Raw genomic sequence first — 56,923 nt, forward strand, 5'->3', positions numbered from 1 at the left:
AGCGAGGCCGCGATAGCGGTGTGTCAGGCAACATCAACGTCGACTGTGCCGACGCCATCGCAGCCTCGCTAAAGCTCGACAGCTCCCACAGGGAATTTGCTATGTCTTCAGACCGCGCTCTTCCGGCAATCGGGTTGGCGTTCTGGCCAGCACCCCGTTGGCCACGGGCACCCTGCAGTCTGGCGGCTGACAAGGATCAAATGTGGGAGCTGTCGAGCTTAAGCGAGGCCGCGATAGCGGTGTGTCAGGCAACATCAATGTCGACTGTGCCGACGCCATCGCAGCCTCGCTAAAGCTCGACAGCTCCCACAGGGAATCTGCTATGTCTTCAGACCGAGCGCGTCCAGCAACCGGTTTGGCCTTGTGCCTGGGGCAATCTGGCCGCAGGCACCCTGCAATTCGACGGCCGACCAAGACCAAATGTGGGAGCCGTCGAGCTTTAGCGAGGCCGCGATAGCGGTGGGTCAGGCACCCTCACTGTCGACTGTGCCGACGCTATCGCCGCCTCGCTACAGCTCCACAGCTCCCACATTTGATTGTTGTTGCGTCCAGAAACCTAGTTCTGCGGCCGTTGCTTGGTCGAGTCCAGCTCGGCTTTTTTACCGGTGCTGATCTCGGTGATTTGCGCCGACTTGGCGATCGCAAAGTCGAAGGTGTCCTGCATTTTGGCGATGGCGTCGGTGGCCGTGCCGTTCAGGCCACCGTTGGCAGCCCAGTCGAAGTTCCACACGCCAGACAGGTTGTCGGCACCGGCCACGTCATGGGTTTCGATCGCGGTGAACACGTCGGGATGGCGTTCCATGTATTGGGCCGCGGCGCTGACATCGGCGGGAACCTTGCCCGAGGCGTTGCTGGCCAGCTGTGAAAGCTCTTGTTTGGTAATGGCCGACTTGCCCGTCTGGCGCATGTAATCGGCGACGACCTTGCTCGACTTGGCAATGTTCAATTTGTCATCGAACACCGAGGTTGAGGCTTTTTGAGACGTCGGTCCGCCACCGGCGGGTGTTACGGTAGTAGACATGGGCGCTGCTCCCTCAATGGATTGGTTGACATCGACGCCGAAGGTAGCATGGGCAATTGGCCATTTATCGGCGGTTTCACAACAATTCGCAGCCGCCGGAAAATTTCACAGCGTTTCACCTGCATCCAGTTTGGCCAGCAGCCTCTCGCCGCGTGCCCACAGCGCGTCCTGTTTGGACTCAGGCATGCGGTCGAGATTTTTATACAGCAGGGCCATGCGCTGATTGCCCCGCAGCAGGTCGCCGTGGCGCATCAGGAAGTGCCAGTAAAGTGCATTGAACGGGCAGGCGTTGTCCGCGGTGCTTTCAGTGACTTTGTAGGCACAGCCGCCGCAGTAGTCCGACATGCGCTTTATGTACTGGCCGCTCGCGCAGTAAGGCTTGGAGCCCAGGTAGCCGCCATCGGCGTGCATGACCATGCCCAGGGTGTTGGGCAGCTCGACCCAGTCGAACGCGTCCATGTAGATCGCCAGGTACCACTCACATATCTGGCTGGGCACGATCCCGGCCAGCAAGGCGAAATTGCCGGTGACCATCAGCCGCTGGATGTGATGGGCGTAGGCGTGTTTCAGGCTTTGGCCGATGGCCTGGCGCATGCAGTTCATTTGCGTCTCGCCTGTCCAATAGAACTCCGGCAGCGGGCGGCTGTTGCCGAATGCGTTGCCGGCGGCGTAGTCGGGCATCTTCAGCCAGTAGACGCCGCGCACGTACTCACGCCAGCCAATCAGTTGGCGGATAAACCCTTCGGCGGCATTCAGCCCGATGCTGCCCGACCAATAAGCCGCCTCCACGTCGCTGCACAGCTGGCGCAGGTCCAGCAGGCCGATGTTCAGCGCCGCACTGATGCGGGCGTGAAACAGAAACGGCTCGTCGCTGGCCATGGCGTCCTGGTAGTCGCCGAAGCCCGCCAGGCCGTAATCCAGAAAATAGTCCCACAGCGCCTGGGCGTCGGCGTGGGTCACCGGGTAATCGAAGGTGTCCAGGGAGCCGTAGTGGTTGCTGAAGTGTTTGGCCACCAGCGCCAACACGTCCTGGGTGATTGAGTCCGCGCTGAAGCGTGCCGGGTAGGGCGCTTTGGTGCCCTTGGGCAGTGCCTTGCGGTTGTCTGCATCGAAGTTCCAGGCGCCGCCCACCGGCGTACCGTCACCGTTGAGCAACAGCCCGCTCTTGCGGCGCATCTCCCGGTAGAAGTATTCCATGCGCAGCTGTTTTTTGCCGCTGGCCCAGGCCGCGAACCCGTCACGGCTGCACAGGAATCGACTGTCGGCATGCCACTGGATCGGCAAACCGCAGTCCTTCAGGGAGTGCTCCAGGCGCCAGTCGCCGCATTCGGTCAGGTGCAGCTCCCGCGCGTGCAGCTGCGAGTACCAGCGCTTTAACTCGCCGGGCACGGAGCCGGTGTTTTGCGGGTCATCCAGGCTGACGTAGTGCACCCGAATACCGCGCTGCTGCAACGCCTGGGCAAAGTGGCGCATGGCGCTGAAGATCAGGGCGATTTTTTGCGGGTGGTGGGGCACATGGCTGGCTTCCTCCATCACCTCGACCATCAACACGGCGTCGTACTGGCTGTCCAGCCCATCCAGCGAGGCCAGGTCAAATGACAACTGGTCGCCCAGCACCAGGCACAGGTTTCGAACGGCCGGGTTCACCAGGGCGCCGCCAGGGAAAACGGCGTTCGCAAAGCCTCAACGGGGCCTTCACGGTGGCCGCACATTTCATCGTGGACGCACTGATGCACCAGGGTGCAGGGAAACGCCGGGACTGCCTGCAACACCTCCCGCAGGTGATTGATGGAGCGAAAGTGCAGGGGCTTTGCCGCGGCGTCCAGCACGGTGAACTGGCCGTGGTCCAGCCTGACGCGCGCCAGGTAGAAACCGCCTTCCAGGGACAGCAGCTCCAACTCACGTACGCCGCCATCGGTGGCCAGTTGGGTCAGGGTTTGCAGGTTCATGGTTCACTCCTTGCCTGTCAGGGTTGCGCAGACTGGCGACGGAAGAACAGCGTCACCTGGCCCACTTCGATGCCCAACTTGGACATACTGGAGCGGTTGATCAGGGTGTCTTCGTCCATCAGGTACATCCAGTCGTCGAGGCTTACTTCGTAGACGGAGCCGTCAACCGGCAGGTTCAGCACGTAGCGCCAGCGCAGCGCGTTGCCGGCCACTTCGCCCTTGGCCTCACCCACCACATCATCTGCACGGCCGCGCCAATGGCCCGGGCCGTCGGGGGTCAGGGTCCAGACCCGCCGCTGGCGCGTGCCGTCGCTGTAGAGAAAGCGCTCGTCGAGAATCAGGTTTTCACCTTCGCGGCGGCTGGCGATATTCACCTCGAAACGCTTGGCCACTTCACCCGAGCGCTTCTCGAATATCCCCCAGGCCTTCACGGGCTTGCTGAAGAACTGCACCAGGTCGAGCTGGGGTTGCTGGTCGGCATAGTGTTTGACATCCACGCTGCCGCAACTGCACAGGCCGAGCACCAGGGCCAGTGAAACCAATAGACGGGTCATAGCGTTTCTCCCTGAGCGGGCGTGATACAGCGGAAGCTTCGATACCTGATACTTGTACAAAATTATAAACTTGTACAGGTATTTAAAAGGCACCTGGCTGTATCCGCTACTGACCTGCATATTGATGGGCCGCTCACTGAGCCGTTTGATCGTTCCCACGCTCTGCGTGGGAATGCCGCCTCGGACGCTCCGCGTCCCGCTGCCGACGCGACATTGAAGCCTTGCGCGAGGGTGACGCGGAGCGTCACGGTATGCATTCCCACGCGGAGCGTGGGAATGATCGGTCGCCCGGTTTATCAGTACCGAATCATCACCGACTTAAGCTCGGTGTAGTCCTCGATGAATGCCCCGCCAAACTCACGCCCCACCCCCGAAGACTTGTTGCCGCCAAACGGCACCGCCGGGTCAAGCATCGTGTGCATATTCACCCACACCGTGCCCGCGTTGATCGCCGGCACCATGCGCAGGGCCTTGCTCAAATCGTTGGTCCAAAGGCTGGCGCTCAGGCCGTACGGCGTGTTGTTCATCAACTCCAGCAACTCTTCCTCAGTGTCATAGGGGAAGAACGTGGCAATCGGGCCGAAGGTTTCTTCGTTGAGCAGGGTGTCGTTGATCGTGTTGGCGAGAATCACCGTCGGCTCTACATAGCAGCCCGGCCCATCGATCAGCTTGCCGCCATGGATGATCGTATTGTTCTCGGCACGGGCCTTGGCAAAAAACCAGTCGAGTTTCTGTTGGTGCTGACGGTTGGTCACCGGGCCGAACTCGGTGCGCTCGTCCAGCGGCGAGCCGATGTTCAACCGACTCAGGCGTTGCGCGAGCTTGTCCATGATCGGCTCGATCTGCGAGCGATGGGCGAAGAAGCGTTCGGCGGCGGCGCAGATCTGGCCGGAATGCAGGAAGCCGGCTTCAATGATGCCGTTCACCGCCTTGTCGAGGTCCACATCCCGCAGGAACCCGGCGGCGTTTTTGCCCCCCAGCTCCAGGGTCGCCCGGGTCAGGCCGGCGCCCATGGCACTGCGACCCACCGCGATGCCGGTGGGCACCGAACCGGTGAACGAGACCTTGTCCGTGCCCGGGTGCTCCACCAGGCCTTTACCCACGGCGCCGCCACCGGTCAACACGTTCAGCACGCCCGCCGGCAGGCCCGCGTCGATGGCCAGTTCGGCGATGCGCAGGATGGTCAACGGGGTGAACTCGCTGGGCTTGATGATGATGCTGCAACCGGTCACCAGCGCCGAGGCGAGTTTCCAGATGGCGATCATGGTCGAGAAATTCCACGGCACGATGCCCACCACCACGCCCACCGGTTCGCGCAGGGTGAACGCGGTGTAGCGTTCGCCGGCGAAGGAGGGCAGCGACGGGGTAATGGTCTGGCCGCTGATCTTGGTGGCCCAACCGGCGTAGTAACGCAGGAAGTGCGCGGCCTGATCGACCTCAAAGGCCCGGGAAATCTGGATGATCTTGCCCGACTGGCAGGTTTCGATCTGCGCCAGTGCTTCCCGGTGTTGTTCCAGCAGGTCGGCGAGTTTGAGCAGCACGTTGCCGCGCGTTGCCGGTGCGGCCCGGGACCACTGCTGGAACCCGCGCCGGGCGGACTCTACCGCCGCGTCGATATCGGCCTGGTCAGCATCCGCCACTTGGGCGATCACCTCGCCGTTGGCCGGGTTGATCACCGCCAGGGTTTGGCTGGAATGGCTCTGGACGTAACCGCCGTCGATAAACAGGGCATGGCTTCGAGGGAGGAAGGCGTGGACTTCAGGCAGCAGCGCAATATCGCTCATGGGGTTTTCCTGCTCGCAAAAACCCGAGGTTAACCAGCGCAGGCGGCCCAGGCTTGTCTGTGCCTGCCTGGCGGCATGTCTATGGCTGCCAGCCCTGTGGAAAGTGCAATCTTGGCTGTGGAACGTGCATTTTACGAAGGGGTTGCCCGTTTCATACTGGCCCTGCATCCAGCGCCGTTCGTTGAGTTTGAACGCCAGCCGGACATCCAATAATAAGCAGGGCCGTCCATGAAAAAGCCAAACCCGCTCCTCGAAGACCTCAAGTCGATTCTGCCGACCATCGCTGCCAACGCCTTCCAGGCCGAGCAGGACCGCAAAGTCCCCGATGAGAACATTGCGCTGCTCAAAAGCATCGGCATGCACCGCGCCTTTCAACCCAAACCGTTTGGCGGCATGGAAATCTCCCTGCCACAATTTGCCGACTGCATCGCCTTGCTCGCCGGCGCCTGCGCCAGCACCGCCTGGGCCATGAGCCTGTTGTGCACCCACAGCCATCAACTGGCGCTGTTCTCGGCCAAGCTGCAGCAGGAAGTCTGGGGCGATAACCCGAATGCCACCGCCAGCAGCAGCATCGCGCCGTTTGGCCGCACTGAAGAAACCGACGGCGGTGTGCTGTTCAGCGGTGAAATGGGCTGGAGCAGCGGTTGCGATCACGCCGAGTGGGCGATTGTGGGTTTCCGTCGCAAAAACGCCGAGGGCACCCAGGACTATTGCTTCGCGGTGCTGCCGCGCAGTGACTACCAGATTCGCGATGACTGGTTCGCCGCCGGCATGAAAGGCAGCGGCACCAAGACCCTGATCATCGACAACGTGCTCGTGCCCGAACATCGTATCCAGAAGGCCAAGGACATGATGGAAGGCAAGTCTGCCGGCTTCGGTCTGTACCCCGACAGCAAGATTTTCTACTCGCCGTACCGGCCGTATTTCGCCAGTGGTTTCTCCACGGTGAGCCTGGGCGTGGCCGAGCGCATGCTTGAGGTGTTCCGCGAAAAAACCAAGACCCGCGTACGTGCCTACACCGGTGCGGCAGTGGGGGCCGCGACCCCGGCACTGATGCGCCTGGCCGAGTCCACGCACCAGGTGGCGGCCGCCCGGGCCTTCCTCGAAAAGACCTGGCAGGAGCACGCCGAACACAGCGAGCAGCACCGTTATCCCTCCCGCGAGACCCTGGCGTTCTGGCGCACCAACCAGGCCTACGCCACCAAGATGTGCATCCAGGCGGTGGATCGCTTGTTCGAGGCCGCCGGTGGCAATGCATGGTTCGAGCACAACGAAATGCAGCGCCTGTTCCGCGATTCCCATATGACCGGCGCCCATGCCTACACCGACTACGACGTGTGCGCGCAGATCCTGGGGCGTGAGCTGATGGGGCTTGAGCCTGATCCGAGCATGATTTGACGCCTGCCACGGCCCCCCATGTAGGCGCGAGCTTGCTCGCGAAAAACCTGAGAGCGCCGCGCCCATCCAGGCAGCCCGCGTCATCGTTAACGACCTTCGCGAGCCCGCTCGCTCCTACCCAGAGCCGCTCGATAACTATAAGTAATCCGGGAGTCTTGCATGTCTGATAACAGTTTCGACCCACGGGCCTTTCGCCGGGCCCTGGGCAACTTTGCCACCGGCGTCACCGTGGTCACTGCCGCCTCTGCCGACGGGCGCAAGGTCGGCGTCACCGCCAACAGCTTCAACTCGGTGTCCCTGGACCCGCCGCTGGTGCTGTGGAGCATCGACAAGCGCTCCAACAGCCACGAGGTGTTCGAGCAGGCCAGCCATTTTGCGGTCAACGTGCTGGCGGCTGACCAGATCGACCTGTCGAACAACTTCGCCCGGCCCAGGGAAGACCGCTTCGCCGAAATAGAATTCGAACCGGGCGAGGGCGGCTCGCCGGTCTTTGCCGATTGCTCGGCGCGGTTTCACTGCGAGAAATACCAGCAGGTGGACGGCGGCGATCACTGGATCATGATCGGCAAGGTGGTGGCGTTTGATGATTTTGGTCGCGCGCCGCTGCTCTATCACCAGGGGGCGTATGCGCGGATTGAGGCGCGGCAACCGTAGGGCGAACACCTCTCTCGAGGATTGATGCAGGTTTAATGTGGGAGCTGGCTTGCCTGCGATGCAGACACCTCGGTACATCAGAGACACCGCGGTGATGCCATCGCAGGCAAGCCAGCTCCCACATTTGATCTTCATCAGCTCGTTGGATCTGCACTAGAACGGCACGGCCACGGTGACTTGGCTGTAGACATTGGTGCCATTGCCACCCACCTGATTCCCGCCGTTGCTCTCATCCTTGTTCGGCTTATACAGCCCCAGCAGCGGCGTGATGATCAGGTGTTCGTTCACCGCCCATTCGGCGTACAGGTCCAGTTCGCGACCGTCCAGGTTCAGCATGCCGCCCTTGCTCAATGTCTTGTAGTCGAAGAACAGCGCGCCCACGGTCACGCTGTCCAGCGGCTTGACCTTCAGCGCCACGTGTTGCACCGCGGTGTTGGTATTGAACGGCCCCGAGTAATTGCCGGCGACTTCGCCCTGGACCCAGGTGCCGTAGCCCCGGTTGAAGCCCGAGAACATCGCGTCCCAGTTTTTTGAATAGCGGCTGTAGCGGTACGTCAGGTCCGGCGACCAGGGCAGTGCGGCGAAGGTATAGCCGCCTTCGGTGTACCAGGCCTTTTCCGGGCCGGCATCCTTGTCCTGCCAGGCGTATTCAAAGGAAAAATGCGCGTTTTCGACCCCGGCATTGCCGGCGCCCCGCAGGCTGTAGATGTTCATGCCGGCCCGCTGTTTTTGCAGGTCATTGGCATAACGGTCGTCGACGCTGATGCCATGGATATAGGTCAAGCCCACGGTGCCGGGCGCTGCCGTGTAGTCCAGGGTGCCGGCAGCCATTTCGGTGTTGGCCTGGGCGCGGTTGTCGGACTTGATCCACATCACGCTGCCATGCACGCCGTCCTTGCCGCCCAGGCGCAACACGGCGGTTTGATCAAAGGCATGGCGCGCGGCGATGTAATAGGCGCCGCCACGGTTGAACTTGCCGTCGTCCACGCCCTTGCCGAGGTTCGGGCCGTCGTCGTTGATGATGAAACCGTCGCCGAGCATGATGACCTGGCGGCCGAACGACAGGTCCACGCCATCCTTGCCCAATCCCGGAAACAGCTCCCCCGAGCGCCAGCCGGCGAACGCTTCATCGAACTTGGTGGTGCGCTCGCTGCCGGTGGTCACGCCGGACGCATCGCCGTCGCCCCAGGTGCCGGAGCTGACCAGGTTGGCCGTGCCGTACACGCTGCCCAGGGCGCCAAAGGACTGGTCGACGCTCAAACCGTACTTGATAAAGCCTTCGCGCCAGGTGGAACCGCCGGTAGTGCCGTCGTAGTTCTTGCGGCTGTTGAACATCCCGTACACTGCGAGGAAGTTGCCGGTGACCTTGGTGTCGTCATCGGCATACAGCTCGAACGCCTGGGCCGATGACTCGATGATCATCAGCGCGATGCCCAGGCTGATGGCCCTGTACAGGTGACGGGTTTGTTGTGTGTGCTGCATTGTTATAGTCCCCAACAAGGTGAATTGAGGGCGCATTAGGGCGAGCGCCGCCGGGCCAAGTCTTTCCCCTGCGTGCCAGGCAATTGACCCTGGCCGCCAGCGCCGGGGCGGTGGCAGGCAGCAACAAAACCGGCGGCAGCCAGGAGCAAGACGATCCGCCAGGGCGGGGCGCAGAGTGCCAATACTTCTAAAAATCCGCTTCTTGAGGATCCGCACCATGTCGATCAACGACCGGCTCACCGAACATTTGAAACGCGGCACGGTGGGCTTTCCAACCGCGCTGGCGAGCACTATTGGCTTGATCATGGCCAGCCCGGTGATCCTCACCGCGACCATGGGGTTTGGCATCGGCGGCAGCGCCTTTGCGGTGGCGATGTTGATCGCGGTGGTGATGATGCTGGCCCAGGCGACCACCTTCGCCGAAGCCGCCTCGATCCTGCCCACCACCGGCTCGGTCTACGACTACATCAACTGCGGCATGGGCCGGTTCTTCGCGATCACCGGCACCTTGTCGGCGTACCTGATCGTGCATGTGTTTGCCGGCACCGCTGAAACCATCCTGTCGGGGGTGATGGCGCTGGTGAACTTCGAACACCTCAACACCCTGGCGGAATCCGCCGGCGGTTCGTGGTTGCTGGGGGTGGGTTTTGTGCTCGTGTTCGGGGTGCTGAACGCCTTCGGCGTCAGCGCATTCGGGCGGGCCGAGATCATCCTCACCTTCGGCATGTGGACCACCTTGATGGTGTTCGGCGTGCTGGGCCTGATCGCGGCCCCGGCGGTGCAGCTGGACGGCTGGTTCGGGGAATCCCTGGTGGGCACCGACTTGATCACGGTCCTGTCGTTGGTGGGCATGGCGATGTTCATGTTCGTCGGCTGTGAATTCGTCACGCCTCTGGCGCCGGACCTGCGCAACTCGGCCAAGGTGATGCCCAAGGCCATGATCCTGGGGCTGCTGGGCGTGGCCACGTGCATGTTCATCTACGGCGCGGCGATGAAACGCCAGGTGGAAAACGTAGTGATCGACGCCGCCGGCGGCGTGCACCTGCTGGACACGCCCATGGCGATTCCGAAATTCGCCGAACAGGTGATGGGCAGCATCGGCCCGATGTGGCTGGGTATCGGCTTCCTGTTTGCCGGTGCTGCAACCATCAACACCTTGATGGCCGGTGTGCCACGGATCCTGTACGGCATGGCGGTCGACGGCGCGTTGCCCAAGGTGTTCACCTACCTGCACCCGCGCTTCAAGACGCCGCTGCTGTGCATCCTGGTGGCGATGCTGATCCCGTGCCTGCACGCGCTGTACCTGGCGGGAAACACCGACAACATCATGCACCTGGTGCTGGCCGCCGTGTGTGCCTGGAGTTTCGCTTACCTGCTGGTGACGCTGTCGGTGGTGATCCTGCGGATTCGCCGGCCTGACCTGCCACGCGCCTACCGTTCGCCGTTCTTTCCGTTGCCGCAGATTCTGTCGAGCATCGGCATCCTGCTGGGCATGTGGTTTATCACCCCGCCCGGCATGAACCCCGCTGACATCTACATCCCCTTTGGCGTGATGCTCGGGTGCACGGCGGCGTACGCGCTGTTCTGGACCCTGGTGGTACAGAAGGTCAATCCATTCAAACCTGCCTCGGTGGAAGAGGTGTTGGCCAAGGAGTTCGCCCATGAGCCGAGTCAGCCACACAACGGGTATGTCAGCCATGCTGCAAAAACTGTTTGAACTGTTCAGCGCCCGGCGTGCGCCTGCCGGGTATCGGCCCGGGGTTACGCTGGAACACCTGCGACGTAACCTGGGCCTGGCCGGTTACGAGGCATCCGGCCCCACCACGGCCCGAGTGGCGCTGGACACACTCGGGTTGCAATTGGAGATCGTCGAGCGCACCGAATCGCAGTTGTTGATGCACCTGGTGATGACCGAATTCGTCGTGCGCATCCCCGCCTCGCAGCAGGGCACGGCGAGCTTCGAACTGCACCACACCGGGGCCGTTCGACGCACCGGAATCCGCTGTCGGCAGCGGTCGGGAGACAAGGACGTTTTAACACTTCTGCAAACCGAACTGCAGGAGGGCAGCGCGTTGCATCGCGCCCTGATGCCGCTGGATTTCAAGCACCTGCGCATCGACCTGCAGGATCACCAGTGGTGCGTACGGCTTGAGCATATGGGCGGCAGCGAGGTGGTCAACCGCATGCCGGCGTTCCGGCGCTACATCGCCTTGAGCAGCACTCAACGCGCCTGGCTGCTGGACGCGCTGGGCGGTTTCCAGCGCGCCTTGCAGGCCCACTGACCACAGTATTTGGCATCAATAGTGCAACCACCTTGGCCGACACGTACTTGTTGCGCGCATATAGATAACATGTTAACTATTGCCGGACAAAAACAAAAAGCCAAGGTGGAAACAACCATGAGCATGCAACAGATTGGGCAAGACGGGCTGGACCGCTGGACCCGGGATCTGCGCGCGGTTTGCGGTCACTTCGACACAGAACTGGCCTTCAACCGCTCGCTGTTCATCGGCAGCATCACCCCCTTTTCCCGCGCAGGCTTGCCCCTGGCCAACCTGCGCACCAACGCCGGCCTGATCAAACGCCCCAAAGCCCGTGCCGACCACGATGACGACCAGAACTGCTTCCTCGTCAGCCAGCGCAGCGGCTACTGCCAGATCAGCCAAAACGGCCAGACCGTCCAACTCGCCCCTGGCGAATTACTCCTGATGGACTCAGTGGGCTCCATCGACATCACCCCCTTCGGGCTGATCGAACACGCCTCCCTGTCCTTGTCCCGCGCCGAGCTGTGCAAACAGCTTGGCAACCAGCCCAAGACCTTCGGCAAAATCTCCTCAAGCAAAGCCTGCGGGCGCATGTTGCACGTGCTGATGGACCAACTCTGCAAAGACGCGCTCAACGGCGAAGGCGCGGTCGGCGAGGGGCAGGCGTTGCAGTCGGCGTTTGTCTCGCTGCTGGGGTCGGCGTTTGAGCAAGAGGATGATGAGCGCGATGATTGTGGCGGGCTGCAGGGCAGCAATCTGCGCAGCTATGTGCAGAAGGTCATTGATGAATCGCTGACCCAGCCAGGGCTAAGCCCGGTGGGATTGGCGAGTCGGTTGAACATCTCGGTGCGGCATTTGTACCGGTTGTTTGAGGAACAGGATGACAGCGTGTGCCGCTATATTCAGCGGGCGCGGTTGAAGCGTAGTGCGGATGATTTGACCAACCCGTTTTTGCGCAGTGAGTCGATTACGTCGATTGCGTATAAGTGGGGGTTTACGGATTCGGCGCACTTTAGTCGGTCGTTCAAGAAGCAGTTTGAAGTGTCGCCGAAGGATTTTCGGGCGGGGCGGTTGCAGCAGGTGGGGTGAAGTTTTTGGGGGCGAGAGAGGAGGGGAGGGCTTTATGAAAGTCCCCCCTTTGCTGTTGTCCGCGTTAATGGCTTCTGACTATTAAATACTTTCCGTGGCTTCTGCCTGATATCGGATCAAACACCCGAGTAAAACTCTCATAAATTGGCGCTGGTCGAAAATTTCCTCATCGAAGTATGTGTCGAATAGGTAAAATATGGAGTCGAAAGTTTCGGCAGTGTTCAGGAAGTGCTCGAGTGTGTCGATATACCATTGCCGTTCTTCATTGTTATATAGGATGTATTCAGGTTTAGTTAGCTCGTCAAATAACTCCGCAAGTTGTTTGTCGTCATTGACGTCTTTGGAGACTATTATCTCCTCCCGCTCGAGGTCTTTAGTGTTTTCGATGTTGTAGGTGAATAGCAGGCTTCTAATGATCGAAAGCTTGGGTTTTAATTTCATTTTTAAAAGTCCGTGTAAGCAGTTTTAGGGTTCCCATTTGTATCTAATATGACGATGGCTTTCCTTTGTTGCCCGTATTCAAAGCCATCTCTCTTGTATCCTTCTCCGATAATTTTCCCCATGTCCATTGGGTCGCGAGATGTACCTATGTTTGTTTGCTTGAGTATAAGTTGCGCCCGATAAATAGCATTTAATTGATCTCGATGGCTAAGGAAATGAGTGGCGGCAGAAGGCGGTCTTGGTTGTCCAGTTCTCCTTCCTCTATCGTGTATCTCAACTATCCCGGTAGTAGGATTTCTACCCGTCGTTACCCTTTCGAGTTGAGATGCCAGCGACGTCTGCGCCCCATGCTTTTCCAGAAAATGCGCTCCGGGTGTTGCTTGTTCAAGTTCATCAAGACGGCGGTAGGCATTCGCCTCGCCAAGCTCATCAATTCGTGCGCGTCGTTCGGCCTGTGTCAGATGAGGTAAAGCAGGCTGGCCTTCGTTAACCGTAGTTTTTTCGGTCGGATCTCCAACCCCGACATCCGGTTTACAACCGTTCGCACCCGGACAGGTATTCAACCCCAACGGATCCACCCATCCCGTCGGGTTGGGTACGTACTGGTATCCGTTCAGCCCGCCCGCCAGCTTCACCGGATCAGGCGTCAGATAGCGCCCAACGTCCGGATTGTAGTAGCGATGGCGGTTGTAGTGCAGCCCGCTTTCCGGGTCGAAGTATTGGCCCTGGAAGCGCAGCGGATTGGTGACGGTGTTGACGTCCAGCTTCGCGATTTGGCCGTAGGCGCGGTAGTGCGCGGACCAGACGATTTCGCCGTCTGGGGCCGTGAGTTCCTGTGGCGTGCCGAGGTGGTCGAGTTGGTAGTGGAAGGGTTTTACGGCCTCCGGGCCATAGCCTTTCAGCAGCGCTAGAGGGCGAAAGCTGTTGGGTTCATAGATATAGCTTTGGTGATGATCAGCGCTGTGCTCGGCAATCAGGATGTCGCCTTGCCAGAAAAATTCGGTGGTTTGGCCGTCGAGAGTTTTGGCGATGCGTCGTCCAAACGGGTCGTAGCGGTATCTGGCCTGGGTACCGTCCGGTTGGGTGACGGCGATCAGGCGGTGTTGGCAGTCATATCGATATTTGGTGACCAACTGCTGGGCACGGCCCCGGCGTTCACGCAGGAGATTGCCGAAGGCGTCGTAGTCGTAATGACGATCGCCTTGCATCAACAGGCGGTTTCCTTTGACGACACTGGGGCCGACGCGGTCCTGCATCAGCAGGTTGCCCGCCGGGTCGTGGGCGAAACGCTCTTGCAGGTCGTGCGAGTGGTTGGCGCGGGTCAGGCGGTCGAGTGGGTCGTAGTGGTAGTCGTGCTGGCCTTTGCGGGTGTCGAGGATGCGGGTCAGGTTGCCGCGTTTGTCGTAGTCGTATTGCCGGCGTTGGTGGCGTTGTTCCTGTTGGGTGATGGCATGGGCGTGCAGGCGGCCCTGGTCGTCGTAGTGGTAGTGGCTGAGGAGTTGACCTTGTTGGCGCTGGTGCTCGCGGCCGGATTTGAACAGGTGCGAAGTGAGCGGGTTGCCATTGAGTTCGATGGTGGCGAGGTCGCCGCCTTTGTCGTGGTGGAAGGCGAGGCGGTTGTTGTCGGGCAGGCGCAGGTAGTTGAGTTGCCCGCATTCGTCGTAGCGGTAGCGCAAGGTGCCCCAGCCCTGGTGTTCGGCAGTAAGGCGGTTTTGCAGATCGTATTCGTAGTGCAGCGGCCAGTGGCCGTCGTCGACGCTGAGGAGATTGCCGAGGCGATCGTAGGTGTAATCGACAACGCTGCGGTCGGGCAGGGTTTTTCGTACAAGGCGACCGGCGCTGTCTCGCTGATAACCCGTAACCAGCTGACTGCCATCGTCGCCATATTCGGTCTTTTCCAGCAGATGCCCGGCGAGGTCGTAGGCATAAGCCGTGCGGCGCCCATCAAAGCCGGTTTCCTGCCGGATCAGGCCGTTGGCGTGGTAGTCGAGCCGATAGGTTTCCCCTACCTCGTTTTCAATCTCGGTCAACTGCAGCCGGGCATTGTCGTAGCGGTATTTGAGCTGCGTGCCGTCGGGGTTGATGCGACGGCTGATCAGGTGCAGGCCGTCGGCATACTCGTAGCGAGTAACCCGCCCCAGTTCGTCGCGCTCGGCGGTGATTTTTCCGTACGGGTTGTAGCTGAATTCGCGAGTGGCACCGCCCGGCTGAATCACCTTCAGCAAACGTCCTACGGCGTCCCACTGATACTGGGTCAGCGCACCGTGCTCATCCTCGCAAGCCACCTGCCGTCCCAGGTCGTCATAGCGATAACGGCGCACACCGCCGTTGGCCAGCTTCTCTTCGGTGAGCTGGCCACGTTCGTTCCAGATAAAGCGCTGACTGCTGTTATCCGGGTGCCAGACGCCGGTGAGCTTGCCGTGTTTGGTGTAGGTGTATTCGGTGTAATTGCCGTCCGGATCGGTCTTGCGGGTGATATCGCCCTGATCGTTGCGCTGGTATTTCCAGACCGCATCGCCACGGCGTACGACTCGGACGAAACCGTTGTCATGCTCGTAGGATGTGGGTGCATCGTCCCCGGGAAACAGCGCAATCAACCGACCGGCTTCGTCGTATTGATACGCCGTCACCGCGCCGAGCGGATCCTGCTCGACCGTCAGCCGGCCTTTGTCGTCGTAGGATTTGAAGTGCTCCGCGCCGTCGGGATCAATCCTTTGCACCAGCCGCGCGCGCTGGTCGTGGACGTAGACTTCCTGGCTGCCATCGGCGTTGTGCACGGTGACCGTGCCGTTGTCGTCCCACACATACCGCGTGTCCATCTGGGAAAAACTGGCCCAGTGGCGGATACACCTTGCAGATTTGCCGGACCTTTCCCATTCCCAGAAGAAACTCGCCCCACCGGCCAGTTGCCGTTCCAGGATCACTTGCTGATCGTCGTACCGATAACGCTCGTTTTCGCCGACAGCGTTGGTCGCTTCAATCAACCGCCACGCTTCGTCGTACCGGTAGGAAACAACGTTCTGTTCGGTAATCCAGTCCAGCTCCCGCTGCACCTGATAGTCGACTGCAACGATATGCCCGCGGTCATACCGCAGCAGCAATCCCTGGCCGACGTGGTTATCAATCCGCTGAATCCGCCCGGAATAGTCGCGGGAAATGCGCAGCCGGTTGTCATACGCGTCGCTGATCGACGTCAGCACACCGTCACGGAAATGATAGAAAAGGGACGCCTGAGCCAGTACCCACTCATCAGGCAACGCGCCCAGATAAATCGCCGCTTCCGCCAGGCTATTGGTGATGGCTGGCCGCGTCGCAGAGGGCAGGGGAAAGGTCGTACTGCGGTTTTCATGATCGGTCCAGACCACCGTTTCACCGCTAACCACCAACCGCTGAGCCAGTGCATGACTCCAGCCAAACCCCAGCCCGCAATCCACTTCCACCGCACTGCTGCGATACAACCGCGTCCAGGCAAACGGCAACACGCCATCCAACGATCCGTCGGTGAGGGTCAGCAGCTCCTCACCGGTAACCATCGACACCGGGCAGCCATTGGTTGCGGTCTTGTCTGCGGGAGCGGCTGCATCGCCGCCAGGGTTCTTGGCAGCGGCGGGCACATCATCCACAGGCTCCTGCTTCACCAGCGCCGTGCGTGCCGTCTTCGGCTCCCGCACCAGCGCCGCCGGGTTCGAAACCTGATCTGGACCCACCTTCAACGGCACCGCCGCGGCCTTGACCGGCACCGCATGACTCTGAAGCGCTACCGGCTTAAGCACCTCGGCATGCCCATCCATCCGGGCCGTGCCGCCCAGCTTGGCCATCTGCTCCAGCCATTCCCGCGCCCGCTCGGACTTGACCTTGCCCAGCACCTGCGCCCCCAAGCGCACGGCCACACCCATCCCGCCGGTAGCCCACAACAACAGCAGGTTGAGCAATAGTTCGGTGGTGATTTCCCCCAGCAACTCAAACAGGTAATGGGGCGGCAGCATGCGCATCCAACTGACCATCGCGGATAGGTAGATAAACAGCAGCGGTTCATCGCTCAGAATCAGCAACCCTTTGGCAATCGCCTCCTGACTGAGCTTCAGCAGCGCTCCAAGCTCGGCCTGGGAGAGGTACTGCAGCAGCTTTTCGCTGTTGGGCTTGATGTCGGCCAACCATTGGTACAGTTGCGCAATACCGTCCCAGAGACCGTAAAGCACGTTGCCAAACCCTTGCGCATAGGCCATTTGCAGCGAGGTGTACCGATCGACATAACCGGCCTTGGAATAGCTCTCCCATATCGGCTTGAACGTGCTCGTCCACTCGCCCCGCAGACGACCTTCCAGCGAGCTGATCTCGGACTGATAGGAGGCATACAGCGCCTTGATGTGGTCCCTGGACACGTTGGGATAAAAGCTGATCCGGTACTGCCGGTCGACGGTGCACTCGGTGACTTCAAGGATGCCGCTGGGGCCGATGGTTTTATGGAGGGGCGCGCCGAGCGAGCCGCCGTCTTGCGCGATTTCCTGGAGCATCACCGGCGTATTGCCGATGGGCACGAACCGTGTGCTCTGGAACATGTGCACCAGGGTCAACGGTGCATTGGCCTTGCAGGTGGCGACGGTGCTGCTGGGATAAAGCGAACGGGTGATGGGCGCGACCAGCGACACCTCATCGCCGACCTTGAACACCTGCTCGACATCCAGTGCCGAAAAGCTCCAGAAGCTCTCGGCCCACGCGTCGTAGGTGTTCAGGCAGTGGGTGAAGTCGTTGAGAACCGCATTGACGTTACGCGTCTTCGGGTCCATCGCCGCCACGACGAAAAAGCCAATGGCGGGAATCAAGAGGCAGCCCCATCGGGCAGGGCAGTAATCGAAAAAGACATCGGCGTTCCCTCGCGCTGTGTGATCAGGCGAGGGACTTTGCAGTGGTTCTCAAGGCGGGGGAGTAGAGGTTATCTGGCCGTTCAGTAGGACGTTTCGTTAAACCTCCGGCAAGGTCGAGCCGCCATCCACCACCAGGGTCTGCCCGGTGATGTAGCCCGCCAGGTCCGACGCCAGAAACAGCATCGCCCCGGCAATATCCGCCGGCGCACCCAGCCGTCCCAGCGGCACCCGGCGGGCGATCTGTGCATTCACCTGGTCATCCCCCAGGTTGTCCATGGCCGGCGTGGCGATCATGCCGGGCTCCACCCCGTTGACCCGCACGTTCAAACCGGCCAGTTCCAGCGCCGCATTGCGAATGAACCCGTTGACCCCGGCCTTCGACGCCGCATAGTGACTCAACCCCGCAAATGCGACCCGGGGCCCGGTGACTGAGGACGTGACCAACACACAGCCCCGGCCCTGGCGACGAAACATCGGCAGCGCCGCCTGGGTCAGCCAGAACAGCGCCGATAAATTGACCGCCAGGGTGCGATCGAGTATCGCGGGGGTGATGTCGACAAAGGGCGTCAGCGGGAAATACCCGGCGTTATGCACCAGGATATCCAGCCGCCCCCAACGTTGTTCCACCCCTTCAACCAGCCCGAATACCGCAGCGGCGTCCGCCAGATCCACCGCCACCGCTTCCACCTGGCAGCCGCGCCCGCACAGCTCAAGCGCCAGCGCTTCGGCCAGTTGCAAATCGGCGATCATCACCCGCGCGCCCCGCAGGGCAAAGGCCTCGACGATGGCCCGCCCGATGCCCTGGGCGCCGCCCGTTACCAGGACGCTGCGACCGCTGAAATCCAGGTCTTCATCCATGGCCCACCTCCATACGCGCATACGCCAACGTCGGCACATCGACGATGCTTGAACCGCCATCCGCCACCAGCGTTGCCCCGGTAATGATCGACGCCTCGCTGGAGGCCAGGAAGCGGCAGACCCTGGCGATTTCCTCGGCGCTGGCCGGGCGGCGCAACGGTACATCGGCGCACACCCGGTCGTAGGCGTGTTGCAGCGTCTCGCCATAAAAGTCCATCAGCGGTTGCATTTCCTCATCCGCCATCGGCGTGCGCACCCAGCCCGGGCACACCGCGTTCACCCGCACGCCACGCGGGCCGTAATCCCGGGCCAGTGAGCGGTTAAGGCCGAGCAAGGCATGCTTGGCGGTGGTGTAGCCGCACACGTCGGGCCCGGCGGCCAGGGAGGCAATCGAGCCCATCAGCACGATGTTCCCGGCGCTTTCCAGCAGCAGCGGCAAACACGCTCGGGCACTGTAGAAGGCGCTGTCGAGGTTGCTGCGCAGCGCCGCTTCCCAGGTCTGCGGGCTGGTGTCGGTGGCGTTGCCCACGCCATGCCCGCCCGCGCAGGCCAGCAGCACATCGATCCGCCCATAGCGTTGGCGAATCTGCTCGACGAAACCTTCCCACGTCTGCGGGCAGGCCGCGTCACCCACCAGCACAAGGCCGCCGGTTTCCCGGGCGACCTGTTCCAGCGGCTCGCGACGACGACCGATCAGCACCAACTGCGCACCTTCTGCGGCGTACAGCCGGGCACAGGCGGCGCCGATGCCCGTGCCGGCGCCGGTGATCACAAGGGTGCGCGGCTCAGTCATCAGGATGCTCCGTGCGGTTGAGCACCTGGCAGTAGGAGCTGATGGGGAAGTTCGACAGCGCATCGAAGGACCCGTCGGCATAGCCAAAGATCTTGCCGTCGCTGCGGTGTTGTTGCAGGTCGATCAGCACCAGGCCGAGGGTGGGGATGATTTTTTCGCGCCACACGAACAGGTACAGCTGGTCAGCGATTTTGTAGTAATGGCAGCGGTCGGTGTCGCACAAGCCTTGCTCGACGCCCTTGAGGCATTGCCAGGCGTAGAACTGGTCGTTGAGGTATATGTGCTCGTAGACCTCGCTCGGGCTGTAGCGGTAATGGTTGCGCAGGCCGGTGAGCTCGCAGGTGGGCGCGTGGGGGCATTGGCCGGCCTGCCAGGGGCGGTCGAGGCTGCCGTGGAGGAATTCCACCTCCACCGAGGTCAGGGGCTTGCCGGCCAGGGCGCGGCTGTAAAGGCCTTCGCGGGTTTGCTCCTGGGTGGGCATGCGTGCGAGTACGGCGGTGAACGAGGCGCTGGTGGTGTCGAGTACCAGGCTGACCGACCAGGCTTGGGTACCTTCGTGCTTGATGAAATCCACCAGGTACAGGCCGGGGCGCACCGAGGTGGCGCGGTAGGTTGCGCTGCCGCTGGAGTGGCCGTCGGCGGCGACCCAGGCCAGGCTGTCGCGCTCGAAACGATGCTCGATCTGCCAGCCATTGGCGAAGTACAAGGTGAAGGCCTTGCCGCTGAGGTCGGCCAGGTTTGGCAGGATAAACGCCTCGGGCGCGAAGCCGTCGGCGAGGGCGCCCACGGTGATCCAGTCAGTTGGGGTAGTCATTTGCGATGCTCCGGTTGGGTGGGTGAACACCACGGATCATCGCGCCGGGAAGCGGGCTCGCCTATCAACCGGATGGTTGAGGCGGGCTACAGGAACAGGCTGCCCACCAGCTCTGTGCGGCTGCTGACGCCGGTCTTGCGAAACAGGTTGATCAGGTGGGTCTTGATGGTGGGCAGGCCGACCTGCAGCTCCTGGGCCAGTTGTTTGTTGCTGGCACCCTGGCGCAACAACAGGGCGATCTGGCGCTCCTTGGGCGTCAGGCCGGCCAGTGCATCCTCCGTGGGCTGCAGGTTGGCAACCGCCAGTTGCAGCAAGGTTTGCAGGGCATTCAGCTGGGCCAGTTGCTCGCCGGTGAAGGCGCCCTGGTCGGCGGTGCGCAGCAACGAAATCGCCGCCTGGGGTTGACCGGCACGCTGGGCGAGGACTTCCACCACATCCACCACGCCATACCGGCGCAAAAAATCCCCATAACGCCGGGTGTCCCGTGGCGGCTGGCGGGCCATGGCAAAGCCCAGTGGCACCACCGCCAAGCCACTGGACAGGCAGTTGCGCGGTTGCAACGGGTCGAACTGGCGGTAGTTGTCCAGGTAGTCGCGGTGCATCTCGCCGCTCATGCCGTGCAACTGGAAATCCCGGGCTTCCAAGTGCCGGTCGACACAATAGAACGCGGCCTGGCTGACCGGCATCAGCCGGGTGAACGCCTGCAGGCACTGGCGGGCGACTTCGTGGACGGAGAGGGCGTGCATGTGGATTACCTGCGCCAAAAGGCTGCCGACGGGTGCCGGCAGCCGGGTCCATCACACCACGGCGAAGTAGTGTTTGACGAAACTTTCGCTGACCACTTCCCACAGCACCGGCGTGCCCTTGGTCACGAACCAGCTGTCGCCGGCCTTGTAGCGGGTGCTCTGGCCGGTGGATTCGTCGGTGAGCACCACTTCGCCGGTGACCACGATGGCCTGTTCGGCGAACGGATAGACCATGCGGAACTTGCCCTGGGTGGTGCCAAAGTAAGCGCTGCTGACCGGGTCGGTGGGGGCGCCGAAGGTCATTTTGCCGAAGGCCCGGACTTCGCCTTCGAGGATGGTTGAGCCGAGGTCGGCGACGGTGCCCCAGGGGTCGAGTGCTGATAGCTGGATGTCTTTTTTGACGGTGACGAGGGTCATGGCAGTTGCTCCTGATGAGAAAAAATTAGTGATCAACTGTAGGAGCGAGCTTGCTCGCGAAGGTCGTTAACGATGACGTTGGCGTCCTGGATGAACGCGGCGCCCTTGCGTTTTTCGCGAGCAAGCTCGCTCCTACAGGTGTCAGGTGTCAGGTGTGAGATGTCAGGTGTCCGGTGTCCGGTGTCCGGTGTCCGGTGTCAGGTGTCAGGTGTGAGATGTCCGGTGTTGGTTTTCAGCGGCGGCCGTTCCAGTAACCGGAGAGCTGGTGCCAGGACTTGCCGGCAGTGAGCAGCAGCGGGCGGATCGCGTCTTTGCCGATGATGGTCGGGCGGTGGATCGAGCTGACCAGGTCATACCGCGCCGAGCCTTCGCTCATGCCCTCGGCCAGCACCTTGCAGATGATGTGGCTCGGGGTCACGCCGAAGCCCGAATAGCCCTGCACAAAGAACGCGTTGCTGCGCCCGGGCAGGGTGCCGATCTGCGGGAACAGGTTCGGGCTGCAAGCCATCGGGCCGCCCCAGGCCAGGTCGATTTTCACGTCCTTGAGGTACGGGAAAATCTTCAGCATCAGGTTGCGGTTCCAGGCTTTCAAATCCCCGGGAATGTGCTCGACCAACGGCGTGGCGGCGCCGAACAGCAGGCGGTTTTCGTTGGTGACACGGTAGTAGTCGATCACCGGGCGAATGTCGCTGTAGGCCCCGCGAATCGGGCTGATACGGTTGATCAGCTCCTCGGACAACGGCTCGGTCATCATCTGGAACGCGTAGGTGTTGATGGTCGAGCGGTGCAGTTCCGGCTCCAGCTTGTTGAGGAAACTGTCGCAGGCCCACAGCAACTTGCTGGCCTTGACCGAGCCGCGCCCGGTGCGCACGGTGATGCGTTCGCCGTAGCTGACTTCCAGCGCCGGGCTGTTCTCGAAAATCCGCACGCCGTGGCCGGCCAGGGCCTTGGCTTCGCCCAGCAGCAGGTTCAACGAGTGCACATGCCCGCCGCCCATGTGCAGCAGCGCGCTGCTGTAGGCGTCGGAGCCGATGATCTGCTTCACGTCGGAGCCGCCGAGGAAGCGGATTTCGTGTTGGGTGTTGATGGACTTGAAGTCTTTTTCCCAGGCGCGCAGGGTCTTTTCCTGGCGGGCGTTGAAGCCCATGTAGCCGTAGCCGTGGCAGAAGTCGGCATCGATGTCGTACTTGGCGATGCGGTTCTTGATGATGTCGGCGCCCAGGTCGCTGATCTCGAAGATCTGGCGCAGGCCGTCTTCACCCACGTCCTGTTTGATCTTTTCCAGGTCGTGGCCGATGCCCGCCATGATTTGCCCACCGTTGCGCCCGGTGCCGCCAAAACCCAGGTAACGCGCTTCCAGCACGACGATGTTGGTGATGCCTTTTTCGGCGAGTTCCAGGGCGGTGTTGATCCCGGAAAAGCCGCCGCCGATGATCACCACGTCGGCGTCCACGTCCTGTTCCAGGGTCGGGAAGCTGAGGTTGTATTTCTTGGTCGCCGTGTAATAGGTCGGCGTTTCGATATTGATCATTGCGCTGCCTGACAGTGAAGAGCTAATGAGCGTATTAAGGGCGCTGGCGCGGTGGATGTCTTGATTCTGCGTGCCGGGCTTTTTGTTCCTGCGCGCCAGAGCCTTCGCCGGCCTCACAAGTTATAGCGTGAGGAGGGGAGGAGAGTGTTAGAGTTTCGTTAAAACATTAACTAAATCAAGCGTGACCCTGAGCCTATGTTGAAACCCAGACAATCCCTGACCCTGACCCTGTTGCAGGCCCGTGAATCCGCCATGAGCTTTTTCCGGCCCTCGTTGAATGAGCATGGGCTGACCGAGCAGCAATGGCGGGTGATTCGAATTCTCAGCCAGCATGACGAGCTGGAGATTTACCAATTGGCCGAACTGGCGTGCATTCTCAAACCGAGCATGACCGGCGTGCTGGTGCGCATGGAAGCGGCGGGGATGGTGCACCGGCGCAAGGCCGAGCAGGATCAGCGCCGGGTGCTGGTGACCCTGGCGGAGAAGGGCAAGGCCAGTTTCGAGTCGATGAGCCAGTGCATGGAAGAGAATTACCAGCGCTTGCAGGGGCAGTTCGGGGAGGAGAAGTTGCAGGTGTTGCTGGGGTTGCTGGATGAGTTGAAGACCATCAAGCGTTGAATGACCGTATATGAGTAACAGGTGATCAAAATGTGGGAGCTGGCTTGCCTGCGATGCAGGCGCCTCGATCCTTCAGGTACACCGAGGTGATGCTATCGCAGGCAAGCCAGCTCCCACAGTTGATCTCTGTTGTTTGACGGGGTTAGTACACGCCCCCGGTAATGGCCGGTGCTGCGGTGTCTTTGAACTTCGCAGCCAGCCCCTGCAACCCGCGCATCAACACGGTGGTGTCCACCCCGACCGCCACAAACGCCGCCCCCAGCTCGATATACCGCCGCGCCAGTTTCTCATCCGCACTCAGAATCCCTGCCGCCTTGCCGGCTTTTTGAATCCGCACGATAGCGTCTTCAATCGCCGCCTGCACCTCGGGATGCCCGGGATTGCCCCGATGCCCCATGGCCGCACTCAGATCCGCCGGCCCGATAAATACCCCGTCCACGCCTTCAACCGCCGCAATCGCGTCCAGGTTCTCCAGGCCTTCACGGTTTTCGATCTGCACCAGCAGGCACATCTGCCCATCGGCCTGATCCAGGTAACCGGGAATGCTGTTCCAGCGCGACGCTCGCGCCAGCGCGCTGCCCACGCCGCGTACGCCGTTCGGCGGATAGTGCATCGCCCGCACCAGCTGCCGGGCCTGATCAGCCGTCTCCACCATCGGCACCAACAGCGTCTGCACACCAATATCCAGCACCTGCTTGATCAACGCGGTATCGCCGATCACCGGGCGAATCACCGGCTGGCTGTCGTACGGTGCGATGGCCTGCAACTGGCCGAGCATGCCGCGCAGGTCGTTGGGGGCGTGTTCGCCGTCGATCAGCAGCCAGTCGAACCCGGCATTCGCCGCCAGTTCGGCGCAGTAGGCGTCGGCCAGGCCGAGCCACAGGCCGATCTGGGTTTCGCCACGTTGCAGGCGCTGCTTGAAGCGGTTGATGGGCATGTCCATGAAGCGGTCCTCCGGGAGTCAGACAAAGCGGCAGGAGATGGAGCCCAGCATGTCGTAGTCGACATGGAAGGTGTCACCCGGGTTGGCCGCCACCGGGCGGGTAAAGGAGCCGCCGAGGATGATCTGGCCCGGCTGCAGCGTGACGTCGTACGGCGCCAGTTTGTTCGCCAGCCACGCCACGCCCTTGGCCGGGTGGTTAAGCACGGCGGCCGACACCCCGGACTCTTCGATCACCCCGTTGCGGTACAACACCGCCGGCACCTTGCGCAGGTCGATCTCGGTGGGGCGCACGGCGCGGCCGCCCATGACCACGCCGGCGTTGGCGGCGTTGTCGGAGATGGTGTCGAACACCTTGCGGGTGGCGTTGGTGTGCGGGTCCACCTGCTGGATGCGGGCGTCGATGATTTCCAGCGCCGGGATCACCCATTCCGTGGCATCCAGCACATCGAAGATCGTGCAGTTCGGGCCCTTGAGCGGCTTGCCGAGGATGAACGCCAGCTCCACTTCCACCCGGGGCACGATGAAGCGCTCGAACGGAATATCGGTGCCTTCGTCGAAGAACATGTCATCGAGCAGGGCGCCGTAATCCGGCTCGGTGATGTTCGACGACACCTGCATGGCCCGGGACGTGAGGCCGATCTTGTGCCCCACCAGCTTGCGCCCGTCCTTGATTTTCTGGGCGACCCAGGCGCGCTGGATGGCATAGGCGTCTTCGATCGTGATGTTGGGATGCTCCAGGGAAAACTGGCGCACCTGTTCACGGGACCGCTCGGCCTGGTCGAGGCAGGCAGCGGCTTGCTGGATGTGGGCTTGATCGAGCATGACGAACTCTCTACTGGGGATTGACGATGGCAGCGTGGGTGCGCAGCACCAGCAGGCCGCCGAGGGCGATAAGCAGCGCCAGCACATACAGGGCCAGGCTCGCGCTTTGGGTGGTGTCGCGCATCCAGCCGATCAGGTAGGGCGCGAGGAACGAAGCGATGCTGCCGAACGAGCTGATCAGCGCAATGCCGGCGGCCTGGGTGCTGTTGGACAGGAACGCCGGCGGCAATTGCCAGAACATCGGTAACGCGGCGCTGGCGCCCATGCCGGCCAGGATCAGGCCGCCCAGCACCAGGGTCGGGTTGGTGGGCGAGAGCCCGGCCACGGCAATGCCGACGGCGGACATCAGCAGCGGCACGCACAGGTGCCAGCGGCGCTCGCGGTTGCGGTCGGAGGAGCGTCCGCAGCCGATCATGAAAAAGCACCCGGCCAGGTACGGCACGGCACTCAGCAGGCCCACCTGGCTGTCGCGGCCGATGCCGGCGCCGTGGATCAGGGTGGGCATCCAGAACGCCAGGGTGTTCACCGCCAGCATCACTGCGAAGTACACCGCCACCAGCAGCCACACCTGCGGGTCACGCAGGATGCCGCCAAAGGAGGTGATGGACTTGCGCTGTTCTTCGCTGCTCAGTTGTTCGCGCAGTTGTTGTTTCTGTGCGGGCTGCAGCCACTTCACGGTTTCGAAGCTGTCCGGCAGGTATTTCAATACCACCAGGCCCAGCAGTACCACGGGGGCGCCTTCGATCAGGAACATCCACTGCCAGCCCCGCAGCCCGCCGAAATCATGGAAATTCTCCAGGATCGCCCCGGACAACGGCCCGCCGACCACCCCGGCCATGGGCACCGCAATCGCAAACAGCGCGGTGACTTGCGCCCTGCGCCGGGCCGGGTACCAGCGGTTGAGATACACCAGGATCCCCGGGAAGAAGCCGGCCTCTGCCACCCCCAGCAAAAAGCGCAGCAGGTAGAAACCGGAGGAACTCTCGATCCACAACATGCTGGTGGACAGCACGCCCCACACCACCATCAGGCAGGCGATCCAGCGCCGCGGGCCGACCCGGTCCAGGGCCATATTGCTCGGCACGCCGAACAGCGCATAGGCGATGAAAAACAGCCCGGCACCGAGGCCGTACACCGTGTCGCTGAAGTGCAGGTCGGTACTCATCTGCATCTTGGCGAAGCCGATGTTGATCCGGTCCAGGTGGGCAAACAGGTAGCAGATCAGCAGCAGCGGCATCAGTCGCCAGGTGACGAGGCTGTGGGTGCGCTGATGTTCGATCAGGGTGGTGCTGTCGGCGGTAGTGGCTGTGCTCATGATGTTGTTCTTTTTTGTTTGAGTGGCCATGGGCGGAAAGGAGGGCTGTGGTCAGCCCGCCTGGTTCTTCAGGAATGCGTGCACGTTGTTCTGCTTGAAATTCAGCTCGGGGTGCAGCTCGATCATTTCGAACGACAACGCCAGCAGCCGTTGGGATTGCAGCTCGGCAAAGTGTTCGGTGATGACCTTGAACAGGGCGTCGGCGACCGTCTTGCGGGTTGCCAGGTCCCGTCCGTGGCCGACCTTGAGGGTCATGTGGACGAAGGCGTAGTCATGCTTGCCGTCGGCCATGCGCCAGGTGTCCAGGCGCACCCCGCGGCTGCGAATGCCACCCAGGGGAAACACGCCGCTGTCCCCCAGCACGGCGTGAACCTGTTCGAACAGGGCCGGCAGGTTGGCGTGCTGTTCGAGGTTGTCGGTGTATTCGGCGATGAAGTGCGGCATGTGTGTCTCCTTTAACTTGAGGCGCTGTTCATTCCTGTGGGAGCTGGCTTGCCTGCGATGGCGTCAACTCGGTGAGACAGTTACACCGAGGTGCCTGCATCGCAGGCAAGCCAGCTCCCACATTGATCCTCACCCAGGCTCATAACGGGAAAATGGCATTGATCTGCCCGGTGCCCGAACTGCCGAACGGCGGGGTGATGATCTCGGCCGGCTGGTTGTAGTCCGGCCCGCCCAGCAGTCCCAGGAGCATCGCGGTGTCGTGCATCTTGCCTTCGCCGAAGCAGTGCTCGGCGTAGTCCGGCAGCATGGCGCAGAACTCCTTGAAGCGGCCTTGCTTCCACATGTCCACCACGTGCAGGTCCATCTGCTTGTCGAATTCACGGGTCCAGTTGTGGATGTTGGCTTCGGCTTCGCGGTCGTCCGAGAAGCGGTGGGAGAGGGAGCCCGAGGCCAGCACCAGCACCTTGCGGTCGCTCTTCTCGATGGCCCGGCGCACCGCGGCGCCAAACGCGAAGCTGTCTTCCAGGCGGTGCCAGGCGCACCACGCAGCAATCGAGATCACGTCGAACTTCTGCGCGTCCGGCACGCCCATGTGCATGTAGCGCATCGGCACCAGGGTGCCGTATTCCAGCTCCAGGCTCGGGATGTTGTGGGCCATGGTGCGCACGCCGGCCAGGTTGGCCTCGGCGGCGATCAACTCGCCCAGCTCGGGGCAGCCCGGGTATTCGTACTCCATGTTCTTGATGAAGTGCGGCAGCTCGTTGCTGGTATAGGTGCCCTTGAAGTGCTCGCCGCAGTTGACGTGATACCCGCTGTTGACCAGCCAGTGCACGTCGAACACCACGGCAGTGTCGGCCCCCAGCTCACGGGCGCGCCGCCCGATTTCCTTGTGCCCGGCGATGGCTGCTTCACGGCAACCGTGGTGCTTGCCGGGCAGTTCCGACAGGTACATCGAGGGAACGTGGCAGATCTTTGCTGCCAGGACGACTTCGCCCATGATGATTCTCCTGAATATTTATTCTTTTGTAGGAGCGAGCTTGCTCGCGAAAAACGTCAACGATAACGCAGCGCGTCTGTTAGCCAGCGGTGCCTGCGGACTCTTCGCGAGCAAGCTCGCTCCTACAGGAAGCGGTGTTGTATCCGGGTCACACACCCCAGCGCGGAATGTGGTGACTGCCCATGGAAATGCACACGTTCTTGATCTCGGCGAACACTTCAAAGCTGTACTGGCCGCCTTCGCGGCCGGTGCCGGAACCTTTTACCCCGCCAAACGGCTGGCGCAAGTCCCGCACGTTCTGGCTGTTGATGAACACCATGCCGGCTTCGATGCCGTAGGCCAGACGATGCGCCTTGCCGATGTCCTGGGTCCAGATGTACGACGCCAGGCCGTACTCGGTGTCGTTGGCCAGTTGCAGCGCCTCGGCTTCGTCCTTGAACGGGATCAGGCACACCACCGGGCCGAAGATCTCTTCCTGGGCGATGCGCATTTTATTGTTCACATCGGCGAATACCGTCGGCTGGATAAACTGCCCGCGGCTCAGGTGCGCCGGCAGGTTGGCCGGGCGCTCCAGGCCGCCGGCCAGCAGGGTGGCGCCTTCTTCGAGGCCAATCCTGATGTAGCCGGTAACCTTGTCATAGTGGGCCTGGGTGATCATCGAGCCAACCTGGGTTTTCGGGTCTTGCGGGTCGCCGACGATCAGGCGTTTGGCCCGGGCGGCAAACTCGGCGACGAACTGCGGGTAGACGCTCTCCTGAATAAAGATCCGGCTGCCGGCGGTGCAGCGTTCGCCGTTCAGCGAGAAGATGGTGAACAGGGCCGCGTCGAGGGCGCGTTCCAGGTCGGCATCTTCAAAAATCAGTACCGGTGACTTGCCGCCCAGTTCCATCGAGTACTTTTTCAGCCCGGCGGTCTGCATGATCTTCTTGCCGGTGGCGGTGCCGCCGGTGAAGGAAATCGCCCGCACGTCGGGGTGGCGCACCAGCGCATCACCGGCGGTGGCGCCGTAGCCCTGAATCACGTTCAGCACGCCCCTGGGAATGCCGGCCTCGACCGCCAGGCGCCCCAGTTCATTGGCCGTCAGCGGCGACAGCTCGGACATCTTCAGCACCGCGGTATTGCCCAGCGCCAGGCACGGCGCGGTCTTCCAGGTGGCGGTCATGAACGGCACGTTCCACGGCGACACCAACGCGCACACACCCACCGGCTGGTACAGGGTGTAGTTGAGCATCTGATCGTCCACCGGGTAGCTGTGGCCGTCCATGCGGGTGCAGACTTCGGCGAAGAAATCGAAGTTGTGGGACGCCCGGGGAATCAACACGTTCTTGGTCTGGTGAATCGGCAGGCCGGTGTCGAGGGTTTCCAGCTCGGCCAAGTGCGGCACGTTCTGTTCGATCAACTCACCGAGCTTGCGCATCAGGCGCGCACGTTCCTTGGCGGGTGTGCCCGCCCATTTCGGAAAGGCCTCCTTGGCCGCCGCGACCGCCTGCGCCACTTCTTCGGCGCCGCCGCTGGCGACTTCACCGATGGCGTCGCCGGTGGCCGGGTTGTAGTTGATAAAGGTGTCTTTGCTTTCGACCTCACGGCCGTTGATCCAATGTTTGATCATGTTGCTCAAGCCTCTTTACGGGCGGCGAAAAAGTCCGCCTCGCTGACAATTCGATTGACCAGGCGACCGACGCCTTCCACTTCCACGACCACTTCATCCCCCGGCACCACATCGGCCAGGCCTTCGGGCGTGCCGGTGGCGATCATGTCGCCGGGTTGCAGGGTCATGAAGCTGGACAGGTATTCGATCAAATACGGGATGTCGAAGATCATGTCCGAGGTCGAGCCTTCCTGGCGCAGTTCACCGTTGATCCAGGTGCGCAGCGTCAGGTTGTTCGGGTCGGGCACGTCGGCGACGTCCACGATCCATGGGCCCACCGGTGTGGTGGCGTCGCGGTTTTTTACCCGCAGGTTGGGGCGGTAGTAGTTTTCCAGGTAGTCGCGGATCGCGTAGTCGTTGCACACGGTGTAGCCGGCCAGGTAGTCCAGGGCGTCGGCACGCTTGACGTTGCGCGCCGGTTTGCCGATGACGGCCACCAGTTCGCACTCGTAGTGCATGTAGGCGACGTTGTCCGGGCGCCAGGTCACCTGGTTATGGCCGGTGTAGGTGCCGGGGGATTTGATGAACGCCAGCGGTTCGGTCGGCGGCTTGAAGGCCAGTTCGGCGGCGTGGTCGGCGTAGTTCAGGCCGAGGGCGAACATGCTGCCGGTGGCCGGTGGCAGCCACTCGACCTGGTCTTCGGCCAGCAGGCGACCGTCGGCCAGGCGCACGGCGTTTTCAGCTTCGACCAGAACCTGGTGCGCTTCACCTTCAAAGCGAATACGGGCGTGTTTCATGACAGCTCCTCTGCCTTGATGTGGTTGACCAGGCGGCCCAGGCCGCTGATCTCGACTTCAACCGTGTCGCCGGGTTGCACATCCACCCGGCCTTCGGGCGTGCCGGTGATCAGCACATCGCCTTCGTGCAGGGTCATGAATTCGCTGATCTCGGCGATCAACTGCGGGATGCTGCGCACGAAATTGGCGGTGGAGTTTTGCTGGCGCAGTTCACCGTTGACGAACAGCTTCACGCTCAATTGGTGCGGGTTGGCGACCTGGTCACGGGCCATCAGCTCCGGGCCCACTGCGCAGAAACCGTCCCGGCATTTGGCCTTCACCGCCGGGCGGTAATAGCTGTCTTCCGGCAGGCTGAACTCATTGACGATGGTGTAGCCCGCCACATGCTCCAGGGCGTTTTCGACGCTGACCCGGCTGGCGGTCTTGCCCATCACCACCCCGAGGGCCGGGCCTGGTTGCAGGCGTTCACCCTGAGGGTGCAGCACCACGCCGTCATGGCCGTTGCGGGTGTTGGGCGTCTTGATAAACAGCACCTGCTTGACCGGCGGTTTCTGGTAAGGCGCTTGTTCGAATTCGGCGAGACGTTGGTTCAGCAACCCCTGGTAGTTCAGCGCAACGCCGAACAGGGTGCCGTTCGCAACATCGTGCAGGGCACGGCTCATGCTTTTCTCCTGGCAGTGGCGGGGCAGATTGGGGTCTGCTTCGCGGGATATTCGTTAACCTGTTAACGTTATAATTAAGATGTTAACTATCGTCAAGCGTGGCAATATTCCAGGGCAGTCAAAACAACAACGAGAATGCAGTGATGAGCGATCGTCAGCCGATCCCCAACATCAACATCGGGCAGGTCTACGACCAGCGTTACAGCGATGCCGAGGTGCACTACGACAGGCTCGGCAACCTGGCGGGTTTTTTTGGTCGCAACATGCCGGTGCATCGCCATGACCGGTTTTTCCAGGTGCATTACGTCAAGACCGGCGCGGTGCGCGTCTATCTCGACGACCAGCAGTACCTCGAATCCGGGCCGATGTTTTTCCTGACGCCGCCGACGGTGGCGCATTCCTTCGTCACCGAAGCCGACGCTGACGGCCATGTGCTGACCGTGCGCCAGCAACTGGTGTGGGCCTTGATCGACGCCGACCCCAGCCTGGCCCCCGGTGCGCAATTGCCCGCCGCCTGCGTGGCGCTGGCGCGGCTGGCGCCGGAATTTCATCCCGAGGTGCGCCGCCTGGAATTCCTCTTCGACGAACTGTGCAGCGAGATCAACGCCCAGGCCAGCGGACGCAGCTCGGCCCTGGACAGCTTGACGCGCCTGATCATGATCAGCCTGCTGCGGCTCTGCGCCAATTCCCTGGAAGCCCGCCCGGCGCGCCACGAAGACCTGCGGATCTTCCACCGTTTCAACGAACTGATCGAAGACCACTACCTGCAACACTGGCCGCTGTCGCGCTACGCCGACGGCATCGGCGTGACCGAAGCGCGCCTCAACGAGGTGTGCCGACGCATTGCCGACCTGCCGTCCAAACGCCTGATTCTCGAACGGCTGATGCAGGAAGCCCGGCGCCTGCTGCTGTTCACCGGCAGTTCGGCGAATGAAATCTGCTACCAGTTGGGGTTCAAGGACCCGGCGTATTTCAGCCGGTTCTTCCAGCGCTACGCGCAGATGACGCCGGGGGAGTACCGCCAGCGTCAACCGGGGTTGCGTTGAGGCGCCCGGCGTTACCACAGGGCCACGGTGTAGCCGATGATCACCCGGCTTTCGTCGATGTCGCTGGTCAGGCCGTTGCTTGAACGCAGGGTCGCGTTGCGCAGGCGTACGTTGACGTTCTTCAGCGGGCCGCTCTGCACGGTGTAGACCAGGTCGGTGTCACGTTCCCATTCCCGACCGTTGCGCACCGTGGCGGTTTGCGCGTGGCTGCCGTCGACGTAGCGGGTCATGAAGGTCAGGCCCGGCAGGCCGAGGGCGGCGAAGTTGTAGTCGTAGCGCGCCTGCCACGCATCGGTGTTGGCCTTGGTGAAGATGTTGATGGTCACCAGGTTGACCGAGTACGGGTCTTGCCCGGGGAAGGCAAAGTCGCCGTCACCGGAAAGGTTCTGGAAGCCCAGGCCGAATTTGTGGGCGCCCACCGACAGGCTGAACATGCCGTTGAAAAACCGGTTGTCGATCCGCCCGCCGTCCACCCGGGCAGGGCTGCGCAGCAGGGCGCTGCCGCTGTCGCGGGTGTCGAAGTAGCGCAGGTCGGTGCGCAGGTTCACGCCCTCGCCCAGGGGCAGGTCATGCACCAGGCCGATAAAGTGCTGGCGGTAGATGTCCTGCATCTGCGCGTAGTAATACGTGGCGGCCAAGTGAGGATTGATCGCGTAGGTGCCGCCGGCCAGGTCCAGGTGGCTGCTGTTGACGCCGCCGTAGCTCATGGATTCGTTGTTGGAGGAGTCCCGCAGGTTTTGTTTTTCCAGGCGGCCAACGTTCAGGGTCAGGCCGTCGATGTCCTGGGAGGTCACCAGTTCACCGTTGTAGGTGGACGGCAGCAGCCGGGTGTCGTTGTAGGCGACCACCGGCAATATCGGTTGCAGGGTGCCGAGCTTGAGCACGGTTTTCGACACGCGCAGCTTGGCGGTCAGGCCGAGCTCGCTGTAGCTGTCGGCCGGCTCCCCGCTGGCCCCGGATGGCAGCAACCCGGTGCCCCGGCGGTCGCGGCTGGAGTCGAGCTTCAGGCCCATCTCACCCAGGGCGTCCACGCCAAAACCCACCACGCCTTCGGTGTAGCCCGACTCCAGGCGCAACACAAAACCCTGCGCCCATTCGTCCGCCTTGTTCTGCGGCGCGTTGGTCTGGCGAAAGTCGCGGTTCATGTAGAAATTGCGCAGGTCCAGGCTGGCTTTGCTGTCCTGGATAAAGTCGGCGTGGGCGACCAGAGGGGTAAACGCGGCGCACAGGCCAGCGCTTGCCGCCGTGCGAAAGAGGCACGAATGCATGAGGGGCGTTCCTTTGTTGTTTTTGTTGGTAGGCGCCCTCTGTTAGGTCAGGGGCGGCATATTGTTAACATGTTATCTTTAGGCTGAATAGACGGATTAACAGATTTTTAATAATCCGTTTCGAAATTAACGACTTGCTGCGCGCCCCGGGTTGCACGCACGGGGCACCGACTCTAAGCTTCGACGCTTCGACCTCTGATGCGCGTGAACCATGCCCACCCCTAGACCGTCCCTTACGCTCACCTTGCTCCAGGCCCGCGAAGCGACCATGGCGTTCTTCCGGCCGTTGCTCAATGAACATGACCTGACCGAACAGCAGTGGCGGGTGATCCGCATCCTGCGCCAGCAGGGCGAACTGGAAAGCCACCAACTGGCGCACCTGGCGTGCATCCTCAAGCCGAGCATGACCGGCGTGCTGGGGCGGCTGGAGCGTGACGGCATCGTGCGGCGGCGCAAATCCTCCGAAGACCAGCGCCGGATGTTCGTCGCCCTGACCGAACAGGGGCAGCAGCGTTTTGTCGACATGAGCGCCGGGATGGAAAGCAATTACCAGAAAATCCAGGAGCAGTTCGGCGAGGAATCCCTGGAGCAATTGCTGGACTTGCTCAACAAGCTGAAAAGCATCAAACCCTAGTATCGAAAAATAGTGGCTGAAGCCTGTCCCTTTTTTTCACGTGGCTGGTCATTCCAGGTAAGTGAACAAAATCGAGAGCTTCTGCCAATGCCCGCCCTACGTCCGTTGCTGAATTTCAGCCTCATGCTGAGCCTGAGCGCCAGCCCGCTGTTTGTCCCCATCAGTTTTGCCGAAGACGGCGCGTCCCGGCGCAGCTACCAGGTGCCGGCCGGCAGCCTGAGTGCTGCGTTGACCCATTTTGCGGGCCTGGCCGGGGTCAACCTCTCGGTGGACCCGGCGCTGGTCAGCGGCCGCAACAGTGCCGGCCTGTCCGGCGAATACGGCGTCGAAGAGGGTTTTGCCCGCTTGCTCCAAGGCTCGGGCCTGCAACTGCAACCCATGGGCGAGCAAGCCTTTATGCTGACCCCGATTCCCGAGGGCGGCAGCCTGCAACTGGCCCCCACCTCGATTCTCGGCACCGCCGGCGACGCCGGCAGCGAGTCCTACGCCGGTGGCCAGGTGGCACGCCGTGGTTCCCAGGGGTTGCTGGGCTCGCGGGACTTCATGGAAACCCCGTTCAGCATGACCACCTACACCAGCGAGGCGGTCAAGAACCAGCAGGCGCGCACCCTCGGCGACCTGATCGCCAGCGACCCCTCGGTACGCGCCACCAACCCGGCGGGCGGGCGCTATGAGCAATTCACCATTCGCGGCTTCAGCCTGTTCAACAGTGATGTGGCCTACAACGGCCTCTACGGCGTGTTGCCGACCTACACCATCGACATGGAAATGGCCGAGCGCGTCGACGTGATCAAAGGCCCCAGCCAGTTGATCAATGGCATCTCGCCACGGGGCAGCGTGGGCGGCGGGATCAACGTGGTGCCCAAGCGCGCCACCGACAAGCCCATCACCTCGTTCACCGGCAGTTGGGCTTCCGACAGCCAGGCGGGCGGCGCCGTGGACATCGGCCGGCGTTTCGGTGAAGACAACAAATTCGGCCTGCGCTTCAACGGCGTGAAGCAGTCCGGCGACACCACCTGGGACCACCAGAGTGTCGACCGCGAAATGGCGGTGCTGGGCCTGGATTTTCGCGGTGATCGCCTGCGACTCTCCACCGACATCGGCCGCACCGAGCGCGACACCGACGCCCCGCAAGAGCGCGTGCAGGTTGGCCCCAAGGCCACTGTGCCGAGCGCCAACGACGTGCGCCACAACTACGCGCAACCCTGGAGCAAGGCCAGCACCCATGACACCTTCGGCACGGTCAACGGTGAGTTCGACCTCAGCGACAACGTGATGCTCTACGGCGGTGTGGGCGCGCGAAAAAGTAACCACGACTTCCTGCGCCATGCGGTATCGGTGACCAACAACGCCGGTGATTTCAGCGTGCAGCCCCGGGACTTCACCCGCGACGAAAACGTGCGCACCGCCACGGCCGGCGTGCGCAACTGGTTCCATACCGGGCCGGTGAGCCATGAGGTCAACCTGGCGGCCAGCTACTTCTACATGGACTTCGAAAATGGCGGCGCGCGCTATGCGTCGGGTTCGAGCAATCTCTACAACCCGGTGGAAACCCCCGCGCCCGGCCGGCCAACGCGGCTCGACTCGAAGGTCTACACCGAAAACCGCTTCAGCGGCGTGGCACTGTCCGACACCCTGGGTTTCTTCGATGACCGGCTGCTGCTGACCCTCGGCGCGCGCTGGCAGCGGGTCAAGGTGGACGACTGGACCGATGACGTCAAAGGCGACACCGCCTACGACGAAGAAAAGATTTCACCCTCGGGCGGCCTCCTGTTCAAGGCCACCGACAAGCTGTCGCTGTACGCCAACTACATGGAAGGCCTGAGCCAGGGCAAGGTCGCGCCGTCGGCCTCGGTCAACGATGACGAAATCTTCCCGCCGTTCATCAGCCGCCAGGTTGAAGTCGGCGCCAAGTACGACGCCGGTGCCTTCGCGTTGACGGCCGCGGTGTTCCGCATCAAGCAACCGGCCTACGAGACCAATGCCACCACGCTGGTGTTCGGCCCCAACGGCAAGCGCCAGAACGACGGGGTGGAACTCAGCGTGTTCGGCGAACCCCTCAAGGGCTTCCGCCTGCTGGGCGGGGTGATGTACATCGACAGCGAGTTGACGAACACCACCAACGGCACCTACGACGGCAACCGCGCGCCGGCCACGCCCAAATACAACGTCAACCTGGGGGCCGAGTGGGATGTGCCGACGGTTGAGGGCCTGACCCTGACCAGCCGCGGGATCTATTCCAGCTCCCAGTACCTGGACCAATCCAACGTCAAGGAAATCGACGCCTGGACCCGCCTCGACGTGGGCGCGCGCTATGCCTTCAAGGTCGACGACAAGCACATCACCCTGCGGGCCAACGTTGAGAACGTGGCCAACCGGCGCTACTGGAGTTCGGCGGGTGCCTCGGATGACAGCGAGCCGGGCTTGACCTTGTCGACGCCGCGCACGTACTTGCTGTCGGCCACGGTCGACTTCTAGCAGAAGACACGCCACAGGGAAGTGGCACGCTTGCTTAGTTAAAAATTAAACACCGGTAAGTTCAACGATGAGTACTGTTGTCGGGGGCTGGCTATTTGCGATCGTGAACTAAGTTTAAATATCTTAGTCGATGTGTTTAACAAGATTGAATGAATTATGGCGAACTAATGGCCTTGTCCAATAGTTCTAAAAGGCCATGATTTGCCTGGGCCAGCCTGCATATCGCATGGGTGCAGGGTCTTGATCTTGTTCAAGGCGCCGCTGGGACTCGTTGTTGTTTCTGCACCCTTGAAACAGCTTCCTTAACGAATTCTCCAGATGGGTGCAGATGTCCCAGCCCTTACCGCCAACGCCTATCGATGCGTGCCGAATGCACATTCCGGATGCGGAACAGGTGTGTGCGTGGTTGATGCAAAAGGCCGGTTTGAAAACCGTCGACCTGGAACGTGCCCGACGCTTGTCCCAGGACTCCGACGACACCGAATTGCTCGGCCTGCTGACGCGCCTGGGGCTGGTTTCCGAAGTGGAGCTGGCGCGGGCCTGGGCTGATTTGCTCGGCGCACCGTTGCTGCTGGCCGACGCTGCACCGCCCTTGCTCGACCCGCTGCCGGCACTCACCGAGCGCTTTATGCGCCATTACCAGGTGGTGCCCGTGGGCTGGAGCCACGGCGGCGTGCGCGTGCTGGCGGCCAACCCGGCGTTGTTGTACCCGTTCCAGGCCCTGGCTTACGCGTGCGGCGTGCCGGTGTGGCTGGCGGTGGGGCCGCGCAATGAAGTCGAAACCCTGATCGAGCGCTATTACGGCCAGGGCCGTTCCGCCATGGGCACCCTGATCGAAAACCTCGACGAGCAGGGCGGCACCCTGGAAGACATCGAACACCTCAAGGACATGGCCTCCGAAGCCCCGGTGATTCGCCTGGTCAACCTGATCCTGCAACGGGCCGTGGAGCAACGGGCGTCAGACATTCATATCGAACCCTTCGAACGCCAGCTCAAGGTGCGCTACCGCATCGACGGGGTGCTGCACGACGCTGAAGCGCCGCCGGCGAGTTCTTCGGCGGCGGTGATTTCCCGGGTGAAGATCATGGCTCGTCTGGACATCGCCGAGCGCCGCTTGCCCCAGGACGGCCGGATCATGTTGCGCATCCAGGGCAAGGAACTGGATTTGCGGGTGTCCACGGTGCCCACCAGTTTTGGCGAGTCGGTGGTGATGCGCCTCCTGGACCGCCAGACCGTGCAGTTCGACTTCCCGAGCCTGGGCTTCGACGGCCAGCGTCTCGAAACCTTTCTTGAAGTGCTGGAGCGGCCCCACGGCATTCTGCTGGTCACCGGGCCCACCGGCTCGGGCAAGACCACCACGCTGTACACCGCGCTGTCGCGGCTCAATACCGCCGAGCGCAAGATCATCACCGTCGAAGACCCGGTGGAATACCAGTTGGAAGGCATCAATCAGATCCAGGTCAAACCGGCCATCGGGCTGGACTTCGCCGGGGCGCTGCGCTCCATTGTGCGCCAGGACCCGGACGTGATCATGATCGGTGAGATCCGCGACCTCGAAACCTGCCGCATTGCCATCCAGTCGTCCCTGACCGGCCACCTGGTGCTCTCGACCCTGCACACCAACAGCGCGGCGGCGAGTATCACGCGCCTGCTGGACATGGGCGTGGAGAGCTACCTGATCGCCTCGACCGTCAACGGCATCCTCGCCCAGCGCCTGGTGCGCCGCCTCGACCCGGCGACTCGCGAGGCGTTCGAGGCACCGCCGGAGTTGATCGCGGAACACCGCCTCGACCGCTTCACCGACCAGCGCCCGATCCTGCTCTACCGACCCCGCGCCAACGCCGCCGGCGGCGGTTACCACGGCCGCAGCGCACTCACTGAACTGCTGGTGATGAATGACGAACTGCGCAGCCTGTTGATGCGCCACGCCGACGCCGCCACCCTGGAACAGGCCGCCCGCCGGGGTGGCCTGCGCACGTTGCATGAAGAAGGCCTGCGCCAGGCGCTGGCGGGGGTCACGTCCCTGGAAGAAGTGCTGCGCGTCACCCGGGGAGAGGGCGCGTGAGCCTGTTCAAATACCGCGCCCTGGACAGCCAGGGCGTCGCGCAAAACGGCACCCTCGACGCCAAGGACCAGGCCGCCGCCATCGCCGCGCTGCACAAGCGCGGCTGGTTGTTATTGCACATCCAGGCCGCCGGCGCCCAAGGGCTGCGCCATGCCTTCGGGCGCGGTCAGCTGAACGGCGCGGCGCTGGTGAGTTTTACCCAGCAACTGGCCACGCTGCTCGGCGCGGGCCAACCGCTGGAACGCTCCCTGGGCATCCTGCTCAAGCAACCCGGCCAACCCCACACCCGGGCGCTGATCGAACGCATCCGTGAACACGTCAAGGCCGGTATGCCGTTGTCGGCGGCGCTGGAGGAGGAGGGCAGCCAGTTCTCGCCGCTGTACCTGAGCATGGTGCGCGCAGGCGAAGCGGGCGGCGCGCTGGAGGACACCCTGCGCCAACTCAGCGACTACCTGGAACGCAGCCAGTTATTGAGGGGCGAAGTGATCAATGCCCTGATCTATCCCGCCTTCCTGGTGGTGGGCGTACTCGGTTCGCTGGCGCTGTTGCTGGCCTATGTGGTGCCGCAGTTCGTGCCGATCTTCCAGGACCTGGGGGTGCCGATTCCGCTGATCACTGAAGTGATCCTGGGCCTTGGCCAGTTCCTCGGGACCTATGGCCTGGCGGTGCTCGCCGGGTTGATCGTAACGGTCTGGGGGCTGGCGGCACGCCTGCGCAACCCACGGCACCGCGAGACGTACGACCGGCGCGTACTGGGTCTTCGCCTTATCGGCCCGCTGTTGCAGCGGGTCGAAGCCGCACGCCTGGCACGCACCCTCGGCACCTTGCTGAGCAATGGCGTGGCGCTGCTGCAAGCCTTGGTGATCGCCCGCCAGGTCTGCACCAACCGCGCCTTGCAGGCACAAGTCGCCCGGGCCGCCGAATCCGTAAAAGGCGGCGGCACCCTGGCCAGTGCGTTTGGCAGCGAACCGCTGCTGCCGGACCTGGCCCTGCAAATGATTGAAGTCGGCGAACAGGCCGGTGAACTGGACAGCATGCTGCTCAAGGTCGCCGAGGTGTTCGACGTCGAAGCCAAGCGCGGCATCGACCGCCTGCTCGCCGCCCTGGTGCCGTCCCTGACCGTGGTCATGGCGGTGCTGGTGGCGGTGATCATGCTGGCGATCATGCTGCCGCTGATGAGCCTGACCAGCAATCTATGAACCCCCAAGGAAGCAAGCTGATGCGCATCACCCGATTCAAACACCGCCAGAGCGGTTTCACCCTGCTGGAGATGCTCGCGGTCATCGTGTTGCTGGGCATCGTCGCCACCATCGTGGTGCGCCAGGTGGGCGGCAATGTGGACAAGGGCAAGTACGGCGCGGGCAAGGCGCAACTGGCCAGCCTGAGCATGAAGATCGAAAGCTACGGCCTGGACGTCGGCTCGCCGCCCAAGACCTTGCAGCAACTGGTGGAAAAGTCCGGCGACGCCGCCGGCTGGGCCGGGCCCTACGCCAAACCGTCCGACCTCAAGGACCCGTTCGGCCATGCCTTCGGCTATCGCTTTCCCGGTGAACATGGCGCCTTCGACCTGATCTTCTACGGGCAAGACGGCCAACCCGGCGGCGAAGGTTACAGCGCCGACCTGGGCAACTGGGAATAATGCCGGCCCCCCAACGCGGCTTTACCCTGCTGGAGATGCTGGTGGTGATCATCTTGATCAGCATCGCCGCCGGGTTGGTAGGATTTGGCCTGCAACAAGGGCTGCAGGTGGCCAGGGAGCGCCAGGCGGTGGGGCAGATGGTCGATGCCCTGCGCAGTACACGGGCGCAGGCGATCATCAGCGGGGCACCGGCCAAGACGGCATTCGACGTGGGCCAACTGAGCTTCCAGGCGCCCGGGCGGCCTGTCAGGCACTGGCCGGCTGAGCTGCACGTGACCTTGCACACCGCCGAGCACGCCGGCGCCGCGGTGGCGTTTTACCCCGACGGCAGTTCCACCGGCGGCCACCTGTTGTTGGCCAATGGCACGCGGCGCTGGCGCATCGACATAGGCTGGCTGACCGGCAGCGTGCAGTCGAAGGCGTTGCCATGAATCGCCAGTCGGGTTTCACCTTGCTGGAAATGCTCGCTGCACTGACCCTTATGGCGGTCTGCAGCACGGTGTTGCTGGTTGCGTTCGGCCAGAGTGCGCGCTCGTTGTTGCAGGTGGCCCACAGTGATCGCCTGACCCATGCCGCCTTGAGCGTGATGGACCAGGAAACCTCCGGCCCGCTGGCCAGCGGCACCCGCCAGGGGCGCCTGGACGAGGGCATCGATTGGCAACTGACCATCGCCCAGCAGCCCACCCGTGTCGGCCAGCCACGTTTGTTTCGCCTCGACCTGATCGTCAGCGAGGCCCGGCGCCAGGCGCGTTTCAGCACCTTGAAATTACGCGCCGCCGCCGACGGGGCCGGCCTGTGAACCGGCGTCAGCAGGGCTTTACCTTGCTGGAAATCATGATCGTGCTCAGCCTGCTGGGGGTGTTGCTGGTCCTGGTGGGCGGCGCATTGCTGGGGGCCAATCGCGCGGTGCTCAAGGCCCAGCGCTACGCGGTCAGCCTGGATGAACTGCGCGCCGCGCAACAGTTCCTGCGCACGGCCATCAGCGAGGCACTGCCCCTGGACGTGACCGAGGACGACAGCCAGACCAACGGCTTTTTTGTCGGTTCGGCCCAGCGCCTGCAATTCGTCGCGACCTTGCCGGGGGTGCTCGGTGGCGGCATCCAGCGCTTCACGTTGCAGGTGACCGAGGGCGAGTTGCAGGTGGCATTCGCCCGGTTCGAATCCAGCGCCCAGGTCAGCGTGCCGGCCCTGCGCAGCGAACCGCAGGTGTTGCTCAAGCACGTCGAGGACCTGCACTTCAGTTATCGCGGCGTGTCGCCCAAGGGCCAGGCCACCGGCTGGATCAGTGACTGGCCGTGGACCAAACGCCTGCCGTATGCGGTGCGTATTGCGGCGCGGGTCAACGGGCCGATGCCGTGGGTGACCCAAGTGGTTGCCCTGCGGCTGAATCTCGCCAGCGCAGGGGCAGACCAATGAAGCACCAGCGCGGCGTTGCACTGCTGCTGGTGCTGTGGGTGCTGGCGTTGCTCAGCCTGTTGCTGGGGGGGCTGGCCGGTTGGGTGCAGTTGGAAACGCGCCAGGCCCTGTGGCATCGCCAGCACACCCAGGCGGTGCTGGCAGCGGAGGCGGGCGTGGCGTTGGCCATGCAGGCCCTGGCCGACCCGTTGCAGCGCAAGCAGTGGATTGCCGACGGCCGTGAAATGCCCCTGGTGTTTGATGACGCGCAGTTGCAGGTGAGCCTGCACAGCGAGCGCGGCAAGCTCTATTTGAACAGCGCCGAGGCCACCGACTTTGCCCGCCTGGCCCTGGCCTGCGGCGCCACCCAGGCCCAGGCCAACCGGCTGGCCAAGGACCTGGAGGCGCGGCGCAACGACGGCCTGGCACCGTTCCGGGTGGTGGAGGAAGTGCGGCAGTTGCCCGGCATGACCCAGGCGCTGTACCGCCGGCTGGCCCCGGAAATCAGCCTGTGGAGCGGCCTCGACCGGCCCGATCCGGCGTTCGCCAGCCCGTTGATGCGCCACGCGCTGAACCTGCCCCGGCAGAGCGCGGCGGGCGCCGACCCCGGTGACGTGCTGGTGATCGACAGTCGCGCACAACGCCCCGGCGGTTATCACGCCCGGTTACGTACCACGGTTTTATTGAGCCCATCGGAGGGAAGCGCACAGCCTTATCGGGTGCTGCGTTGGCAAGAATGAATCGAGACCTTTCAGCGCCCGTGGCGCGCCTTCAACAACTGGCAGCCCCGCTTACCCGGCGCTGGCACGGCAGTCTGCTGCAAACGGGCTGGCGGCTGTGGCTCAAGGAGCTGTGTGGCTGCCTGCCGGCGTGGCTGTCCCTCCACGACATCCCCGAGCACCGCTATCCCTGGCCGTTGACCGGGCCGGTGGCACCCCTGGCCGGCGAAGTGCACCAGGTGCTGGTGCTCGCGCCCTCGGCGGTGCTGCGGCAAACCCTGCAGTTGCCCCTGGCGGCGGCGCGCAACCTGGCGACGGTGGTGGGCTACGAGCTGGACCGCTTTACCCCGTTCGAGGCCGGGCAGTTGTACTTCGTGGCCCGTCAGGAGCGGCGCACCGCCACGCACGTGCAGGTGACCCTGGTGGCGATCCAGCGCGGGCGGCTGGACCAGATCCTGGAGGACTGCGCCACCCTTGGCTTGCGCCCCCACGCGGTGGATGTGGACGCCATGGGCATCGACTTGCTGCCGGCCCCCTTGCGTCCACGCCAGCGCCCGGCCGGCAAGGGCTTGCAACGCAGCTTGCCGTGGCTGTGCGGCGCGTTGCTGATTGCGGCGATGCTGCTGTGGCTCAACGACCGCCAGCGGGTACTCGACGTGATGCATGAACAGGTGCAGCAGCAAAAAGCCCAGGTCGCCGAGATCCAGCACCTGCGCCAGCAATTGCTCAACACCCGTGGCGCCGCGCAGTACCTGATTCGCCGCAAGTCGGCACAACCGACCTTGGCTGCACTGCTCAACGAGCTGACCGCGTGCCTGCCCGCCGACACCTGGATCGACCAGTTGGACGTCAACAATGGCGCCGATGTTTCCTTCTCCGGGCAGAGCGCCAAGGCGAGTGCCTTGATCACCCGGATCAAGGCGTGTCACAGCCTGGAAAACGCCCAGTTCGAAGGGGTGATCCAGCCCGATGCGCACACCGGCAAGGATCAGTTTGCCCTGCGCGCCCACTTGCACCAGGAGGCCACCGATGCGCCGACCACTGACACCCCGTGAACGTCGCGGCGCGGCCTTGCTGGTACTGGCGCTGGTGCTGGGCGGCGGCTACTGGCTGCTGATCGACAGCTGGTTCGCCGGGCCGTTGCGCGCCATGGGCGAGCACGCCGAACAACTGCGCGAACAACAGCAACGCTATGCCGGCCTGCTGCACCAGGGCGCCGCGTTGCGTGAGCAACTGGAACACGCCCGCCAAGACCCGGCCAGCAACACCAGCCTGTTGCCCGGGGATGACCCCAGCGCCGTGGCAGCGGACCTGATGCAGCGCATCGCCGACCTGATCAGCAGCCGCGCCGGTCTCGGCGGCGGGTGCAGCCTGACCCAGCGCATGCCCATCACCCCGGAGCAGGACGACACCGAGCCCTATCGCCAGGTCAAAGTCAGCCTGACCCTCAACTGCGCCATCGAGCCCCTGACTGCAATTCTGCATGAGCTGGAGTACCAGCGGCCCTTCCTGTTCGTGGATGAAATGAGCATCCGCCGCGGGCCGAATGCCCCCGCCAGCGGCGGTGCCGGCAAGCTGGAGGTGCACCTGCTGGTGCGTGGCTACTTGCAACCGGCAATCGCCACGCAGGCCCGCCGATGATCAATGCATTGCGCCCCCTGGAGTGGGGATTGCTCGGTGTGGCCGGGCTGTTGGGCCTGCTGATGGTGGGCATCTTGAGCAGCATCGGCGATGCGCCGCAGTGGCTGGAGGAACCTGCTTCCACGGTGCGCGCCAATGCTTCGGCCAAGGACCGCGTGGCCCCGAGTGCGACCCTGGACAGCCTCGCCGGCACCTGGCAGGCACCGCTGTTCAGCCCCGATCGCCGCCCCGATGCCGCCGTCGGCCAGGCGGAAATTTCCAGCCTGTCGAGCCTGACGCTCAGCGGCGTGCTGCTGGGCAGTGACCTGCGCGTCGCGCTGCTCAAGCGTGCAGACGGCCCGCCCCTCAACGTCCATCAAGGCCAGACCCTGCCCAACGGTTGGCGCCTGGAACACCTGACCCCGCTGCACGCCCGTTTTGTGCGGGATGGCCGCACGCAAACCTTGAGCCTCAGCGTCCCGCGTTTGCCGCCGCCGTCCACCACGCCGCCGATTTCCCTTCCTCATGAGCCCGCCCCTTGATCGATACTTGCCCTGGCGCCTTGCGCACCACCGTGTTTTGCCTGGCCACCGCCGCCTCCCTGGGTGGCTGTGGGTCCTTCCCCGATCACCTCGACCCGGACGACGCCTTGCTCCACGAGGCGATGCAGGGCACAGGCTCGCAACGGCCCGTCGAACCCCCAGCCAGCGAGTCGCCTGCGGCTGACAGTCAACAATCCCAGGCGCCCACGCCGCCCCAGCGCCAGTTGATTCGCGGCAACCAGCAGTTCGTGCGCCAGCCGGGGCCGGCGCCCGCCGTCAAGAATGAAGCCGGCGGCGACATCGTGTTCAACTTCGCCGACCAGCCCATTGAAGCCGTGATCAACAGCGTCATGGGCGACCTGCTGCACGAAAACTACAGCATCGCCCAGGGCGTGAAAGGCAACGTGAGCTTTTCCACCTCCAAACCGGTGAGCAAGCAGCAGGCGCTGTCGATCCTCGAAACCCTGCTGTCCTGGACCGATAACGCGATGATCCGCCAGGGCCAGCGCTACGTGATCCTGCCGGCCAACCAGGCGGTGGCAGGCAAGCTGGTGCCGGAGATGGGTGTGTCCCGACCCTCCAGCGGGCTCTCCGCCAGGCTGTTTGCGCTGCGCTACATCTCGGCCACGGAAATGCAAAAACTGCTCAAGCCGTTCGCCCGTGAAAACGCGTTCCTGCTGGTGGACCCGGCGCGCAACGTGCTGAGCCTGGCCGGTACACCGGATGAGCTGGCCAACTACCAGGACACCATCGACACCTTCGACGTGGACTGGCTCAAAGGCATGTCGGTGGGGGTGTTCGGCTTGCAGCGGGCCTCGGTGGCCGAGCTGATGCCCGAGCTGCAGAAAATGTTCGGCCCCGACAGCGGCATGCCCCTGGCGGGCATGGTGCGGTTTTTGCCGATTGAGCGGACCAACTCGGTGGTGGCGATCTCATCCCAGCCGCAGTACCTCAGCGAAGTCGGCGACTGGATTCACACCATCGACGAAGGCGGCGGCAACGAACCGCAGATGTACGTCTACGACGTGCGCAACATGAAGGCCACCGACCTCGCCAAGTACCTGCGGCAAATCTACGGCACCGGCGCGATCAAGGATGACACCCCGGCCAAGGTGGCGCCGGGTCTGCGCACCGCGACCCTGTCTTCACCCAACACCCGTGGCAGTGCCCCGGGAGGCCTGAACAACAGCAGCAATAACCCGCCCGTCAGCGACGAGGAAGAGCAGGCCCCGGCCGCCAGCGAAGAGAGTGACAACCCGGAACCGGGCGCCACCGCCAAAAGCCTCGACGCCGGCACGCGGATCACCGCGCAAAAAAGCAGTAATCAGTTGCTGGTGCGTACCCGCCCGGTGCAGTGGAAGGAGATTGAATCGGCGATCAAGCGCCTCGACAACCCGCCGCTGCAGGTGCAGATCGAAACGCGCATCCTCGAAGTCAAACTCACCGGCGAGCTGGACCTGGGGGTGCAATGGTACCTGGGCCGTCTGGCGGGCAATTCCACCAGCACCACGGTGGCCAACACCCCCGGCAGCCAGGGCGCGCTGGGCGGAGGCGGTGCGGGATTGGGCGCGGATTCGCTGTTCTACTCCTTCGTCAGCTCCAACCTGCAAGTGGCCTTGCATGCCCTGGAAACCAACGGCCGTACCCAGGTGCTGTCGGCGCCGTCGCTGGTGGTGATGAACAACCAGCCGGCGCAGATCCAGGTGGGCGACAACATCCCCATCAGCCAGACCACGGTCAATACCGGCACCTCCGACACCACCTTGAGCAGCGTGGAATACATACAGACCGGGGTGATCCTCGACGTGGTGCCGCGCATCAACCCGGGGGGCCTGGTGTACATGGACATCCAGCAGCAGGTCAGCGACGCCGAGAACCCGACCACCAACAGCAGCGACACGCCCAACAACCCGCGGATCTCCACACGTTCGGTGTCCACCCAGGTGGCGGTGCAAAGCGGCCAGACCGTATTGCTCGGCGGCCTGATCAAACAGGACAACGCCGAGAGTGTCAGCGCCGTACCGTACCTGGGAAAAATCCCCGGGCTGCGCTGGTTGTTTGGCAGTACCAGCAAATCCAAGGACCGCACCGAATTGATCGTGCTGATCACGCCTCGGGTGATTACCAGCAGCGGCCAGTCGCGGCAGGTGACGGATGACTACCGCCAGCAGATGCAGCTGTTGCGCCCGGCCAACTAAGGGCGGGTCAGCCCTTGCGTTGCAGGGTGTGATAACCCAGCGCAGCCCGCGCTTCGCGCAGCGATTTGCCTTCATCCAGCAGCGCTCGGATGCGCGCTTCCACCGCTTCAATCGAACGCGCACACGCTGCCACTTCATGGGCCCGGTCGCGGGGCACGATCACCACGCCGTTGGCATCGGCCACCACGATGTCCCGGGCACACACCCGGGCCTGGCCGATGGACACCGGTTGGTTCACCGACGCCACTTCAACCCGGTCCTTGCCGGTGCGCATGAACCGGCCCTTGGTGAACAGCGGGTAGCCGTCGCCCAGGGCCTTGCTCACGTCGCGGCACACGCCATCGATCACGGTCGCGGCGATCCGCTGGCTGCCGGCGTATTGGGTCATGATGTCGCCCCACACGGTGCAGTCGGTGCGCCCGTCGTTGTCGATCACCACCACGTCGCCTTCGGCCACGTCATCGACAAAGTCGCCGACGGTGCCCGGCGGGGTGCTGGCGCTGACGTAGCGCACGGTGAAGGCGGGGCCGACGACCACCTGGCGGTAGTTGTCCAGGGGCATGATCCCCAGGCATTGGCCGGGCAGTCCGAGTTTGTCCAGGGCGTCGGACACGCCCGGGGTGTCGAGGCCGGCAAACAGGGCAACCAATTCTTGGTCTTGGGGCGACATGGGTAACTCCTTGTGGGGGTGATAGATCAGTCAGGATTGTGGGCGGGGTTCGGCAATGGTCAGCAACAGGATAAAGCTGATGAACGAGCCGATCGCCAGCCAGGCGAACACGTAGTTCCAGCCGTAGTTGTCCAGCAGCAGGCCGGTGATGAAGGGCGTGGCGGCGGCGCCCAGTTGGCCGATCATGTTCACGATGGCGTTGGAGATCGGGAAGGTCTTTTTGGTGGTCAGGCCCATCGGGTAGACCATGTAGGAGGAGAACCCGAGGCTTAACACCACGCCGGTCAGCATCAACAGCAAGCCGTAGGGCAGGGGCTCGGCCGGTGAATTGATCAGCAGGTACATCATCAGCGAGGTACCAATGGCCGACAGCAACATGCCCGGCTTGCGGCGCCCGCCCAAAAGACGGTCGGAGCACCAGCCACCCAGCAGGTTGCCCAGCACCGCGCCCACCCAGGGCGCCGCCGAGACCAGGCCCATGTTCATGATCGAGAACTGCTTGACGGTCATCAGGTAGGTCGGGATCCACGCCAGCAGCACGCTGGAGACCCCGAGCTGGAAGCAGTAGCTGGTGGCGCAGCCCCAGACGTTCCAGGATTTGAACACCTGGCGGTTGGTTTCCAGGCGCTTTTCATTGCGGGTGCGAATCACCCGGTCGAGCTTTTCCACCCAGGCCGGGGTCTTGTGTACGCGGGCGGTCTGGGTGATTGCCGTGTCTTCGACGATGTACTGGAGTTCGGCTTTATTGACGAAGCGGCTGCGGGACGGGTGGTCGGTGACCATGAAGTACCAGACCACCGCGAGCACGATGCCGGGGATGGCAAAGAAGTAGAAAATCTCGCGCCAGCCCCACACCGAAATGATCACCGCACACAGTGGCGGCACGATCACCGGCCCGAACTTTACCGCCGAGAGGAAGATTCCCGACGCGGTGCCTTTTTCCCGTGCCGGAAACCAGTTATTAATGGTGGTGGTCATGCTGATGGGCAACGGGCCCTCGGCGATGCCCAGCCCCAGGCGATAGAGTTTCAGCGCCAGCAATGAACCGGCGGTGCCCACCAGGCCGGTCAGCAACGACGTCAGCACCATGGCCCCCGGCAGGATCCGGCTCACGCCAAAGCGGCCGAAGGCAAAGCCCGACGGCAGTTGAATCAACGCGTACGCCAGCAGGAACAGGCTGACGAGCCCACCGGCCTGGGCGTTGCTCATTTCAAATTCCTGGCGAATAAACGGCAGTGCCACGCCGAGGTTGGCCCGGTCGGCCGCTGCCACCGTGTAGATCAGGAAAATCAGCGCCGCAACCACCCAGCGGTATTGGCTGCGCACAGCGGGTTTTATGACGTCAGGCATAGACATGGAGGCGGACCTTGTTGTTGTGGGTGTTGTCCTGTTCGGCCCTAATCTTAAGAAGGGCCGAACGCCACCATTAGCGATATTTATTTATATGAATTCATCGCTTTTTTTCTTCAGTCATCAGCGCGCGGCAGAAGCCGTGGATTGCTTCGCACGCCTGCTGCAACGAGGCATCATCCAGAGCATAGGCGATGCGAATGTACGGCCCCAGGCCAAAGGCACTGCCGTGGACCACGGCCACATTGGCCTCATCCAGCAGCGCCAGGGCCACGTCTTCGTCGCTGTGCAGCACCCGGCCGCCCGCCGTGGTCCGCCCGATCAGCGCTGCGCAGGAGGCGAACGCATAAAACGCACCGGCGGGGCTGATGCACGTGAGGCCCGGTGTGTCGTTGAGCCGCTTGACCATCAAGTCCCGGCGCGCCTGGAATACCTCGCGGCTGTCGTGGATAAACGCCTTGGGGCCTTCCAGGGCGGCGATTGCTGCCTGTTGCGAGATCGAGCAGGCGCCGGAGGTTTGCTGGCCCTGGAGTTTTTCCATGGCCTCCAGCAGCCAGCGCGGCCCGGTGGCGAAACCGATGCGCCAGCCGGTCATGGCGTAGGCCTTGGACACGCCGTTCATGGTCAGCGTGCGCGGCGCCAGGCGCGGTTCAACCTGGGCCAGGGTATGAAAGGCCTGGCCGTCGAAGATCAGGTGCTCGTAGATGTCGTCGGCCAGGATAAGCACCTGCGGGTGGGCCAGCAACACCTCGGCCAGCGCCCGCAGCTCGTCTTTGCGGTACACCGCGCCGGTGGGGTTGGACGGCGAATTGAGGATCAGCCAGCGGGTCTGCGGGGTGATGGCGGCGGCCAGCGCCTCCGGTGTCAGCTTGAACCCACTGTCGGCGCCACAGGTGACGATGCGCGCTTCGCCGCCGCACAGCTGCACCATCTCCGGGTAGCTGACCCAGTACGGCGCGGGCACGATCACCTCGTCGCCGTCGTCGAGGGTGGCCGCCAGGGCGTTGTAGATCACCTGCTTGCCGCCGTTGCACACGAGGGTGTCTTGCCAGGACACGTCCAGGCCGTTTTCCCGCCGGAACTTCGCCGCCACCGCCTCGCGCAGGGCCCGTGCACCCGCAACCTGGGTGTAACGGGTATGGCCGTTTTCAATGGCCTGGATCGCGGCGTCGCGGATATGCGCCGGCGTATCGAAATCCGGCTCGCCGGCGCACAGCGAGATGATCTGTGCACCTTGGGCCCGGCGCTCTGCCACGCGGTCCATGATGCGATAGGTGGCCGACGGTTGTGCGCTGGCCAGGCGCGGGTTCAGCCGCTGGATATGGGTGCTCATTGGGTGATCGCCTCAAACTGTGCGTCGTGCATCACGTCCACCACCGAACGCCCGCTGCGCACCGCCTGCACCATGCCGTCCTGGCGGCGGGCAATGCGCTCGCCCAGGTCCAGGACCTTTTCGATCACCGCCTGGGGCACGAACACCGTGCCGCACCCATCGGCGATCACGTAGTCATCCTCGCTGACGCTGACGCCCGCGACACTGAGGGTCACGCCCGCATCAAGCTGCACCACGCGGTTGCGTGCGCTGATCATGGTCACGCCGCGCCCGTACACCGGGTAGCCGATGGCCTCGCTGCCGTCGATATCCCGGCTGAAGCCATCGATCACCGTGCCGCGAATGTGCTTGCGCGACGCTGCGTTGGCGATGATGTCGCCCCAGCAGGAAATGCCCTCGATGCCACCGGCGATCACCAGCACCCGGTCGTGTGTCTTGACCTGTTCGATCACCGGGGTGATCAGGTGCACCGTCGGCGCGGTGTCGGACTTGGGGCCGAGCAGCACGGTACTGGCGCGGCCAACGATCTTCGGGCAGTTCCACAACGGGCGCAGGCCCACGGTGGCGCCGGGCAGGCCGAGGAAGTCGAGGGCGTCGGACACGGTATTGGTGTCCAGTGCGGCCAGGCGGTCGAGCAAGTGGTCAGCGGTCATTGGGCAAGCCTCGGGTGACGGAGGCGGCCAGTGTCAGTCAGTCGCTTTGATAGGTATATTACGAACTACAGAAGCCTTGCATACGCTTAACCTATGGATAAAACCATGATCAACTTTCGCCTGATCCGTCACCTCTGGCTGTTCCTCGCGGTGGCCGAAGAGCAGAACTTCGGCCGCGCCGCCAAGCGCCTCGGCATGTCCCAACCGCCCCTGAGCGAGCAGATCCAGGTGCTGGAGCAGGCGCTCAAGGTCAAGCTGTTCGACCGTTCGCGACGCGGAGCCCAGTTGACCCCGGTGGGCGCGGCGATCCTGCCGGCGGTGCGCAAGTTCGCCGAGCAACTGGAGCGTCTGGAGCTGGCGGTGGAAGAAGCGGTGGCGGGGCAGTCGGGGATGTTGACCATTGGCGCGATCTCCACGGCGATGTTCGATGTGTTGCCCGGCCTGATCGAACAACTGAAGCTCGATTACCCCCAGCTCACGGTGTCGGTGCGGGAAATCGACAGCGTTGAGGCGTTGCCGGCGCTGGAAGCCGGGGATATCGACCTGGCCTTCGCCCGCCTGGACGGTGACCTGGGCGCCTCGGTGCAGTCCCTGCCACTGACGGAAGACCGGCTGGTGGTGGCCCTGCCGGCGGATCACCCGTTGGCGAGCCGCACGCGCATCAGCCTGTCGAGCCTGGCCAATGAACCGTTGGTGATGTTCTCGCGCAACGTCAGCCCGGTGTATTTCGACAACTTGATCGCCACCTGCCGCGCCAGTGGTTTTTCCCCACGGGTGCTGCATGAAGTGCGGTCGGTAGCCTCGCAGATTGCCTTTGTCAGCTATGGGCAGGGGATTGCGCTGGTGCCGGCCTCGCTGAAAAAACTCGCTCCGGCCAATGTGGTGTTTCGTGCGCTGAGCCAGAAACTCAAGGTAGTCACCACCGCCATCGCCTGGAACACCCAGCGCGCGAATCCGGTGGTGGAGGCGGTGATCGCGCGGTTTCGCTAGGAGCGGGGGGTTGAGTACATATCCGTTTCTGCGGTAACGGCTACCTATGGTTCCGCTCTTACAGCGGCTCACTTTGGAAAAGCCGGAATGCCGGCCCAGCCCAAAGTAAGCAAAGGGCTCTGCCCCGCCTGTCGGCACCTCGCGTAGGCTCGGGGTTCCCTCACTCCGGCACCGCGAAGCGGGCCGCCGCGACGGGCCATCCATGGCCCGGCGCGGCTAAACCGGCTTCCTGCCGGTTTACCCGCTCCGCAATACCTGCGTTCGGCCTCGGGCTTATTGGGGCAGTCAGATCAAGATCAAAAGCAAGAGCACGGCGGCCTGAAAGCCGACCTGAGTGTTAAAAGCAAAAGCAAAGACCAGAGCGAAAACAGATCTGCTTTTCTGTGGGAGCGGGCTTGCTCGCGAAGAACCAGAGGACGCCGCGTTGAATCAGGATACCCACGTCATCGTTAACGACCTTCGCGAGCAAGCCCGCTCCCACATTTGGACCGTGCCCGCTTTAGCTTTTGATTTTGCTCTTCAACACTCAAACCCAGGCGAGGTGCCGAGTGGTGGGGCAAGAGCGTTGCTTACTTTTGACTGGGCCGGCATTCCGGTTGTTCAAAAGTGAGCCGCTGTAAGAGCGGAACCAATAGCGGCCATAACCGCAAAAACGGATATGTACCCAGGCAGATCAGAAATTCTGCCCCATGGAGAACTGGAACACCTGCTTGGTCGCATTCTCCGGCGTACGAACCGGCAACGCCAGGTTGATACTCAACGGCCCCAACGGGCTGTACCACGTAGCCCCAACCCCCACAGAAGCGCCCAGCTGGCTCAGGTCAACCCCATTACAACCCTGGGTAGTACTGAGGGCACACTTGTCCGAATAAACGTTACCCACATCCCAGAACACAGACGTACGCACCGATTTATTATCTTTAAGGAACGGCATCGGAAACAGATATTCCGCCCCCCCGGTAATCAGGATGTTGCCCCCCAACGCCTCAGGACTGCGGTCGCTGTAGTACTGCTGGCCCGCACTGGCATACGCCCCGGTAGCCGGCGTACTGCGCGGCCCAAGCGTGCCGCTTTCAAACCCGCGCACCGAACCTTCACCCCCGGCCGTGTAGTTTTCATAAAACGGCAGGCCGTCCGTCGAGCCGTACCCGTTGGCATAACCGAGCTTGGTATGCAAACGCAGCGTCGTCGAATTGGTGATTGGCACAAATGTCTGCCCGGAATAATCGAGTTTGTAGAAACTCAAGTCACTGCCCGGAAGCGTCACCGTCAGGTTCAGGTTCTGCGAGTAACCACGGGTCGGCATAACGCCTTTGTTCAACGTCGACTCCGACCACCCAAGGTTGGCCTTGAAGTTGGTGAACTCACTGCCTTCGCGCTGCAGAAAATCGTAGATCTCATCAGAGCTGTAGATGCCAGGGTCGATACTGTCGTGTTGCACGGTCAGGCCGAAACTCAACCGCGAGGTTTCATTGATCGGGTAGCCGAGTGTGGCCCCCAGGCCGTAACTGTTGATGGAGTAGTAGGAAACACCGCTGCCATCGTCGTAGTAGTTGTTGTAATCGGTGGCACTGTAGAACGCGTTATAGCCCAGGCTCACCCCGTCCGGCGTGAAGTAGGGGTTGGTAAAGCCAATGTTGTACTTGCTCTGGTACTGCGAGCGGGTCAGGCCCAGGCTGGCGTAATCCCCGGTGCCCAGGAAGTTGTTCTGGGTGATCGAACCGCCGAGGATCAGCCCGGCGTCCTGGGCAAAACCGACGCTGGCGGTAATCGAGCCGGACGCTTGTTCTTCGACCGCGTAGTTCACATCAAGCTGGTCGTCGACCCCCGCCACGGCCGGGGTTTCGACGTTGACCTCCTTGAAGAAGCCCAGGCGCTCAAGGCGAACCTTGGACTGGTCGATCAGGTAGGTCGACGCCCAGCCACCTTCCATCTGGCGCATTTCCCGGCGCAGCACCTGGTCGTCGGTCTTGGTGTTGCCCCGGAAGTTGATGCGGTTCACATAGGCCCGTTTGCCCGGGTCGACCGCAAACACGATGTCCACGGTGTGGTCTTCATCATGGGGCGTGGGCACGCCGTTGACGTTGGCGAAGGTGTAGCCGTCGTTACCCAGGCGCCGGGTGATCAGGTCCGAGGTGGTGGTCATCAGCTTGCGCGAGAACACCTGGCCTTTCTGCACCAGCAGCAGGGCTTCAAGCTGGTCCTGGGGCACTTTCAAGTCGCCGCTGAGCTTCACGTCACGCACCGTGTATTTCTCGCCTTCGTTGATGTTGACGGTGATATAGACGTGCTTCTTGTCCGGGGTGATGGACACCTGGGTCGAGGTGATGTCCATGTTGATATAGCCACGGTCCAGGTAATAGGAGCGCAGGCGTTCCAGGTCCCCGGTGAGTTTTTCACGGGCGTACTTGTCATCGTTGGTGAAGAACGACAGCCAGTTGCTGGTCTTGAGGGTGAAGGTGCCGATCAGTTCCTTGTCGGTAAACACGTGGTTGCCCACCACGTTGATGTGCTGGATCGCGGCCACGGAGCCTTCGTCGATCTTGACCTTCAGGCCCACGCGGTTACGCGGCTGCGGCAGCACTTCGGTGTCGACCGTGGCCGAATAACGACCCTGGGCCACGTACTGGCGCTGCAGTTCGTTGCGCATGCCTTCCAGGGTGGCGCGCTGGAAGATTTCGCCCTCGGCCAGGCCCGACTGCTTCATGCCCTTGAGCAGGTCTTCGGTGGAGATGGCCTTGTTGCCTTCGAACTCGATACTGGACACCGATGGGCGCTCGACCACATTGATGATCAACACCGTGCCGTCGCGGCTCAATTGGATGTCCTGGAAAAAGCCGGTCTTGAACAACGCGCGGGTGGAATCCACCAGCCGTCGATCATCCGCTTCGTCCCCCACGTTCAGGGGCAAGGCACCAAACACGCTGCCCGCCGAGACCCGTTGCAGACCGTTGATACGGATATCCGAGATTTTGAAGGCTTCAGCGTGTGCAAGTGTGACATTGAGCAGCAGCGCAACCGAGCAGAGCAGGCGCGAAAAATTCATCAAGATCTTTTCCAGAACACATCGACAAGCAGCGCAAGCGCGCCGGGATGACTCGCCGCAGACGGGTCACCACAACGCGGCCAGACGGGTGGACGGCAAGCATAAGAGCGGTGCGGGTTTGGTGCGGTTAACCAAGTGTCAAGTTAGGTAAAGGTTGGCCCTGGGGCGATGAGGCTGGGCGATACTGTGGGGGTACCCTTTCACGAGCTCGCCATGATCCGCGTATTGCTAGTCGACGATGACCAGGAACTGACTGAAATGCTGGGCCAATACCTGGAGCATGAAGGCTTTGAGGCGACCTGCGTGCACACCGGCGAGGAGGGTGAGGTTGAGGCGCTGTCGGGGCGCTACAGCATTGTGGTGCTGGACGTGATGCTGCCCAGGCTCTCGGGCATCGAGGTGCTCCGGCGTATCCGGGCCAGCAGCCAGGTGCCGGTGGTGTTGCTCACGGCCCGGGGCGACAACATCGACCGGATCACCGGGCTGGAACTCGGCGCGGACGATTATGTGCCCAAGCCCAGTTCCCCGGGTGAGTTGGTGGCGCGGCTGCGCGCGATCATGCGCCGGGTGCAGCCCGTGGACCCTCCGGCCGCTGACGTGATCAGGACCGGCTCCCTGGTGCTCTGGCCCGGCAAGCGCCAGGCCCTCTGGAAAGGCTGCGCACTGGGGCTGACCAGTACCGAATTCAGCCTGCTTGAAGTGCTGGCCCGGTGTGCCGGCCAGGTGGTGAGCAAAAAGGACCTGTCGCTCAATGCCCTGGGCTGCCCGTTGACCCGCTATGACCGGCGCATCGACGTGCATATCAGCAGCATTCGCCAGAAGTTGGGCCCGCGCCCGGATGCCAAGGCCTGGATCCAGAGCGTGCGCGGCCTCGGTTACCTGTTGATCGCCGAATGATGAAACCCAGCCGGCTGTTCTGGAAACTCTTCCTGGCCTTTTGGTTGGCCACCAGCCTGACGTTTCTGGTGGGGTTGAGCATTCTGGTGGCGGGCAGCCTGGGCCCCGGGGACCATCATCTGGATGCGATCCTGGCCAGCGAAGAGCAGTTGCTGGAGCAGTATGGTGTTGCTTCGGGCCGCCAGCTCCTGGCTGTATGGCAGCCCGCCCATGGCCAGGCGATTGGGGTGTATGACAGTGCCGGTCAATTGCTGGCCGGCACGCCGGTCCCGCAGCCGGCCTATGAACAGTCGCTCATCAGCAAGGACGGGGTCAGGCTGTCCCTCAGGTCTTCCCATCCTCCCCACGAACCCGGGCGCCTGGGCCACTGGATTCCGCTGATCATCGGCACGCTGATGAGCGCGCTGTTCAGTGGATACATGGCCTACTACCTGGCGTGGCCGCTGGCTTATCTGCGGCGGGCGATGGGCGACGTTGCGCTGGGCCGCTTCGAAACCCGGGTGCGGCCGATGATGGGCAAGCGCCGTGATGAAATCGTCGACCTGGCCGAAGACTGTGACCGCATGGCCAACCAGCTCAAGCTGCTGGTGGAAGCCCAGCAGCAGCTGTTGCACGACATCTCCCATGAACTGCGCTCACCGTTGACGCGCCTGCAAGTGGCCATCGGGCTGTTGCAGCAAGACCCGGCACGCCAGGAAATGCTCGGGCGCATCCAGCGTGAATCGGCGCGCATGGACACACTGATCGAGGCGCTGCTGACCCTGGCGCGTGTGCAGGGCCGTCCCGAAAGCATCGAGCGCGAGCCGGTGGATATCGTCGAATTACTGGCCGTGATTGTCGAGGATGCCCAGTTCGAGGCCGGCATCAAAGGCTGCAGTGTCAGCTTGCAAGCGTGCCCGGACTTTGTCAGTCGGGCCAGCGGCGAGCTGCTGTATCGGTGTCTCGAAAATGTCATTCGAAATGCCGTGCGCTACACGCGGCCTGATACCACGGTGCGGGTTTCGGCGGAGGTCAGCCCCGACACGCGCTGGCTGCGGGTGTTGATCACCGATCAGGGGCCGGGTGTTGAAAACCTGCGGTTGCGGAGTATTTTCGAGCCTTTCGAACGTGGCCCGAATGACACCGATGCCGGCTTTGGACTGGGCCTGGCGATCGCCTTGAGGTCCGTGGAAATGCATGGCGGCACCATTGAGGCGCATAACGAGCCGTCCGGCGGGTTGAGCGTGGAAATCATCCTGCCTCGGGTGGGATCTTTACACGATATTACATTGGCTTGACCGCCCTGTACGCCGCGCGCCTTTAGACTTTTCCCCTGCGTGAGCTGATGTTCAGTGACGCCATTGGCGTGGAGGTGGCGATGTTTCAGGTGCACAAAAAAGGTTTCGTGGCCGGCAAGAAAATGGTCGACGGTCTGGTGCCTTACGATTTCTTCTGTGAAGACAGCCCTGCGATCAACCTGTTCGTGTTTACCGGCTCTGCGGCCCTCGGCCAAACCGTGGAAGAGCAGACATTGTGGGGCTTTACCCGGCTGGAG

The 56,923-nt window shown here is 62.8% G+C and carries 52 protein-coding genes and 1 pseudogene (1 of these 53 cut by a window edge); 25 read left to right on the forward strand and 28 right to left on the reverse strand.

From position 1 onward, the window contains the following. Positions 1–556: 556 nt before the first annotated feature. The 5 genes from HX855_RS25245 to HX855_RS25265 all read right to left on the reverse strand — a co-directional run bounded on the left by HX855_RS25245 (position 557) and on the right by HX855_RS25265 (position 5,308). A complete protein-coding gene (locus HX855_RS25245; RefSeq protein ID WP_177089834.1) occupies positions 557–1,021 on the reverse strand; it encodes a hypothetical protein in 465 nt (154 codons plus the stop codon). 105 nt (positions 1,022–1,126) lie between these two features. Continuing rightward, positions 1,127–2,668 (reverse strand): cryptochrome/photolyase family protein, encoded by a 1,542-nt coding sequence (locus tag HX855_RS25250; protein ID WP_177089833.1) that lies wholly within the window; start codon positions 2,666–2,668, stop codon positions 1,127–1,129. Next, positions 2,665–2,970, reverse strand: coding sequence for a DUF6482 family protein (locus HX855_RS25255; RefSeq protein ID WP_177089832.1), 306 nt, complete (start codon positions 2,968–2,970; stop codon positions 2,665–2,667). Before HX855_RS25255 ends, HX855_RS25250 begins: the two co-directional genes overlap by 4 nt. A 17-nt stretch (positions 2,971–2,987) precedes the next feature. Next, complete coding sequence (locus HX855_RS25260) at positions 2,988–3,524, reverse strand: DUF3833 domain-containing protein (RefSeq protein ID WP_177089831.1); 537 nt, start codon at positions 3,522–3,524, stop codon at positions 2,988–2,990. Between the two features lie 296 nt (positions 3,525–3,820). Continuing rightward, positions 3,821–5,308 (reverse strand): aldehyde dehydrogenase family protein, encoded by a 1,488-nt coding sequence (locus HX855_RS25265; protein ID WP_177089830.1) that lies wholly within the window; start codon positions 5,306–5,308, stop codon positions 3,821–3,823. 228 nt (positions 5,309–5,536) lie between these two features. Between HX855_RS25265 and HX855_RS25270 the strand changes: the two genes are divergently transcribed. Further along, the gene (locus HX855_RS25270) at positions 5,537–6,706 is read left to right on the forward strand and encodes a p-hydroxyphenylacetate 3-hydroxylase oxygenase component (RefSeq protein WP_177089829.1); all 1,170 of its coding nucleotides are present in this window, start codon (positions 5,537–5,539) and stop codon (positions 6,704–6,706) included. 159 nt (positions 6,707–6,865) lie between these two features. Further along, positions 6,866–7,342, forward strand: a pseudogene (locus tag HX855_RS25275) (flavin reductase family protein); the annotation flags it as partial. Between the two features lie 171 nt (positions 7,343–7,513). Here the strand turns inward: HX855_RS25275 and HX855_RS25280 are convergent. Beyond that, entirely contained in the window at positions 7,514–8,842 is a 1,329-nt protein-coding gene (locus tag HX855_RS25280; RefSeq protein ID WP_177089827.1) for a hypothetical protein, read from the reverse strand. A gap of 217 nt (positions 8,843–9,059) precedes the next feature. On the opposite strand from HX855_RS25280, the gene HX855_RS25285 reads away from it, so the two are divergent. From HX855_RS25285 to feaR, 3 genes are all read left to right on the forward strand, one after another. Next, positions 9,060–10,559, forward strand: coding sequence for an APC family permease (locus tag HX855_RS25285; RefSeq protein ID WP_177089826.1), 1,500 nt, complete (start codon positions 9,060–9,062; stop codon positions 10,557–10,559). Next, positions 10,540–11,124: a DUF3156 family protein gene (locus HX855_RS25290; RefSeq protein WP_177089825.1), complete on the forward strand. Its 585-nt coding sequence runs from the start codon at positions 10,540–10,542 to the stop codon at positions 11,122–11,124. The genes HX855_RS25285 and HX855_RS25290 overlap by 20 nt, the downstream gene beginning before the upstream one ends. A gap of 117 nt (positions 11,125–11,241) precedes the next feature. Continuing rightward, the gene (feaR, locus tag HX855_RS25295; RefSeq protein WP_177089824.1) at positions 11,242–12,195 is read left to right on the forward strand and encodes a transcriptional regulator FeaR; all 954 of its coding nucleotides are present in this window, start codon (positions 11,242–11,244) and stop codon (positions 12,193–12,195) included. Positions 12,196–12,276: 81 nt separating this feature from the next. Here the strand turns inward: feaR and HX855_RS25300 are convergent, their stop codons facing one another. The 8 genes from HX855_RS25300 to HX855_RS25335 all read right to left on the reverse strand — a co-directional run bounded on the left by HX855_RS25300 (position 12,277) and on the right by HX855_RS25335 (position 22,660). Then, positions 12,277–12,636 carry a hypothetical protein gene (locus HX855_RS25300; RefSeq protein WP_177089823.1) on the reverse strand — a complete coding sequence of 120 codons (360 nt, stop codon included), beginning with the start codon at positions 12,634–12,636 and terminating at the stop codon, positions 12,277–12,279. 2 nt (positions 12,637–12,638) lie between these two features. Then, positions 12,639–17,423, reverse strand: a complete 4,785-nt coding sequence (locus tag HX855_RS25305; protein ID WP_177089838.1) for an RHS repeat-associated core domain-containing protein — start codon at positions 17,421–17,423, stop codon at positions 12,639–12,641. 174 nt (positions 17,424–17,597) lie between these two features. Further along, positions 17,598–18,359: an SDR family oxidoreductase gene (locus tag HX855_RS25310; protein WP_177089822.1), complete on the reverse strand. Its 762-nt coding sequence runs from the start codon at positions 18,357–18,359 to the stop codon at positions 17,598–17,600. Further along, a complete protein-coding gene (locus HX855_RS25315) occupies positions 18,352–19,152 on the reverse strand; it encodes an SDR family NAD(P)-dependent oxidoreductase (protein ID WP_177089821.1) in 801 nt (266 codons plus the stop codon). The genes HX855_RS25310 and HX855_RS25315 overlap by 8 nt, the downstream gene beginning before the upstream one ends. Next, positions 19,145–19,966: a molybdenum cofactor biosynthesis F family protein gene (locus HX855_RS25320; protein ID WP_177089820.1), complete on the reverse strand. Its 822-nt coding sequence runs from the start codon at positions 19,964–19,966 to the stop codon at positions 19,145–19,147. Before HX855_RS25320 ends, HX855_RS25315 begins: the two co-directional genes overlap by 8 nt. Before the next feature lie 86 nt (positions 19,967–20,052). Then, positions 20,053–20,712 (reverse strand): LuxR C-terminal-related transcriptional regulator, encoded by a 660-nt coding sequence (locus tag HX855_RS25325; protein ID WP_177089819.1) that lies wholly within the window; start codon positions 20,710–20,712, stop codon positions 20,053–20,055. A gap of 51 nt (positions 20,713–20,763) precedes the next feature. Beyond that, positions 20,764–21,129: a cupin domain-containing protein gene (locus HX855_RS25330; RefSeq protein ID WP_177089818.1), complete on the reverse strand. Its 366-nt coding sequence runs from the start codon at positions 21,127–21,129 to the stop codon at positions 20,764–20,766. Between the two features lie 232 nt (positions 21,130–21,361). Continuing rightward, complete coding sequence (locus tag HX855_RS25335) at positions 21,362–22,660, reverse strand: FAD-binding oxidoreductase (protein WP_177089817.1); 1,299 nt, start codon at positions 22,658–22,660, stop codon at positions 21,362–21,364. 195 nt (positions 22,661–22,855) lie between these two features. Between HX855_RS25335 and hpaR (HX855_RS25340) the strand changes: the two genes are divergently transcribed. Continuing rightward, on the forward strand, positions 22,856–23,278 hold the full coding sequence (gene hpaR / locus HX855_RS25340; RefSeq protein WP_177089816.1) for a homoprotocatechuate degradation operon regulator HpaR: 423 nt from the start codon (positions 22,856–22,858) through the stop codon (positions 23,276–23,278). Positions 23,279–23,420: 142 nt separating this feature from the next. Here the strand turns inward: hpaR (HX855_RS25340) and hpaI are convergent, their stop codons facing one another. The 8 genes from hpaI to HX855_RS25380 all read right to left on the reverse strand — a co-directional run bounded on the left by hpaI (position 23,421) and on the right by HX855_RS25380 (position 30,846). After that, positions 23,421–24,221: a 4-hydroxy-2-oxoheptanedioate aldolase gene (gene hpaI, locus HX855_RS25345; protein WP_177089815.1), complete on the reverse strand. Its 801-nt coding sequence runs from the start codon at positions 24,219–24,221 to the stop codon at positions 23,421–23,423. Positions 24,222–24,239: 18 nt separating this feature from the next. Further along, positions 24,240–25,043, reverse strand: a complete 804-nt coding sequence (gene hpaH, locus HX855_RS25350) for a 2-oxo-hept-4-ene-1,7-dioate hydratase (RefSeq protein WP_177089814.1) — start codon at positions 25,041–25,043, stop codon at positions 24,240–24,242. Between the two features lie 10 nt (positions 25,044–25,053). Next, on the reverse strand, positions 25,054–26,358 hold the full coding sequence (locus HX855_RS25355; RefSeq protein ID WP_177089813.1) for an MFS transporter: 1,305 nt from the start codon (positions 26,356–26,358) through the stop codon (positions 25,054–25,056). A gap of 51 nt (positions 26,359–26,409) precedes the next feature. Beyond that, positions 26,410–26,802, reverse strand: a complete 393-nt coding sequence (locus HX855_RS25360; RefSeq protein WP_177089812.1) for a 5-carboxymethyl-2-hydroxymuconate Delta-isomerase — start codon at positions 26,800–26,802, stop codon at positions 26,410–26,412. A gap of 139 nt (positions 26,803–26,941) precedes the next feature. Next, a complete protein-coding gene (hpaD, locus tag HX855_RS25365) occupies positions 26,942–27,799 on the reverse strand; it encodes a 3,4-dihydroxyphenylacetate 2,3-dioxygenase (protein ID WP_177089811.1) in 858 nt (285 codons plus the stop codon). 148 nt (positions 27,800–27,947) lie between these two features. After that, positions 27,948–29,408, reverse strand: coding sequence for a 5-carboxymethyl-2-hydroxymuconate semialdehyde dehydrogenase (gene hpaE / locus HX855_RS25370; protein ID WP_177089810.1), 1,461 nt, complete (start codon positions 29,406–29,408; stop codon positions 27,948–27,950). A 5-nt stretch (positions 29,409–29,413) separates the two neighbouring features. Further along, positions 29,414–30,184: a fumarylacetoacetate hydrolase family protein gene (locus tag HX855_RS25375; RefSeq protein WP_177089809.1), complete on the reverse strand. Its 771-nt coding sequence runs from the start codon at positions 30,182–30,184 to the stop codon at positions 29,414–29,416. Next, the gene (locus tag HX855_RS25380) at positions 30,181–30,846 is read right to left on the reverse strand and encodes a fumarylacetoacetate hydrolase family protein (RefSeq protein ID WP_177089808.1); all 666 of its coding nucleotides are present in this window, start codon (positions 30,844–30,846) and stop codon (positions 30,181–30,183) included. Before HX855_RS25380 ends, HX855_RS25375 begins: the two co-directional genes overlap by 4 nt. A gap of 143 nt (positions 30,847–30,989) precedes the next feature. Between HX855_RS25380 and hpaA the strand changes: the two genes are divergently transcribed. Continuing rightward, positions 30,990–31,892, forward strand: coding sequence for a 4-hydroxyphenylacetate catabolism regulatory protein HpaA (hpaA, locus tag HX855_RS25385; RefSeq protein WP_177089807.1), 903 nt, complete (start codon positions 30,990–30,992; stop codon positions 31,890–31,892). A gap of 11 nt (positions 31,893–31,903) precedes the next feature. On the opposite strand, the gene HX855_RS25390 is transcribed toward hpaA, so the two are convergent. Further along, positions 31,904–33,160 (reverse strand): OprD family porin, encoded by a 1,257-nt coding sequence (locus HX855_RS25390; protein WP_177089806.1) that lies wholly within the window; start codon positions 33,158–33,160, stop codon positions 31,904–31,906. Positions 33,161–33,371: 211 nt separating this feature from the next. Between HX855_RS25390 and hpaR (HX855_RS25395) the strand changes: the two genes are divergently transcribed. From hpaR (HX855_RS25395) to gspD, 13 genes are all read left to right on the forward strand, one after another. Then, positions 33,372–33,794 (forward strand): homoprotocatechuate degradation operon regulator HpaR, encoded by a 423-nt coding sequence (hpaR, locus tag HX855_RS25395; protein WP_177089805.1) that lies wholly within the window; start codon positions 33,372–33,374, stop codon positions 33,792–33,794. Between the two features lie 87 nt (positions 33,795–33,881). Continuing rightward, positions 33,882–36,272, forward strand: a complete 2,391-nt coding sequence (locus HX855_RS25400) for a TonB-dependent receptor (RefSeq protein WP_177089804.1) — start codon at positions 33,882–33,884, stop codon at positions 36,270–36,272. A 370-nt stretch (positions 36,273–36,642) separates the two neighbouring features. After that, on the forward strand, positions 36,643–38,337 hold the full coding sequence (gene gspE, locus HX855_RS25405; RefSeq protein ID WP_177089803.1) for a type II secretion system ATPase GspE: 1,695 nt from the start codon (positions 36,643–36,645) through the stop codon (positions 38,335–38,337). Beyond that, positions 38,334–39,536: a type II secretion system inner membrane protein GspF gene (gspF, locus tag HX855_RS25410; RefSeq protein ID WP_177089802.1), complete on the forward strand. Its 1,203-nt coding sequence runs from the start codon at positions 38,334–38,336 to the stop codon at positions 39,534–39,536. The genes gspE and gspF overlap by 4 nt, the downstream gene beginning before the upstream one ends. A 20-nt stretch (positions 39,537–39,556) precedes the next feature. Further along, positions 39,557–39,976 (forward strand): type II secretion system major pseudopilin GspG, encoded by a 420-nt coding sequence (gene gspG, locus HX855_RS25415; RefSeq protein WP_177089801.1) that lies wholly within the window; start codon positions 39,557–39,559, stop codon positions 39,974–39,976. Next, positions 39,976–40,407, forward strand: coding sequence for a type II secretion system protein (locus tag HX855_RS25420; protein ID WP_177089800.1), 432 nt, complete (start codon positions 39,976–39,978; stop codon positions 40,405–40,407). The genes gspG and HX855_RS25420 overlap by 1 nt, the downstream gene beginning before the upstream one ends. Next, positions 40,404–40,775, forward strand: coding sequence for a type II secretion system protein (locus HX855_RS25425; RefSeq protein WP_177089799.1), 372 nt, complete (start codon positions 40,404–40,406; stop codon positions 40,773–40,775). The genes HX855_RS25420 and HX855_RS25425 overlap by 4 nt, the downstream gene beginning before the upstream one ends. Next, positions 40,772–41,392, forward strand: a complete 621-nt coding sequence (locus tag HX855_RS25430) for a prepilin-type N-terminal cleavage/methylation domain-containing protein (RefSeq protein ID WP_177089798.1) — start codon at positions 40,772–40,774, stop codon at positions 41,390–41,392. Before HX855_RS25425 ends, HX855_RS25430 begins: the two co-directional genes overlap by 4 nt. Next, on the forward strand, positions 41,389–42,111 hold the full coding sequence (locus HX855_RS25435; protein WP_177089797.1) for a type II secretion system protein GspK: 723 nt from the start codon (positions 41,389–41,391) through the stop codon (positions 42,109–42,111). Before HX855_RS25430 ends, HX855_RS25435 begins: the two co-directional genes overlap by 4 nt. Further along, entirely contained in the window at positions 42,108–43,145 is a 1,038-nt protein-coding gene (locus tag HX855_RS25440; protein WP_177089796.1) for a type II secretion system protein GspL, read from the forward strand. The genes HX855_RS25435 and HX855_RS25440 overlap by 4 nt, the downstream gene beginning before the upstream one ends. After that, positions 43,120–43,731 carry a type II secretion system protein GspM gene (gene gspM / locus HX855_RS25445; protein WP_177089795.1) on the forward strand — a complete coding sequence of 204 codons (612 nt, stop codon included), beginning with the start codon at positions 43,120–43,122 and terminating at the stop codon, positions 43,729–43,731. Before HX855_RS25440 ends, gspM begins: the two co-directional genes overlap by 26 nt. Then, the gene (locus HX855_RS25450) at positions 43,728–44,252 is read left to right on the forward strand and encodes a general secretion pathway protein GspN (RefSeq protein ID WP_177089794.1); all 525 of its coding nucleotides are present in this window, start codon (positions 43,728–43,730) and stop codon (positions 44,250–44,252) included. The genes gspM and HX855_RS25450 overlap by 4 nt, the downstream gene beginning before the upstream one ends. Continuing rightward, a complete protein-coding gene (gspD, locus tag HX855_RS25455; protein ID WP_177089793.1) occupies positions 44,249–46,450 on the forward strand; it encodes a type II secretion system secretin GspD in 2,202 nt (733 codons plus the stop codon). Before HX855_RS25450 ends, gspD begins: the two co-directional genes overlap by 4 nt. A gap of 7 nt (positions 46,451–46,457) precedes the next feature. Here gspD and HX855_RS25460 read toward each other — a convergent pair whose 3' ends face one another. The 4 genes from HX855_RS25460 to HX855_RS25475 all read right to left on the reverse strand — a co-directional run bounded on the left by HX855_RS25460 (position 46,458) and on the right by HX855_RS25475 (position 50,456). After that, positions 46,458–47,120, reverse strand: a complete 663-nt coding sequence (locus HX855_RS25460; RefSeq protein WP_177089792.1) for an RraA family protein — start codon at positions 47,118–47,120, stop codon at positions 46,458–46,460. Between the two features lie 30 nt (positions 47,121–47,150). Next, the gene (locus tag HX855_RS25465; protein WP_256353093.1) at positions 47,151–48,476 is read right to left on the reverse strand and encodes an MFS transporter; all 1,326 of its coding nucleotides are present in this window, start codon (positions 48,474–48,476) and stop codon (positions 47,151–47,153) included. A gap of 94 nt (positions 48,477–48,570) precedes the next feature. Beyond that, on the reverse strand, positions 48,571–49,803 hold the full coding sequence (locus tag HX855_RS25470; RefSeq protein ID WP_177089791.1) for a pyridoxal phosphate-dependent aminotransferase: 1,233 nt from the start codon (positions 49,801–49,803) through the stop codon (positions 48,571–48,573). Next, entirely contained in the window at positions 49,800–50,456 is a 657-nt protein-coding gene (locus tag HX855_RS25475; RefSeq protein WP_177089790.1) for an RraA family protein, read from the reverse strand. The genes HX855_RS25470 and HX855_RS25475 overlap by 4 nt, the downstream gene beginning before the upstream one ends. Positions 50,457–50,561: 105 nt before the next feature. Between HX855_RS25475 and HX855_RS25480 the strand changes: the two genes are divergently transcribed. Together HX855_RS25480 and HX855_RS25485 are read left to right on the forward strand one after the other, a co-directional pair. Continuing rightward, entirely contained in the window at positions 50,562–51,446 is an 885-nt protein-coding gene (locus HX855_RS25480; RefSeq protein ID WP_177089789.1) for a LysR family transcriptional regulator, read from the forward strand. 334 nt (positions 51,447–51,780) lie between these two features. Continuing rightward, a complete protein-coding gene (locus HX855_RS25485) occupies positions 51,781–52,056 on the forward strand; it encodes a hypothetical protein (RefSeq protein WP_177089788.1) in 276 nt (91 codons plus the stop codon). 63 nt (positions 52,057–52,119) lie between these two features. Here the strand turns inward: HX855_RS25485 and bamA are convergent, their stop codons facing one another. Then, on the reverse strand, positions 52,120–54,492 hold the full coding sequence (bamA, locus tag HX855_RS25490; RefSeq protein WP_177089787.1) for an outer membrane protein assembly factor BamA: 2,373 nt from the start codon (positions 54,490–54,492) through the stop codon (positions 52,120–52,122). A gap of 213 nt (positions 54,493–54,705) precedes the next feature. On the opposite strand from bamA, the gene HX855_RS25495 reads away from it, so the two are divergent. From HX855_RS25495 to HX855_RS25505, 3 genes are all read left to right on the forward strand, one after another. Further along, entirely contained in the window at positions 54,706–55,389 is a 684-nt protein-coding gene (locus HX855_RS25495) for a response regulator transcription factor (protein WP_177089786.1), read from the forward strand. Then, positions 55,386–56,666 (forward strand): HAMP domain-containing sensor histidine kinase, encoded by a 1,281-nt coding sequence (locus tag HX855_RS25500; RefSeq protein WP_177089785.1) that lies wholly within the window; start codon positions 55,386–55,388, stop codon positions 56,664–56,666. The genes HX855_RS25495 and HX855_RS25500 overlap by 4 nt, the downstream gene beginning before the upstream one ends. 80 nt (positions 56,667–56,746) lie before the next feature. Continuing rightward, a protein-coding gene (locus HX855_RS25505; RefSeq protein ID WP_177089836.1) for a hypothetical protein crosses the window boundary here: on the forward strand, positions 56,747–56,923 show its start. 273 nt of this gene lie beyond the right edge of the window; only the first 177 of its 450 coding nucleotides appear in the window; it begins with the start codon at positions 56,747–56,749; its stop codon lies off the right edge, out of view.

It is taken from the genome of Pseudomonas sp. IPO3778 (assembly GCF_013386825.1).
Taxonomy (GTDB): domain Bacteria; phylum Pseudomonadota; class Gammaproteobacteria; order Pseudomonadales; family Pseudomonadaceae; genus Aquipseudomonas.

Bases quoted from the DNA above. Each gene is read 5' to 3' on its own strand.
- HX855_RS25245 (WP_177089834.1), bottom strand. From the start codon at position 1,021: ATGTCTACTACCGTAACACCCGCCGGTGGCGGACCGACGTCTCAAAAA.
- HX855_RS25255 (WP_177089832.1), bottom strand. From the start codon at position 2,970: ATGAACCTGCAAACCCTGACCCAACTGGCCACCGATGGCGGCGTACGT.
- HX855_RS25260 (WP_177089831.1), bottom strand. From the start codon at position 3,524: ATGACCCGTCTATTGGTTTCACTGGCCCTGGTGCTCGGCCTGTGCAGT.
- HX855_RS25265 (WP_177089830.1), bottom strand. From the start codon at position 5,308: ATGAGCGATATTGCGCTGCTGCCTGAAGTCCACGCCTTCCTCCCTCGA.
- HX855_RS25270 (WP_177089829.1), top strand. From the start codon at position 5,537: ATGAAAAAGCCAAACCCGCTCCTCGAAGACCTCAAGTCGATTCTGCCG.
- HX855_RS25280 (WP_177089827.1), bottom strand. From the start codon at position 8,842: ATGCAGCACACACAACAAACCCGTCACCTGTACAGGGCCATCAGCCTG.
- HX855_RS25285 (WP_177089826.1), top strand. From the start codon at position 9,060: ATGTCGATCAACGACCGGCTCACCGAACATTTGAAACGCGGCACGGTG.
- HX855_RS25290 (WP_177089825.1), top strand. From the start codon at position 10,540: ATGCTGCAAAAACTGTTTGAACTGTTCAGCGCCCGGCGTGCGCCTGCC.
- feaR (WP_177089824.1), top strand. From the start codon at position 11,242: ATGAGCATGCAACAGATTGGGCAAGACGGGCTGGACCGCTGGACCCGG.
- HX855_RS25300 (WP_177089823.1), bottom strand. From the start codon at position 12,636: ATGAAATTAAAACCCAAGCTTTCGATCATTAGAAGCCTGCTATTCACC.
- HX855_RS25305 (WP_177089838.1), bottom strand. From the start codon at position 17,423: ATGGACCCGAAGACGCGTAACGTCAATGCGGTTCTCAACGACTTCACC.
- HX855_RS25310 (WP_177089822.1), bottom strand. From the start codon at position 18,359: ATGGATGAAGACCTGGATTTCAGCGGTCGCAGCGTCCTGGTAACGGGC.
- HX855_RS25315 (WP_177089821.1), bottom strand. From the start codon at position 19,152: ATGACTGAGCCGCGCACCCTTGTGATCACCGGCGCCGGCACGGGCATC.
- HX855_RS25320 (WP_177089820.1), bottom strand. From the start codon at position 19,966: ATGACTACCCCAACTGACTGGATCACCGTGGGCGCCCTCGCCGACGGC.
- HX855_RS25325 (WP_177089819.1), bottom strand. From the start codon at position 20,712: ATGCACGCCCTCTCCGTCCACGAAGTCGCCCGCCAGTGCCTGCAGGCG.
- HX855_RS25330 (WP_177089818.1), bottom strand. From the start codon at position 21,129: ATGACCCTCGTCACCGTCAAAAAAGACATCCAGCTATCAGCACTCGAC.
- HX855_RS25335 (WP_177089817.1), bottom strand. From the start codon at position 22,660: ATGATCAATATCGAAACGCCGACCTATTACACGGCGACCAAGAAATAC.
- hpaR (WP_177089816.1), top strand. From the start codon at position 22,856: ATGTTGAAACCCAGACAATCCCTGACCCTGACCCTGTTGCAGGCCCGT.
- hpaI (WP_177089815.1), bottom strand. From the start codon at position 24,221: ATGGACATGCCCATCAACCGCTTCAAGCAGCGCCTGCAACGTGGCGAA.
- hpaH (WP_177089814.1), bottom strand. From the start codon at position 25,043: ATGCTCGATCAAGCCCACATCCAGCAAGCCGCTGCCTGCCTCGACCAG.
- HX855_RS25355 (WP_177089813.1), bottom strand. From the start codon at position 26,358: ATGAGCACAGCCACTACCGCCGACAGCACCACCCTGATCGAACATCAG.
- HX855_RS25360 (WP_177089812.1), bottom strand. From the start codon at position 26,802: ATGCCGCACTTCATCGCCGAATACACCGACAACCTCGAACAGCACGCC.
- hpaD (WP_177089811.1), bottom strand. From the start codon at position 27,799: ATGGGCGAAGTCGTCCTGGCAGCAAAGATCTGCCACGTTCCCTCGATG.
- hpaE (WP_177089810.1), bottom strand. From the start codon at position 29,408: ATGATCAAACATTGGATCAACGGCCGTGAGGTCGAAAGCAAAGACACC.
- HX855_RS25375 (WP_177089809.1), bottom strand. From the start codon at position 30,184: ATGAAACACGCCCGTATTCGCTTTGAAGGTGAAGCGCACCAGGTTCTG.
- HX855_RS25380 (WP_177089808.1), bottom strand. From the start codon at position 30,846: ATGAGCCGTGCCCTGCACGATGTTGCGAACGGCACCCTGTTCGGCGTT.
- hpaA (WP_177089807.1), top strand. From the start codon at position 30,990: ATGAGCGATCGTCAGCCGATCCCCAACATCAACATCGGGCAGGTCTAC.
- HX855_RS25390 (WP_177089806.1), bottom strand. From the start codon at position 33,160: ATGCATTCGTGCCTCTTTCGCACGGCGGCAAGCGCTGGCCTGTGCGCC.
- hpaR (WP_177089805.1), top strand. From the start codon at position 33,372: ATGCCCACCCCTAGACCGTCCCTTACGCTCACCTTGCTCCAGGCCCGC.
- HX855_RS25400 (WP_177089804.1), top strand. From the start codon at position 33,882: ATGCCCGCCCTACGTCCGTTGCTGAATTTCAGCCTCATGCTGAGCCTG.
- gspE (WP_177089803.1), top strand. From the start codon at position 36,643: ATGCACATTCCGGATGCGGAACAGGTGTGTGCGTGGTTGATGCAAAAG.
- gspG (WP_177089801.1), top strand. From the start codon at position 39,557: ATGCGCATCACCCGATTCAAACACCGCCAGAGCGGTTTCACCCTGCTG.
- HX855_RS25420 (WP_177089800.1), top strand. From the start codon at position 39,976: ATGCCGGCCCCCCAACGCGGCTTTACCCTGCTGGAGATGCTGGTGGTG.
- HX855_RS25425 (WP_177089799.1), top strand. From the start codon at position 40,404: ATGAATCGCCAGTCGGGTTTCACCTTGCTGGAAATGCTCGCTGCACTG.
- HX855_RS25435 (WP_177089797.1), top strand. From the start codon at position 41,389: ATGAAGCACCAGCGCGGCGTTGCACTGCTGCTGGTGCTGTGGGTGCTG.
- HX855_RS25440 (WP_177089796.1), top strand. From the start codon at position 42,108: ATGAATCGAGACCTTTCAGCGCCCGTGGCGCGCCTTCAACAACTGGCA.
- gspM (WP_177089795.1), top strand. From the start codon at position 43,120: ATGCGCCGACCACTGACACCCCGTGAACGTCGCGGCGCGGCCTTGCTG.
- HX855_RS25450 (WP_177089794.1), top strand. From the start codon at position 43,728: ATGATCAATGCATTGCGCCCCCTGGAGTGGGGATTGCTCGGTGTGGCC.
- HX855_RS25460 (WP_177089792.1), bottom strand. From the start codon at position 47,120: ATGTCGCCCCAAGACCAAGAATTGGTTGCCCTGTTTGCCGGCCTCGAC.
- HX855_RS25465 (WP_256353093.1), bottom strand. From the start codon at position 48,476: ATGTCTATGCCTGACGTCATAAAACCCGCTGTGCGCAGCCAATACCGC.
- HX855_RS25470 (WP_177089791.1), bottom strand. From the start codon at position 49,803: ATGAGCACCCATATCCAGCGGCTGAACCCGCGCCTGGCCAGCGCACAA.
- HX855_RS25475 (WP_177089790.1), bottom strand. From the start codon at position 50,456: ATGACCGCTGACCACTTGCTCGACCGCCTGGCCGCACTGGACACCAAT.
- HX855_RS25480 (WP_177089789.1), top strand. From the start codon at position 50,562: ATGATCAACTTTCGCCTGATCCGTCACCTCTGGCTGTTCCTCGCGGTG.
- bamA (WP_177089787.1), bottom strand. From the start codon at position 54,492: ATGAATTTTTCGCGCCTGCTCTGCTCGGTTGCGCTGCTGCTCAATGTC.
- HX855_RS25495 (WP_177089786.1), top strand. From the start codon at position 54,706: ATGATCCGCGTATTGCTAGTCGACGATGACCAGGAACTGACTGAAATG.
- HX855_RS25500 (WP_177089785.1), top strand. From the start codon at position 55,386: ATGATGAAACCCAGCCGGCTGTTCTGGAAACTCTTCCTGGCCTTTTGG.